Raw genomic sequence first — 55933 nt, 5'->3', positions numbered from 1 at the left:
CCGCTGTGCCGGCCGGGCTTGAACTGGGCCAGGTGCTGCGCAGCCGGATTTTCTGGCTGCTCTATCTCGCCTGTGGACTCAACTGCATCGGCACCTTCGTACCCTTCGTCCATCTTGCACCCTATGCCACCGATCAGGGGCTGAGCCGCACCGAAGGCGTCTGGCTGGTCGGCCTGATCGGCGTCGGCAGCACGCTGGGCCGCTTCGTGCTCGGCGGTCTGGCCGACCGCATCGGCCGCGACCGCAGCCTGGCGCTGATCATGCTGCTGAACGGTGTGGCGCTGGCCTACTGGAGCATCGCGCAGGGCTTTGCGGCACTCGCCATTTTCGCGCTGGTTTTCGGCCTCTTCTATGGCGGCTTCGTTGCCCTGGTGCCGGCCTTCACGGCGGATCTGTTCGGCCTGCGCGCCATGTCGGCCGTGCTGGGCGTACTCTACACATCGGTCGCCTTCGGTACGCTGCTGGGGCCGACACTGGCCGGCTGGGTTTTCGACTCCACCGGCAGCTATACCTGGCCGATCCTGATCTGCACTGTCGGCTGCGTGGTGTCGGCGCTGATGGTCTGGAAATTACCCCGCAGCTAAGTCTTTGAAAAACCAAAACCTCGACCATTGGTTGCGGCAAGTTTAGTTGTGCCTTAACCGCATCTGCGCTATGCGGAGCAACGATGAAAAACGGGGTGGGGAAGAAAAGGCATCTGAGGGGGATCGTCCTCTTTGCCGGGATCTGGATTGGTGCTGCAGCGTCCGCTGCGGCGCAGACGGATTTGCCCTCGGTGCTGCGCGCCGACGATGTCGCCCGCTACGAACGCATCTTCGAATATCAGGCCGACCATGACTGGGCCAAGGCCGACCGCGAGATCGCTAAGCTTTCCGACAAGCTGCTGCTCGGCCATGTGCTGCAGCAGCGCTATCTGCATCCCACCGCTTACACCAGTTCCTACCCCGAGCTGCTCGCCTGGCTGAAGCAGTATCGCGACCATCCCGGCGCCGAGCAGGTCTATGGCCTGGCGATGCGCAAGAAGCCGCGCAGGGACAAGGCGCCGCCAGCGCCGCTGGGCGTTGAGATGGGCGACTATGACGGCGATCCGGGTCTGGTGGCGACCACACGCCGCCGGTCGCAGCCGAGAGACCGCGATCCGGCCTTCGCGCGCGAGATCAGCCAGGCCGCCGGGCAGTTCGCCGCGCTGCTGAAGCGCGAACGACTGGGCGAAGCCGAGGCCTTCCTTGCCAAACCGGATGTCCGCAGCAAGGTCAGCGCCTCGGAATACGACGAGTGGCGCAAGCGGCTGGCCTGGCTGTATGTGCTGGACGGCAACGATGAGAAGGCGCTGGCGCTGGCGGCACCGGCGGCGCAGCGCTCGCGTGCCCGTGTGACCGATGCCGACTGGGTTGCCGGTCTCGCGGCCTGGCGGCTTGGCCGCTACGACAATGCCGGCCATCATTTCGAGAATCTGGCTTTCTCGAACACCGCGACCGCCTGGGACCGTTCGGCCGGTGCCTGGTGGGGCGCGCGCGTGATGCTGCGCCTGCGCCAGCCGTCGGAAGCGATTCGCCTGCTTGAAGTCGGCGCCAAGGAAGAACGCACTTTCTACGGCCAGCTCAGCCTGGCGCAGCTTGGCACCGACGAGCCATTTGCCTGGACGCCGCCGCCGCTCTCGGCCGACGAACTGCGCCGGCTGAAGGACATTCCCGCCATCCGACGCGCACTGGCGCTGTCGGAAGTGGGCGAGGCGGTGCTGGCCGACCGTGAGGTGACGCGGCTGTTCAGCCAGGCGAGCGACGATCTGGCCTCGGCATTGCTCGGCCTCGTCAGCCGCATGCAGGCGCCGGCTTCCACCATGCGTATCGCCATTGCCTGGTATAATGTGAAGGGCGAAAGCCACGATCACGCGCTCTATCCGTTGCCGCCCTGGGAGCCGGATGGCGGTTTCAGCGTCGATCGCGCGCTGGTCTTTGCCTTCATGCGGCAGGAAAGCGCCTTCAATGCGCGTGCGATGAGTTCGGCCGGCGCGACCGGCCTGATGCAGCTGATGCCGCGCACGGCCGGTGCGGTGGCAGGCGACAGCAGCCTGCGCCACAAGAAGAGCCGGCATAAGCTGTTCGCGCCGGAATACAATATCGAACTCGGCCAGCGCTATCTGCAGCACCTGCTGGAGATGCCGATGATCCGCGGCAATCTTTTCCATCTTGCCGCCGCCTATAACGGCGGGCCGGGCAACCTGCAGAAATGGATCCGCGCCAATCCCGATGTGGCGGCGAACGATCCCTTCCTGTTCATCGAGACGATCCCGCTCAGCGAGACGCGGGTTTTCGTGCAGCGCGTGCTGACCAACTACTGGATCTATCGTTCGCGCATCGGCCAGGCCGACCCGTCGCTGTCGGCTGCCATGACCGGCGAATGGCCGCTCTACCGCGACCTCGACAGCGGCGACCAGCGGGCGGAAAAGAAGAACTGAACGCCTAGCCGTCACGCGGCGCGCATCCTAGTTTATTGGCTTCCCTAGACCGGAGCCCGCCATGTCCCAGCTTCAGCCACAATCTTTTGTCGATGCCGATGGCAAGCGGCTGTTCGTGCCGGTGCGGATCGCCGTGCTGACCGTGTCGGATACCCGCAGCTTCGAAGACGATAAATCCGGCAACACGCTGGCCGAGCGGCTGACCGAAGCCGGGCATCAGCTGGCGGCCCGTGCCATCGTGAAGGACGACGTCGAGGAGATTCAGGGTCAGCTCAACGACTGGATCGACGACGACACGGTCGATGTGATCCTTGCCACCGGCGGCACCGGTGTGACCGGCCGCGACGTGACACCCGAAGCCTTCGAAGGCATCTACGAGAAAAGCATCCCGGGCTTCGGCGAGTTGTTCCGCATGCTCAGCTACCAGAAGATCGGCACCTCCACGATCCAGTCGCGCGCCACCGCCGGCGTCACGCGCGGCACNNAAGCCGTGCAATTTCGTCGAACTGTTTCCGCGCTTGCGAGAACACGAGCGGCGTGGCGGCGGCAAATAATACTGGCTCCATCGGATTTGCCGGAACTGGTGCTTAACCCGGTGCCGCTATCAGGGTAATCGGATCGCAGTCGATCTGAAGGAAACCCGTCTCCATGTCCGATATCGTTATCCGCCCGGTGGCCGCCACTGAACGCGCACAATGGGAGCCGCTCTGGCTCGGTTATCTCGCCTTTTATGAAAAGAGTGTCCCGGCCGTCGTCACCGATTTCACCTGGGCCCGCGTCGTCGAGGGCCGCGAGATCGAGGCGCTGATCGCCTGGGAAGGCCAGCGCGCACTGGGCCTGGTGCAGTATCTGCTGCATCCGTCCACCTGGAATATGGGCGGCAATGTCTATCTGCAGGATCTGTTCGTCGTACCGGAAGCGCGCGGCAAACGCATCGGCCGCCGCCTGATCGCGGCCGTTGCCGAGGCCTCAAAGGCCAAGGGCGCCGGGGTACTGTACTGGCAGACCGAGGAATTCAACGGCACCGCCCGCCGGCTGTATGAGCGCGTCGCCAAGCGCGCGCCCTTCGTGCGCTACAACATCGAGCTTTAGACGCCTGAATCAGCCTGTTTCGTCCCGTTTGGAGGCCAGTTCCGTCCAGTTTGAGCCAGTTGGAGCCAATTAGAGCCAGTTTCGTCCCGTTGAATCCCGCCTAAGTCCTTGGTTTGTGTGCCAAGACTTTGATTTTCCTATCCACGATGTCCAACAGCGGCAGGGTTTCGTCGAAAACTGTGTAGGTTCGCCTATCGAGGCATACGAACGAATGTTCCCTTATATAGGAATAATAGCACAATAAACCTCAAGACACAATGTCCGATCTGTCCCGCCGCTGGCCGCGGCGGCCTGACAGGTGTCGTCCTCGGGACGAGGGGCCCGGCAAGAGTAGTTCTTGAAATGTTCCTATGGCGCGCTATGATAAATGGCCATGGGAAAACCAGTAGAGCGCGCCGTATCCATCGCTGCCGACCACGCCCATCCCGATGCGCGGCGCGGACGCGGCGCCGTGTCGGCCGTGCGCAGCCGCTACGACACCGAAACCCGCCAGCGCGAGGATGACGGCTGGGACAATCTGGAAACCGGCGATCCGCTGCGCACCCATCTGCATGAGGATGCGACGCGCAGTATCATTGCCTGGAACACCTCGCCGGATATTTCCTTCGACCGCTCGATCAATCCCTATCGCGGTTGCGAGCATGGCTGCATCTACTGCTTTGCGCGGCCGAGCCATGCCTATCTCGGTTTCTCGCCCGGCCTCGATTTCGAGACCGAGATCATGGTCAAGCGCAACGCTGCGACGCTGCTGCGCAAGGAACTTGCTGCGAAAAACTACCAAGTCCGCGCCATGGCGATGGGCACCAATACCGATCCCTATCAGCCGGTCGAACGCGACCAGCGCATCACCCGCGGCGTGCTGGAAGTGCTGTGCGAGACGCGGCATCCGCTCACCATCGTCACCAAAAATCACCTGATCACCCGCGATATCGACATCCTCGCCGATATGGCGAAAGACGGCCTGGTGAAATGCTATCTCTCGATCACCACGCTGGACCGTCATCTTGCGCGCAACATGGAACCGCGGGCCTCGACGCCGGGCAAGCGGCTGGAGGCGGTCCGCCTGCTCAACGACGCCGGCATTCCCTGCGGCGTGATGACGGCACCGCTGATCCCGGCCATCAACGATATGGAAGTCGAGCGCATTCTGGAGGCCGCCTTCGCGGCCGGCGCGCGCGAAGCCGGCTGGGTACTGCTGCGCCTGCCGCTCGAACTAAAGGAGTTGTGGCGCGAGTGGCTGCAGGAGCATTACCCGGATCGGGCTTCCAAGGTGATGAAGCTGATCCAGGAAACCCGCGGCGGCCGCGATTACACGGCGAATTTCGGCGAGCGCCAGCGCGGCGACGGGCCTTATGCCGACCTGATCGCGCAGAGGTTCCGCATGGCGGTGAAGCGGCTGGGGTATAACGAGAAGCGCAATCCGGTGCGCTGCGACCTGTTCCGCCCGCCGCCGAGGGATGAGCGGCAGGGGAGCCTGTTCTGATGGCAAAGAAATACCAGGTGCCGAAGCAGAATGACGTCCGCAAGCTGAAGCCGCGCGGGCCGACCGAGCGGCTGCGCGCCATCTGCATGGCGCTGCCTGAGGCCGAGGAGCGCGAGACCTGGGAAATTCCCACCTATCGCATCCGCGGCAAGATCTTCGCGCTGCAGAGCGCCATCGGCGAGCGCGACGCGGTCTGGTGCAAGGCGCAGGAGGGCAGCCAGGAGCTGCTGGTGCAGGCCGATCCCGGCCGTTTTTTCGTGCCGCCGTATCTGGGCCACAAGGGCTGGGTCGGCATGTGGCTCGACAAAAAGGCCGACTGGACGGAAGTGGCGGAGCTGGTGCGGCGCAGCTATTGCCTGATCGCACCGAAGAAGCTGGTGGCGAAACTCGCAGGCTGATTATTCCGCGGCGCCACGGAACGCAGGTGCGGCCGCAGCGTTTGTCCGGCAGTCAGTCCCGTCTGCCGGAGCCGATCATGGCCAAAGACGAATTCACCCCCTTCAGCCGCAGCCTCAATCCCTTCCGCGGGATCGAGCGCAATATCGACGCCATGTTCGACGACAGTTTCGCTACGGGCGCGGCCGGCGCGATGGCGCAGACCCATCCGGTGGGTGCGACAGCGCTTGATCAGCCGCGCAGCCTGTTCCTGCGCGTGGTCCAGGTGGAGTCCGGGAGGCGCAAAGGCTGATTGCCGAACGGCCATTCATGGCCGCATGAACTTCCAACGGCCATTCATGGCCGCATGAACTCATAGTCGCGGTCTTCGAGATTCTCGATCGCGAATTGCAGCTCGGCGCGGATATCCTGCAGCGGCCGGCTGGCTTTCAGGATGCGCACCGCTTCGGTGATCAAATTGCTGGCGACGGTTTCTGCCGGAATCCCCGTCGTTGCAGCTTCCGCCAATGCGGCCTCGACGTGACGATTCACCATTTCCCAAGCGCTCATCCCCAGCTCCAGTCATTTCGGACGCAGGCATGATGCCATGTGGGCATCACCAGGCGTTGATATGGCGCAAGGCGGTCAGGTATCTCCGGCCGGCTGGGATGCGGCCGGTTGGGCCGCGGTCAGCACGTCCTGCACCATCTCGGGCAGCAGGGCGACATGCTTCAGCGCAGCTTTCAACTGACTGCGCCGCATGCTGCTGAGACCGGCGGGATCGACGCGGCTGCCCGGATCCCGGCCCGAGGCGAGATCGGCAATCTGCTGTTGCAGGATGGTTTCCAGCAAAAGCGCATGGGCGGCCGTCAAGCCGGTAATATCGCTTTCGCCGATCAGTCCGGCGGCGCCCACGGCGCGCAGGCGATCTGCCGTGCCGGTCGCGGCCGTTCCGAGTTTCAGTGCCATCAGGCGGGCTGCGCTCACCAGCGGCAGCAGCCCGCCGAGCTTGAGGTCGATCCGGCCATCGCTCTCTGTCTTCAGTTGTCCGAAAAATCCGAGTGCGGGATGCAACTGGGCCGACTGCTCGGCCAGCTGGCGCAGGAATAACGGCGAGTTGCGCGCCGCAGCCAGTGCCTCGAAGCGCAGCGCCTCGCCCAGCCGCAACGCACCGTAGACCGGCTGCAGGTCGTAGAAGATATCGACATTCAGCAGGGCATCGGGCGTGTGGCGCGCAATCCAGTCGGTGACGCGGGCGCGCCATTGCCCCTGCGAGCCCCGCCAGGCGGTGTTCTTCGCCATCACGCCACCCCGGCAGAAGGGTACGCCGGCTTCATCCAGCAGGGCGTTGATGCGTTCGGCGATGCGGTTATACCAGCCATCGTCTTCGCTGCTGCCGGCATGGATGATGGCGTTGTCCTGATCGGGTTTGAGCAGGCTTTCGCCACGGCCGCCGGATCCGAGGATCAGCATGCACCAAGGCGCCGGCGGCAGTTCGCCCGCTTTGGTGAATTCGGCTTCCGCGATGGCGCTGGCGCGCGCCGTGATATCGGCATAGATCCCTGAAATCACCGCCGCCACAGCCGGGGCATCGGAACCTTCCGTCAGCAGCGTGGCGGCGAGTCCGGGTAGAGCGGTGCGGGCGTGACTGAGGTCTTCCGCGGTCTGCGCGACATCCAGTTCGTCGGCGATCAGCTGCGAATCCTGTGCGCGCAGGCGGAGCAGGCTGCGCGCGGTCAGCATGCCGACGAAGCGACCGCTGTTGTCCGTCACCGGCAGGTAGCGCAGGTTCAGCCGGCGCATGCGGCCGATGGCGCGGAACAGGAAGGCGCTTTCGTGAATCGCCACGATATCGCGGGTCATCAGATCTGCTGCGGTGAATTGCAGCGCCACCGCACCGTCGCGACCGATGGCGCGCGTAAGGTCGCGTTCGGTGAGGATGCCGACATGCCTGCCGAAACGGTCGCGCACCAGCAGCCCGCCATGAGTGCTTTGCGCCATATGCCGGGCGATTTCCGCGAGCGTGGCGCTGCCCTCGATGTCGTCGACGGGCTGGCGCATCACTGCACCGACGCGGCGCCGGTAGGGTTCCAGATCGGGCAATGGCAGTGCGGAGGTCATCGCGGCACCAGCAGCTCGAGCGCCCAGCCAGCGCGTTCCTGCCGCTGCAGCAGATCGCGCTGCCGCTGCATCAGGCGACGCGCATCCCCGAATGTAGCGATACCGATCCGTCCCAGCGCGGGCAGCATGCGCTGCCAGATGCCGGCCGCGGTTTGGGCATCTCCTGCAGCGGAATGCCGGCCCTCCAGCGGTACTGCGAAATCTTCGGCGATGCGCTCCAGCGTGATATGCGTCACGCGTGGTTTCAGGCCGGCATACAGCAGGCCGAGATCCAGCGCCCCGGGCGGTGCATGAAAGGGCAGGCGATGGCGTGCGGCTTCGTGCTGCAGCACGGCGATGTCGTAGCCGATATTGTGGCCCACCAGGACGCGGCCCTGCCAGGCATGCTGGATGCTGCCCCACAGCAAGCCTATCGTGGGCGCGGTGGCCACCATGTGGTCGTCGATGCCATGGATGGCGGTCGAGGATTTCGGAATGCGGATGCCCGGATGCAGCAGCAGGTCGAGCGGCGGCATGTCGTCAGGCGTACCGCCATGATGCGGCAGGCCGGCCAGCGATACGATGCGGGCGCCGGCGACATCCAGCCCGGTCGTCTCGGTATCGAACAGCAGGGCCGGCAGCGTGGCGAGCGGTTCGTCATCGGCCAAAGTAACCGCGGCCGGCATCGGTACGGGGCTGCGCAGCCGCGCGAGAATCCGGCCGACGCCGCCAATCAGCGACCGCCGCATGCCATCCTCAATGCATCAATGCTGTCACCAACGCGTCGCGATCGAAGCGTTTCAGCATCGAAGCATGCGCGGCAAGAATATGCAGCCGCAGATCGCCGAGGATGACCTCGCGGTCGTTGCGTTTCAGCCGGTCGGCGATCGGCACCAGTTCATGGATGAGGGCGGCGGAACCGGTGACGATCAGTTCCGGCGGCAGTGCGGCCTCCAGGTGGGTCTGGGCATAACGGGCATTGAATGCTGCGATGGCGTCGGCCCAGTTCTGGCGATGCACCGGCACGCTTTCATTCAGGATGAGGGGATACAAGCCGGCCAGCGAATCGGCCAGCCTGCGCCGGGCATCGGGCGTTTCGGGCCGCAGCCAGCTCTCGGTCATGATGATGATATCGCCCAGCGTGCTGGCGTAGGCCTCCCACCGGCAGATCTCGTGCCCATCGTGGAACGGGGCCTCGGTCAGCAACTTCTCGTAGTCCAGCATCGTCTTGACGCGGCAATAGCCGATGACCGTCTTCTGGGCCAGATAGGCGGCTTCCCCCGTCATGAAGGCCTGCAGTTCCGCGCGGGTCGAAACCGCCGGTGGAAAGAAAAACTCTTTGATGCGATGCAGCAAAACATCCCCCTGTGCATATAATCTGTAACTGACTGACTCGATTAAATTAAACTTTGGTCTAATGGGCCAGCCAAAATGCCCGCTCCTATACTGCCCTGAGCCAGACTAGGCGTAAATTTCGCCGCTCTGGACGTAACGATAACATAAACAACATAGGGGCAGGAGCGCTTCATGTCAGACCTATCTCCGGAAAAGGCCAAGGCCTATTGGGCCAGAACGTCCGGCCTCATGTGGACGATGCTGGGTATCTGGTTCTTCTTCGGCTTCGCCGTGCATTTCTTCGCGCCGCAGCTGAACACCATCAAGATCATCGGTTTTCCGCTCGGCTTCTACATGGCCGCACAGGGCTCGCTGATTGCCTTTGTCGTATCGCTGTTCTGGTTCGCCTCGAAGCAGAACGCGATCGACGAAGAATTCGGCGTCGCCGAAGACGAATAAGAGGGGGAACACCACCATGGCAAACAATGCGAAAGGCGGAGACGGCGGTTTTATCGCCAATCTCGGCAAAATATACGGGATATACACGGGCGGCTTTGCCGGCTTTGTGATTGTCTTGGCGATTCTCGAGCAGATGGGTGTCTCGAACCAGGTGATCGGATACCTGTTCGTGTTCCTGACCATCGGCGTTTACGCGCTGATCGGTTATCTCTCGCGCACGGCGGAAATGGGCGAATACTACGTCGCCGGCCGCAAGGTGCCCGCCTTCTACAACGGCATGGCGACCGGCTCCGACTGGATGTCGGCCGCCTCGTTCATCGGCATGGCGGGTACGCTTTACCTGCTCGGCTATGACGGCCTTGCCTTCGTGCTGGGCTGGACCGGCGGCTACCTGCTGGTGTCGATCCTGCTGGCGCCGTATCTGCGCAAGTTCGGCCAGTACACGGTGCCTGACTTCCTCGGCGCCCGTTACGGCGGCAATCTTGCCCGCTTCTGCGGCGTGATCGTCCTGATTTCTGCCTCGTTCACCTATGTGACGTCGCAGATCTTCGGCGTCGGCATCATCGCCTCGCGCTTCCTCGGCATCTCGTTCGAGATCGCGGTGTTCGTCGGTCTGGCCGGTATTCTGGTCTGCTCGATGCTCGGCGGCATGCGCGCGGTCACCTGGACCCAGGTGGCGCAGTATATCATCCTGATCATCGCCTACCTGATCCCGGTTGTGATTATGTCGGCGAAGGTGACCGGCGTGCCGATCCCGCAGCTGATGTATGGCCAGGCGCTCGAGAAGATCGCCGTGCTGGAACAGAGCATGGGGGTGGTGAAGGGGCATACAGCGGTGTTCTCCAATGCAAAGGGAGAAATAAACCTGCTGGATGCGGTCAACTTCTTCGCGCTGATCCTGTGTCTGATGGTGGGTACGGCTGCCCTGCCGCACATCCTGATGCGTTACTTCACCACGCCCAGCGTGCGTGAAGCCCGTCAGTCGGTGGCATGGAGCCTGTTCTTCATCTTCCTGCTCTACTTCACCGCTCCGGCCTATGCCGCGTTCGGCAAGCTGGAGGTCTACCAGAACGTGATCGGCACCCCGATTGCCAATTTGCCGGCATGGGTGCAGTCGTGGGGTGAAATCGGTCTTGTCGGAACCTGCGACGCCGCCGATGCCGCAACACGCTACGTGATGTGCAAGGGGGTCGTCGGAAACGGCGATGGTATCCTGCAGCTAAACGAGTTCCGGATTGCGTCCGATGCCATCGTGCTCGCGACGCCGGAAATCGCTGGTCTGCCGTATGTCGTCGCTGGCCTGGTTGCCGCCGGCGGTCTGGCAGCAGCGCTCAGCACGGCCGATGGCCTGCTGCTCGCAATCGCCAATGCGCTCAGCCATGACGTCTACTACCGCATGATCGATCCGCATGCCCCGACCAAGCGTCGCCTGATCATCAGCCGTGCGCTGCTGATCGTGGTGGCGATTGCCGCGGCATGGGTGGCGTCGACCAAGCCCTCGACCATCCTTGCGATGGTGGCCTGGGCCTTCTCGATCGCCGCTTCGGGTCTGTTCCCGGCACTGGTGATGGGCATCTGGTGGAAGCGCACGAGCAATACCGGCGCCATTGCCGGTATGGTCGCCGGCTACGGCGTGTGCGTGTACTACCTGGTGATGACCCAGTTCTATGGCATGCCGCTGTGGTTCGGGATCAAGAACATCTCCTGCGGCCTGTTCGGCATTCCGGCAGCCTTTATCGTGACCTATGTCGTCAGTCTGATGACCACGGCCCCGACGAAGGAAATGCAGGACTTTATCGACAGTATTCGCGTGCCGAAGGGTGGCGTGAAACTGGCGAGCGCCGACGACGCGATCAGTCACTAATTCGTGGCTTCACGCTAAGAGCGGCGGGGGCCATTGGCCTCCGCCGTTTTCTTTTGTAGGTTGTCGCTCTGCATCGCCGTTTCAGGATTTCAATGACCTCCCAGCCCGATTTCTTCTGGAGCTACCTGCCCTACTGGGCGGTCAGCTATGGCTTCGCTCTGACCGGTTGGACCTGTGTCGGGCGTTTCCTGATGACGGCCTTCCTGCCGCCGGATCATCCCAACTACATCTTCCGCTTCTTCAAACTGCTGACCAACTGGGCTGTCTGGTTGACCGACTGGATCACGCCGCGCTTCATCAACCTGCGCTTCCTGCCTCTGGTAACGGCCTTCTGGGCCTTCGCATTACGCTACGTTGCCCACTTTATCTTTGCGGCCAACGGCATGGCGCCGAGCCTGATGCAGGCCGCCTCATGAGCCCGAATACCATTTTCGTCGCGATTCTGGGGGTGACGCTGGTCAACGGCTTTGTGTCGCCTATGGTGCCGCTTGTCTTCGTCATGGCGCCCATATGGCTGCCGGAATTCGCGCCGCATAACCAGATTGCGATTCTTTATGGGACCTCGCTGATCGTCTCGGTCTCCACGCTGGTGATATCGGGGGTGCCAACGGCGATTTTTGAGCGTATCAGCGGCCGGCAGCAGAGCGATCAGATGTCCATGCTGGTCTGGCTCGGCGCTGCCATCCTGCTGACCCTGCCGGGTCTGCTCTGACAGGGACTGCCATGGCCGAACCCATCGAACAGCGGGTGCGGGCATTGGCGGTTCACTCGGTCGGGCGCGGCTGCTTCTTTGCCGCGCTTGGCATCTGGTGCGTGATGATCGGCCTGATCTCCGATCCGCTGCAGTCACTGAAATCCGGGGCGATCCTGACAATGATGGTCGCCTGCGTGCTCTTGCTCAAGGCGGGGCATGTGACGCGCCGGTCCTACAAGAAGACCGAGGTCTGGATCATGCTGGGTCGCAGCATCGAACTTCATCCAGATGTGGCGCAGCGCATCATCACCGTCACGCTGCGTGAGATTTACCTGCGGTATACTCTCTATGCGGTACTGGCTGCCATCGTCTTCTGGGTGACAACTCTGCTGTTCTGGCTGTCTGGTTCGCACGGCTGGTGGGTGAGCACGGGCGGTGTGCCATCGCTGGCGGTGCGGGCAACCGAGAGCCTGATTGGCTGGTGGGCCGGTCCCTAGCGGCAAAGGCGGCCTGCGGGACACTTGATCCGCGCCACGGATGCGATAGGTGACGGTCCGTGATCATTCCATGGGGGAACAATGCGTCTGCTCGTTGTCGGTGCCGGTTCGACCGGTGGGTATTATGGCGGCCGGCTGGCCCAGGCGGGGCGTGACGTCACCTTCCTGGTGCGGCCGGGTCGCGCGGCGCAGCTGCAAAAGGATGGCCTGCAGATCAAAAGTCCGTTCGGCGATTTCGCCTGCGCACCCAAGCTGGTGACGGCCGGGCAGATTACCGGCGTCTACGATGCGGTGATCCTGACGGTAAAGGCGTATTCGCTGGATGCCGCGCTGGAAGACCTGGCGCCGGCCGTCGGTGCGCAGACCATGATCCTGCCGGTATTGAACGGCATGCGGCATGTCGATGCGATCCGTGCGCGTTTCGGGGCGCCGGCGCTGGTCGGCGGCCTGTGCCGCATCCCGGCGCAACTCGATGACGCCGGCCGTGTCGTCCAAATGGGCAAGTTCCACGACCTGGCCTATGGCGAGATGGATGGCAGCCGGTCCGAGCGTATCCTTGCACTGGACGCGGCTTTGCGCGATGCCGGCTTCGACGCCAAGCTGACGCCCGAGATCGAGCGTGAGATGTGGGAAAAGTGGATTCTGCTGGCGGCGCTGGGCGGCATCTGCTGCCTGATGCACGGCACGGTGGGCGAGGTGGCCGCTGCGCCGGGCGGGCGCGACTTCGCCGCTGCACTTGTAGACGAAGTCGTCGCTGCGGTCCGTGTAGTCGGCAAGGCACCGAACGAGGGCTTCGTGGCCAGCACGCGCGAGACGCTGACCAAGCTGGGGTCTGCGCATACCTCGTCGATGTATCGCGACCTGCAGAGGGGCGCTGCCGTGGAAGCCGACCAGATCGTTGGCGACCTGCTGCGGCGGGCGAAGCAGGCTGGCATCGCCATGCCGCTGCTGTCGCTCGCCTATGCCAGTCTCTGCGTCTACCAGAGCCGGCAGGCCGCCTAGTCCAGAAACATCGGATCGATCGCGACGCCGGAGCGGCGGCAGCGCTGCGCGTTGTCGTTCGCAATAGCGTGGGCGACATCGCCTCGGCACGGAATCGGACCGGACAGGGGCGCGGCCGGCAAACCGCCCCCGCCAGCGGCGATCCATTTGGCGCGGGTCGGCTTTTCAATCGGGGTCTGATAGGGCATGGCATCCTCCGGGTTTGACGGTCGCGATGCAGGCGCCGCCGCTTGGGCGAAGACCAAGCATGCCGGAAGCAGCCGGATTGTCGATTGAATGTCTTTTGCGGCAGGCCGCAGATCAGTTTTGGAATCGCGGAATATGGGGAATACAAATAGCGTAATACAGCTGTATATCATAATGATATACAGCTGTGCTGCTGATTTGTTATTCTTCGCCGGTTGCGACGTTCAGATCAGGATATGCGCCAGACACAGGCTATCACATTTGCCCCAGACGGGGTCGCCACCGGGCGACCGTCGAAGCGCCGTCTGCCGCCGCTGGTGGCGCTGCGGACCTTCGAGGTGGTCGCACGCCATCTCAGTCTCGTGCAGGCGGCCGACGAACTCTGCGTCACGCCGGCGGCGGTCAGCCACCAGATCCGTACGCTGGAGGCGCATCTGGGCGTGCAGCTGTTCCGTCGCGCCGGCCGCAGCATTGCGCTGACCGATGCCGGGCAAACCTTCCTGCCGGGCATCCGGGGCGGCTTCGAGATGCTGGGCGAGGCGGTCGGCCAACTCGAAGGCCTGAGTCGGGCCAGCATGCTGACGGTGAGCGTGGCGCCGTCCTTTGCGGTGAAATGGCTGATGCCGCGGCTCGACCGTTTCCAGAAGCTGCATCCCAATATCGATGTGCGTGTGGCGGCCACCACGCAGCTCAGCAACTTCAACAGCGACAATGTCGACATCGCCATCCGCTATGGCAAAGGCGGCTATCCCGATCTCGCCGTAGAGCATCTGCTGTCGGAGGCCGTGATCCCGGTCTGCAGCCCGACGCTGCTGAAAGCAAAGCGCTTGCAGCAGGTGAAAGACCTTTCGGCTGTCACGCTGCTGCATGACGACAGTCCGGACAGCGATCCGACCTGCCCGAACTGGCAGGCCTGGCTGCGTGCCCGCGGCGCCACGGCTGTGGATGTGGCGCGCGGTCCGCGTTTCACGCAGTCGAGCCTGGTGCTCGATGCAGCAATCCAGGGCGGCGGTGTGGCACTGGCCAAGGCCACGCTGGTGGAAAACGATCTGCGGGCAGGGCGGCTGGTGCAACTGTTCGAAGATCCGCAGCCGGTCGATTTCGCCTACTATATCGTGGCACCGCAGCGCTTGCTGTCGCTGCCCAAAGTTGCGGCGTTTGCTGCATGGCTGCGCAGCGAGGCGAATAACGACGTGCATCGGGCCGGGAACGAAAACACGGTTCATGTGGCGGCAGTACGTTAAGACGGCTGCATATTTTTGACGCAGATTCAGCGCGGTTTACTGTTGCCGCAAATTCCTTTCAATTGTCGTTTATGGAACCGCTGACAAGATCAGGCATGACCAAATCGACGAAAGAGGGTGCCATGCTGAAATTCCTGTCCAGAGACATCGGTCTACGCGCCATGCTGGCCGCCGTCGCGCTGCTGGCTGTTCCGCTTGCCTCCGGTGCCGCCGTAGCGCAGGGCAAGAATGTCACGCTGCTCAATGTGTCGTACGACCCGACGCGCGAACTCTATAATGACTACAACAAGGCATTCGCCAAACTGCCGGCGGCGCAGGCCGGCGGCAAGCTGACCGTACGGCAGAGTCATGGCGGTTCGGGCAAGCAGGCGCGCTCGGTGATCGACGGCCTGGATGCGGATGTGGTCACGCTGGCGCTGGCCTATGACATCGACGCGATTGCGGAGCGCGGCCTGATCGCGCCGGATTGGCAGAAGCGACTGCCGGATAACGCATCGCCATATACCTCAACCATCGTTTTCCTGGTGCGCAAGGGCAACCCCAGGGGCATCAAGGACTGGGACGATATCGTGAAGCCGGGCGTCTCGGTGATCACGCCGAACCCGAAGACCTCGGGCGGTGCGCGCTGGAATTATCTGGCGGGTTGGGGTTATGCTGCGCGCAAGTCCGGCAACGCGGATGATGGCCGCAAGTTCGTTGAGCAGCTGTACAAGAACGTGCCGGTACTCGATACCGGCGCACGCGGTTCGCTGATCACCTTTACCCAGCGCAATCTGGGCGATGTGTTCCTCAGCTGGGAGAACGAAGCCTTCCTGGCGATCAATCAACTCGGCAAGGACAAGTTCGAGATCGTGGTGCCGAGCATTTCGATCCTGGCCGAACCGCCGGTCGCCGTGGTCGACAAGGTGGTGGACCGCAAGGGCACTCGTCAGGTGGCGGAAGCCTATCTGAAGAACCTGTATGGCAAGGAAGGGCAGGAGATCGCTGCCAAGCATTATTACCGCCCGCGCGATCCTGAAGTGGCGAAGGCGCATGCCGAGACTTTCCCGAACGTGAAGCTGTTCACGATCGACGAGCAGTTCGGTGGCTGGGCCAAGGCGCAGAAGGAGCATTTCAGTGATGGCGGCGTATTCGACCAGATCTACAAGCCAAGCAACTGAACTGACCAATCGGGCCGACCCATCGATCGATACGGACGGCATGCCACGAATGACGGATTGAAGTGACACAAACCATATCGCGTATACCGTTCCGCGCTCAGCCCAGCGTGATCCCCGGTTTCGGGCTCACGCTGGGCTTGACGGTTTTCTGGCTCAGCCTGATCGTGCTGGTGCCGCTGTCCAGCCTGTTCCTGAAATCGGCGACACTGGGCTGGGATGCCTTCTGGGCGGCGATCTCGACGCCGCGGGTCGTGCATGCCCTGCGGGTCAGCTTCAGCACCGCCGCGATTGCCGCCGGCATCAATACGGTGTTCGGCCTGATCGTTGCCTGGGTGCTGGTGCGCTACCGCTTCCCCGGCCGCCGCATCGTGGATGCGCTGGTCGATATTCCCTTCGCCCTGCCGACCGCGATTGCCGGCATCGCGCTGACCACGCTGTGGGCGGAGAATGGCTGGCTTGGTGCCTTGCTGGCGCCGTTCGGCATCAAGGTCGCGTTCACGCCGGCCGGCATTGTGATTGCACTGATCTTCATCGGCCTGCCTTTTGTGGTCCGCACGGTGCAGCCGGTGCTGGAGGACTTCGAGCGCGAGGCGGAAGACGCGGCTGAAAGCCTGGGTGCCAATCCATGGCAGGTTTTTACGAAAGTGATCTGGCCCAGCATCATGCCGGCCACACTCACCGGCATGGCACTGGCCTTTGCCCGTGCGCTGGGTGAATACGGTTCGGTGATTTTCATTGCCGGCAACCTGCCGATGAAATCCGAGATTGCGCCGCTGCTGATCGTGATCAAGCTGGAGGAATTCGCCTATGCGGAGGCTACGGCGATTGCCGTGACCATGCTGATCGCGTCCTTCATTCTGCTCCTCTGCATCAATATCCTGCAGCGCTGGGCGGAACGGCGCGAGCGGCGGAGGTAGGCGATGAACGCGCTGTTTTCCATTGCCGCCGACCAGCGCCGCGAAATCGTCAGTGCGCGCCGCAAGACCGGCCGCGCCGCGCTGATCGCGATTGCACTGGCCTTCCTGGGATTATTCGTCGTGTTGCCGTTGCTGCTGGTCTTCCTGCAGGCCTTCGCCCATGGCTGGGAGGCTTATGTCGAAGCGCTGACCGAACCCGACGCGGTGTCGGCCATCCAGCTCACCCTGATCACCGCAGTGATCTCCGTGCCGCTCAACATGGTCTTCGGCCTGGTTGCTTCCTGGGCGATCACCAAGTTCGAATTCCGCGGCAAGAGTTTCCTGATCACCCTGATCGACCTGCCGTTCTCGGTCTCGCCGGTGATTTCCGGCTTAGTCTTCGTGCTGATGTTTGGGTTGCAGGGTTGGCTCGGGCCGTGGCTGCGCGACAACGACCTGCAGATCATCTTCGCCGTGCCGGGCATCGTGCTGGCCACGGTCTTCGTCACTTTCCCCTTTGTCGCACGTGAGCTGATCCCGATCATGCAGGAGCAGGGCACGCTGGAGGAGGAGGCGGCCTTCACGCTCAATGCCTCGGGTCTGCAGACTTTCTGGTATGTCACCCTGCCCAATGTGAAATGGGCGCTGCTGTATGGCGTACTGCTCTGCAATGCCCGCGCCATGGGCGAATTCGGCGCCGTCTCGGTGGTATCGGGCCATGTGCGCGGCCTGACCAACACGATGCCGCTGCATGTCGAGATTCTCTACAACGAGTATAATTTCGTTGCGGCCTTCGCAGTGGCCTCGCTGCTCGCGATGCTGGCCATCATCACCCTTGCACTGAAAACACTGCTGGAATGGAAGCTGAGCCGCGACCGCGCGCCGGACTCCGCTCCGGCCGGCGATTGATCACGGATACGGGCTCATGCGTATTGATGTCAAAAACCTCACCCGCGTCTTCGGCGATTTCTATGCCTTGCGTGATGTCGATCTTAGTGTGAAGTCGGGCGAACTGGTCGCGCTGCTCGGCCCGTCGGGCTCGGGCAAGACCACGCTACTGCGCATCATCGCCGGGTTGGACTGGGCCGACAGCGGCGACATCCAGTTCAATGGCGTCAGCACCAGCGGCCGTCCGGTCGGCGATCGCCAGGTCGGCTTTGTCTTCCAGCATTACGCGCTGTTCCGCCATATGACCGTCTACGAGAATGTCGCTTTCGGCCTGCGCGTGCGGCCGCGCCAGCAGCGTCTGCCCGAACCGGTGATCCGCGAACGCGTCAACCGCCTGCTGCAGCTGGTGCAGATCGACTGGCTGGCCGACCGCATGCCGGCGCAGCTGTCCGGCGGTCAGCGTCAGCGCGTGGCGCTGGCGCGTGCGCTCGCCATCGAGCCGAGCGTGCTGCTGCTGGACGAGCCCTTCGGTGCATTGGATGCCAAGGTGCGCAAGGAATTGCGCCGCTGGCTGCGCCGTCTGCATGAACAGCTCGGCATGACCTCCGTCTTCGTCACGCATGACCAGGAGGAAGCGCTCGAACTGGCCGACCGCGTGGTGGTGATGAACAAGGGACGTATCGAGCAGATCGATACGCCGGCCCAGCTTTACGACACTCCGGCCACACCGTTCGTCAGCGGCTTCCTCGGCGACAACAATGCGCTGGATTGCCACGTGGCGGCCGGCTCGGTGCTGCTGCCGGGGATCGATACCACGGCGCTGGAGCGCGTCGAGGTGCCGAACGGTCCGGCGCGGCTCTATGCCCGGCCGCATGACATTGCCGTGGTGCCAGATGCCGAGGGCGAGGCGACGATCCGCTTTGTCTCCACGGTCGGCGCCTTTGTTCGCCTCGAAGCCGAACTGCCCGACGGGCGCATCGTCGAACTGACGCGCACGCGGGAAGAGCAGAATGAAGACCCGCTGGCCATTGGCGTCAGGGTCGGCCTGCGGCTCTATCGCGCGCAGGTTTTCGCCGCTTAACTCTTCCGGCGTCGCAGCAGGTAGCTGTCCATGATCCATCCGTGGGTCTGCTTCGCCGCGGCCCTGGTCTGGGCGATCTGCCCGGCGACATCCTTCAGCCGGCCCGAGATCAGGATCTCATCGGCCGTGCCGATATAGGCGCCCCAGTAGATATCGATTCTGTCATCGTCGGCGAAACGCCGGTAAGTGTCGTCGCCGTCCAGCATGACGAAGACGCTGTCGGTGCCGGCCGGGAAGCCTTCGGCGAGGCGACGGCCGGTGGTGATCTCGACCGGCTGGCCGACGGTGTTCAGTGTGGTGCGATGCTGCGCGGTCAGCGCATGCAGGCTGCTGATGCCGGGAATCACGTCATAGGAGATGGCATGCCGTCCGCTGGCTGCGATGTCGGTCATGATGCGGATCGTGCTGTCATACAGCGAGGGGTCGCCCCAGACCAGCACGCCGGCAGTCTCGCCGTCCTGCATCTCCCCGGCGATCAGCTGCTCGAAGATGGCCTGCTTGTCGGAGTTGAGGTTGCCGATCACGGCATTGTATTCGCCGCTGTTGCGGTCCCATGGCGGACTTTGCGCTGTGGCGAAGCGGTATGTGCGGCCGGCGGCGATGAAGCGGGCGCAGATCTCCCGGCGCAGGTCGATCATCGAGCCTTTCGCTTCGCCCTTGTCCATGATGAAAAAGACGTCGACGCGGTTCAGCGCATTCACCGCCTGGATGGTGAGATGCTCGGGGTTACCCGCACCGATGCCGATGATCAGGATGGTTTTCATCACACTCAGCCAATGGAAATATCAGCGTCACTTAAAGTGACGCCGACTCCGAAACAAGTACCGGCCCGGCCCGTCAGCTGTTGCCGCCGGGCCTGTAGTTCGGGAAGAATAGCTGCTGTCCCCCGATCTTGTAGGAGGCGATGGCATCCTGGCCTTCCTTCGAGGTGATCCAGTCGATGAAGGCCCTGCCTTCGGCCACCTTCACATGGGCGTGCCTGGCCGGGTTCACCAGCATGACGCCATACTGGTTGAACAGCTTTGCGTCACCTTCGACGCTGACGACCAGATCGCCACGGTTCTTGAAGTTAAGCCAGGTGCCACGGTCGGTGAAGGCATAGGCGTTCATGCCGCTGGCGGTGTTCAGGGTCGGCCCCATCCCTGAGCCGGTCTCGCGATACCAGCCGGTGCCGGTCGCCTTCACGTCGATACCGGCTTCTTTCCAGATGCGCAGTTCGGCGGCGTGTGTCCCCGAACTGTCGCCGCGCGAGGCGAACGGCGCCTTGGCGGCGGCGATCTTCTTGTAGGCGGCGACCACGTCCTTGCTGCCGCCGACCTTGGCGGGATCGCTCTTCGGACCGACGATCACGAAGTCGTTGTACATCACCTCGCGGCGGTCGACGCCCCAGCCGGCATCGACGAATTTCTGTTCGGCGACGCGGTCATGCACGAACACCACGTCGGCATTGCCCTGTTCGCCGGTCTTGAGCGCCTGGCCGGTGCCCTGCGCCACGACGCGCACCTGGATGCCGGTCTTCTTGGTGAAGATCGGCAGGATATGGCCGAACAGACCGGACTGTTCGGTCGAGGTGGTGCTGGCGACGACGATGAATTTCTCTTGAGCTAGAGCCACCGTACTGCTGACAGCCAGGCCGATGCCGGCGATCAGGCCGAGAAGATGCCGACGATCAATCATGGGATTCATGTTGTCCTCCGTTGGGTGGTTACCAGGTCAGATCGCCTTGCAGGAAGGCACGGGCCGCGTCGCTTTGCGGCTGGTTGAAAAACTCGGTTGCCGGCGTGCGTTCAGCCACGCTGCCGCGATGCAGGAAGATGATATCCCCAGCCAGCCGCCGCGCCTGGCCGAGATCATGCGTCGTCATCACGATCTTGGTGCCGCTGGCGGCAATATTCCCGATGATGCCTTCGACCTGGCGCGTGGCGCCGGGATCGAGCGCGGCGGACGGTTCGTCGAGAAACAGGATCTGCGGTTCGAGTGCCCAGGCGCGCGCCAGCGCCAGCCGCTGCTGTTCGCCGCCAGACAACACGCGCGCCGGCCGTTCGGCCAGTGCGGCGAGACCGACGCGCTCCAGCACCGCCAGGGCTTTGGCACGGCGCGATGCCGCATCCAGGCCGCGCAGCTTCAGCGGAAACTCGACATTGGCGAGAACCGAGCGGCGCAGCAGCACCGGTTTCTGGAACACCATCGCCTGCTCGAAGCGCAGGTTCTGCGGAGTCTGTGCTGCCGGACCCTGCCACTGCACGTCGCCCGCAGTCGGCTCGATCAGGCCATGGCACAGGCGCAGCAGCAGGCTTTTGCCGGCGCCATTGGGCCCCAGTATCAGGGTCGGCGGGCCCATCTCGAAACGCAGGTTCACGCCGCCGATCAGACGCTGTCGGTTCACGCTGTAGCCGACATCGTTGAGCTGCAGAGGCAGAAGCGACAGGCGGCCGTGCATCCCGGTCATCTCCACTTACGCGCCCATCATCATGCGCCTTGTCGCCGGCGCGCGGTATTGCCGAGCGTGGTGGCGGCGGCATTGATGCTGATGGCGATCGCCAGCAGCACGATGCCAAGCGCCATGGCCAGCGCCAGATCGCCGCGGCTGGTCTCCAGCGAGATGGCCGTGGTCATCGTGCGGGTGAAGCCGTTGATGTTGCCACCGACGATAATGATGGCACCGACCTCGGCAATGGCGCGGCCGAAGCCGGCGAAGACCGCGGTGCTGAGCGAGAAGCGTCCGTCCCACAGCAGGGTGGCAATGGCCTTGATCGGCGTGAGGCCGAGCGAGCGCAGCTGTTCCTCGTATTCGATCCACAGGTCGGCCACGGTCTGGCGGGAGAGGGCCGCAACGATGGGCGTGATCAGCACCACCTGCGCCATCACCATGCCGGCCGGGGTGAACAGCCAGCCGAAGGTGCCGAGTGGGCCAGAGCGCGACAGGATCAGGTAGACGATCAGGCCGACCACGACAGGCGGCAGGCCCATGCAGGCATTCAGCACGACGATGCAGGCGTTGCGGCCGGGAAAACGGGTCAGGGCGAGGAGGGCCCCGAACGGCAGGCCGATCAGGCTGCCGAGGACCACCGCGGTCAGGCTGACGCGCAGGGAAAGGCCGATGATACGGAGCAGCTCGGGGTCGAGCCGCACCATCATCTGCAGCGAGAGCAGGAAGGCTTCGGAGATCGTATTCACCGGGACCGATTAACGCAAAAGCGCGCGCCGGTGCAAAGGTTTAAATGGCTGAGGCACGACAGTTTCCGGCTAAAAAACGATTTGTGGTCAAAACTCGCGGTTCGTAGCGGTCATACATCGCCACCGACAGGGTTCTGTCTTATATAAGAAGCATGAAGCCCTTGCCGTCGGACTATCTCGTTCAACCCAATCCCCTCGATCCCGCGCTCACCGAAGCCGTCCAGGGGATCGACCAGGAGGGACGTCCGGTCGATACCCGGGTGCCGGTGGAACGGCCGCTCACCCTGTTCCTCAACGGGCAGGAGATCGTCACCATGATGACGATCGGCGACTATCCCGACTATCTGGCGCTCGGCTATCTGATCAACCAGCGCATGCTGCTGCCCGAGGATGAAGTCACTGGCATCGACTATGATGCCGAGATCGAAACCATCGTGGTGCGCACCGCGCGCCGCACCGATTACGAAGAGCGGCTGAAGAAAAAGACCCAGACCTCGGGCTGCGCCCAGGGCACCGTGTTCGGCAACATGATGGACGCCGTGGAAAGCGTGACACTCGATCCGCAGGCCGAGCTGAAGACCTCGTGGATCTACAGCCTGTCGAAGCAGATCAATCTGACGCCATCGCTGTATCTCGAAGCCGGCGCGATCCATGGCTGCGTGCTGTGCGAGGGCGACCGGCCGCTGATCTATATGGAAGATGTCGGCCGGCATAATGCGATCGACAAGATCGCCGGTTATATGCGCGTGCATGGTCTGTCGGCGGCCGGCAAGATCATGTACACCACCGGCCGCCTGACCTCGGAGATGGTGATCAAGACGGCGCAGATGGGAGTGCCGATCCTGATCAGCCGCTCGGGCTTCACCGCCTGGGGCGTGCAGCTCGCACGTCAGATCGGCATGACGCTGATCGGCCGCGCCAAGGGCAAGCGTTTCGTCGCGCTGAGCGGCGCCGAACGGCTGCGCTTCGACGCCGATCCCTCGGCTGTCGCCGATGAAGACAGGCGCAGCCGGCGCAAGGGCAGCAGCGACGACGAGGCAGCCGAGTAATGACTGAAAGAATTCTCGGCGTCGTACTCGCTGGCGGGCTGGCGCGCCGCATGGGCGGTGGCGACAAGGGGCTGCAGCAGCTCGGTGGCAAGCCGATCCTGCAGCATATCCTCGACCGCCTGTCGCCGCAGGTCGATGGCGTGATTCTGAATGCCAATGGCGATCCGGCGCGCTTTGCCGTCTGGAACCTGCCGGTGGCGGGCGATGCCGTCGAAGGTTTTGTCGGGCCGCTCGCCGGCGTGCTGGCCGGGCTGGCCTGGGCGCGCGCCAATCGCGCCGATGTCACCGATATCGTCACCGTGCCGGGCGACGGCCCTTTCCTGCCGCGCGATCTGGTCGCGCGCATGGCTGCCGCACGGGCGCAGGGCCAGGCCGATCTGGCCTGCGCGGTGTCGGCCGGGCAGGCCTATCCGGTGGTCGGCCTGTGGCCGGTGCGGCTGTACGACGATCTGCGTCGTGCCGTGGTGGAGGAAGATATCCGCAAAGTGGATCGCTGGACGGCGCGACACAAGCTGGTGCAGGTCGACTTCGCCGCGCAGCCGGTCGACCCGTTCTTCAACGCCAATGCGCCGGACGATCTGGCCGCGGCCGAAAGCCTGCTGGCCAGGCTTGGAGATATTGCGTGAATGTCGCTGAAGATCGCGGCGGGTAGCCTGTTTGGCTTGAAAATGGCGGCCAAAGATTTTCTATTCGCTGTGCGAGCCGCTGTGGTGTCTGAGTGGGATGCGGCTGGAGTGATCAGGGCTCAATAATGAAATTGCTGCGCACCATCCGATTTGATCAGTCTGACGTCCAGCTCTTCCCTGAGGCTGCCGATCCTGGTGAATGGGCGGTGCCTGGCACTTTTGTTTTTGCCGGTGCCAATCCGGAGACGCTGGGCAGGCAGGAGCGTCAGGCCTTCGCCAACGGCTTCCTGGGACTGGAGAGTTTCGGCTGGTCCACCCTGGTCACCGTTGCCGCCATCGAACGCAAAGACTATGAAGCCGCCATCGATAGCCTGGCGCGGTATCTGCAGCAGGAATACGGCGCTCAGGATTTCGCGACGGCGAAGGCCGCNNATTCTCAATTTGGAGCGCGTGATTGAAGGTGAGGCGATCCGCGAGCAATTCTGCATTGTGTCGTCCGCAGTCGAGAATCCGCACAATATCATGAAGGCCCGGCGATGAAGGTGCTGGGCATTTCCGGCTGGAGCGGGGCAGGCAAGACCACGCTGCTGGCCGAGCTGATTCCGCTGCTGGTAGCACGCGGCGTGAAAGTCTCGACCATCAAGCATGCGCATCATGAATTCGATGTCGACAAGCCCGGCAAGGATTCCTATCGCCACCGCGAGGCCGGTGCATCCGAAGTGCTGATCAGTTCGGAAAAGCGCTATGCCATCATGCATGAGCTGCGCGACGTCGCCGAACCGACGCTGGAAGAGTTGCTGGCCCGTCTCAGCCCGGTCGATCTTGTGCTGGTCGAGGGTTTCAAGAAATCAGGCCATGCCAAGATCGAGGTCTGGCGCGCGTCGGTTGGCAAGCCGATGCTCCAGCCAGACGATCCGAGCATCATCGCCGTTGCCAGCGATGCGCCGCTGCCCGGCCTGCCGGTGCCGCTGCTGGATGCCAACCGGCCGCAGCAGATCGCCGAATTCGTCATGACCTGGCTGGCGGGCGACAAACGCGAGGTGCGTCGTGGCGCAGCTGAGTGACGACTGCTTTGCGCATGGCGGCGCATTGATGCGGCTGGATGCCGCGCTGGCTGAACTGTCGCAACGTCTGGTTCCGATTGCTGCCATTGAAACCCTGCCGCTGGCACACTGCCACGGCCGCATCCTGGCCGAACCGCTGGTAGCGAAAGTAGCTGTACCGCCACGCGACAACTCCGCCGTCGATGGCTATGCGGTTTATCATGATGATCTGTCGCGTGACGGTGAGACGCGGTTGCCGGTGATCGGTCGCGCCGCGGCCGGCCATCCATATCCGGCGCCGCAGCCGCACGGCACGGCCGTGCGCGTGCTGACCGGCGCCGTGATGCCACGCGGGGAAGGCGATCACCCCGATACCGTGATGATGCAGGAAGACTGCGTACTCGACGGCGACAGCGTGATCGTCAAACCGGGCATCAAGCGCGGCGCCAATCGCAGGCTGGCGGGCGAAGACGTTCAGGCCGGCGAGGCTGTGCTGCCGGCCGGCCGTATCCTGACGGGGCCGGAACTGGCACTGGCTGCTGCGAGCGGCTATGCGATGCTGGCGATACGGCGGCCATTGCGCGTGGCGCTGATCTCCACCGGCGACGAAGTACACGAGCCCGGCAGCACGCTGCCTGATGGCGGTATCTACGACGCCAACCGGCCGTTGCTCGCCGCCTTGCTCACCGCAGCCGGCTGCGCCGTCAGCGATCTCGGCATCCAGCCCGACAGGCGCGATCATCTGGCGCAGGTCTTTGCCGATGCGGCGCGTGGGCATGATGCGGTGATCACCTCGGGCGGTGTCTCCACCGGCGACGAGGATCACGTGAAAGCCGCCATCGAGATGCAGGGCCGGCTGGATTTCTGGCGCCTGGCGATCAAGCCGGGCCGTCCGGTGGCGCTCGGTCTGGTGAATGGCGTGCCGTTCTTCGGCCTGCCGGGCAATCCGGTCGCCGCGCTGCTGACCTTCTGCTTCTTCGCCCGGCCGCTGCTGCAGCGTCTGAACGGCGCGCTGCCCGTGCCGCCGCGCAGTTTCCCGGTGACCGCCGGTTTTGCCTACAAAAAGAAATCCGACCGCCGCGAATGGGTGCGGGTTTCGCTGCAGGAGGACGGCAAGGGCGGCTGGCGCGCGGAGAAATACGCTGTGGATGGCGCCGGCGTGATCACGTCGCTGACGCGCACCGACGGCGTGCTGGAATTGCCGGAAGACCTGCTGCGGCTGGAGCCGGGCGAGGGCGTGCAGTTTTACCCTTACGAGTCGCTCGGCCTCTGATCGCCGAAGCGAGGGTCGGCGTTCCGGGTATGTTTCACGTGAAACATACCCATTTAATTCCGATAAGTCATTGTTTTATCAGTGGTTTGGTGGGCCCGGCAGGACTTGAACCTGCAACCAGACCGTTATGAGCGGCCGGCTCTAACCAGTTGAGCTACAGGCCCACTAACCCCCAATAAAAACTCCAGCCCAACAAAAAGCCCCGGCATTCGCAGGCCGGGGCTCTTGATCTTCGTGGTTCCGGATCCGGCTCAGGTATCCAGGAACGAGCGCAATTTACGCGACCGGCTCGGATGCTTCAACTTGCGCAGAGCCTTCGCCTCGATCTGTCGTATGCGTTCGCGCGTCACCGAGAACTGCTGGCCGACTTCTTCCAGCGTATGATCGGTGTTCATGCCGATGCCGAAGCGCATGCGCAGCACGCGCTCCTCGCGTGGGGTGAGGGTGGCCAGCACGCGCGTGGTGGTTTCGCGCAGGTTCGAGTTGATCGCGGCATCTACCGGCAGGACGGCATTCTTGTCCTCGATGAAATCGCCCAGATGGCTGTCTTCCTCGTCGCCGATCGGCGTTTCGAGCGAGATCGGCTCCTTGGCGATCTTCAGAACCTTGCGCACCTTCTCCAGCGGCATGCCGAGCTTGGCGGCCAGTTCTTCCGGGGTCGGCTCGCGGCCGATCTCATGCAGCATCTGGCGGCTGGTACGGACCAGCTTGTTGATCGTCTCGATCATATGCACCGGAATGCGGATGGTGCGGGCCTGGTCGGCGATCGAACGCGTGATCGCCTGGCGGATCCACCAGGTGGCATAGGTCGAGAATTTGTAGCCGCGGCGGTATTCGAACTTATCGACCGCTTTCATCAGGCCGATATTGCCTTCCTGGATCAGATCGAGGAACTGCAGGCCGCGGTTGGTGTATTTCTTGGCGATGGAAATGACGAGGCGCAGGTTGGCCTCCACCATTTCCTTCTTCGCCACGCTGGCTTCGCGCTCGCCTTCACGCACCTGCTTGTAGATGCGCTTGAATTCCGAAATCGGCAGGCCGAATTCGGTGGCGATCGTGGCAACCTGCTCGCGGATCGGAGTGACTTCGCGGGCGCCGAGTTCGCCGAACTTGACCCAGCCCTTATGCGACTTCAGCTTGCCGACCTTGGCGAGCCATTTCGGGTCGAGTTCCTGGCCGTCGTAGTTCTTGAGGAATTCGTCGCGCGGAATCTTGTAGCTCTCGGCGCAGCGCAGCAGACGGCCTTCCAGCATCATCAGGCGCTTGTTGAGGCCGTACATATTCTCCACCAGCATCTCGATGCGGGTGTTGTTCAGGTGCACCGATTCCATCAGGTGCACCATCTCATGCTTCAGCTTGGCGTAGGACTTGTCCTTCTTGGCATCCATATCGGCATGCACAAGTGCGGCCTGCAGCCGCTCTTCCTGCGTCTTCTGCAGCTTCTTGTAATGCTTGGCGATGGCGTCGAAAGCCTCAAGCACCTGCGGCTTGAGCTGGGCTTCCATCGCGGCGAGCGACAGATTGGCTTCGTCTTCCTCGTCCAGCTCTTCCGGCGTGGTGACCATCTCACCTTCGCCAGCCGGGCCCTCANNGCGCCGTCTTCGCCTTCCTCGCCTTCAGTCATGCTGGCTGCGGCGTCTTCGGCGCCGCCGCCCAGCGTGGCTTCCAGATCGACCACGTCGCGCAGCAGGATCTTGCCGTCGACCAGATCGTCGCGCCATTTCACGATGGCCTGGATGGTCAGCGGGCTTTCGCAGATCGCGCCGATCATCTTCTCGCGGCCGGCTTCGATCCGCTTGGCGATGGCGATTTCGCCTTCGCGCGACAGCAGCTCAACCGAACCCATCTCGCGCAGATACATGCGCACCGGATCGTCGGTGCGGTCGACCTCAGCCTTGGCGGGTGCGGTGGCGACGTTGCCTTCACCGTCGGCCTCGGCCTCGGCCTCGCCTTCTTCCTTCTCGCCGGGCGCAGCCGCAGCGTCGTCCTGCTCTTCGGACTCAACTATGGTGATGCCCATCTCGGAGAGCATCGCCATGGTGTCTTCGATCTGCTCCGACGAGACATGCTCGGGCGGCAGGACGGCATTGATCTCGTCATAGGTGACGTAGCCGCGCTCCTTGGCCTTCGCCAGCATGCGCTTGATCGCCGCCATCGAGGCGTCGATCAACGGCGTGTCGACGGTCTCTTCTTTTTCGGGAGCTTCTGCGGTGTCAGGGGCCGCTGCCTGTTTCGCCATGCCGGTTCCTAACTCATCCTGTCTAAAAAACACGAAGCCGTCCTGTCAGGAGGACGGCCTCAATCCATATCCGATGCCGAAACCAGACTGCGTGCCGAGCCGACCTCTGCCTTGAGAGCGACGAAACGCTGCCATGCCTCGGGGTTGGTATTACTGGCAAGGTCCGCTTCGGCCGCTGCCAGTTCCTGTTCCAGTTCTGCCAACCGGTAGCGCTGCACCGCCTGCCACCACCCTCGCTCGACCTTGTCCGGCTCAGTATCCGGGCGCGCAAACGGTTCCAAAATCTTTCCGGCCTCGCCACTTACGAGGTCCAGCGCGGGTCCGAGTCCTCGCTGTCTCAAATGGGCAGCAAAGGCCTCGCCGTCAAGACCCGGATGGCGGGACGCTTCTTCTAGAATCCGGCTCTTGAGGCTGTCAAGCGGCCCAGTCTGGAAGGCCAGGGCGGCAAAGGCCTCGCCATGCTCCTCCAGCAGCCAGGGATGGGCCACCACGGCGGCCAGAAGGGCCTTTTCCGTTCTCTGCTGGCTATGTCCCGGAACCGGGCCTTTATCCCCTTCGGGCGGCCTGGCCCAGGGCGGGCTGCCGGGGCTGCCGTAAGCCGGGCGATTGGGGCGGGCATTCGGAGTCCAGGTGCGCGTCGGCGCAAATAACGTGCGCAAGCGGCTGCGGAAATGGTCGCGGTAATGGCTCTGAACGGCGGGATTCTTGATCTGGCCGGCCACGCCCCCCATCAGGGCTGCCTCCAGGGCGGCCCGGCGTTCGGGGGTATCCAGCGGCCGGTCCTGGGTTTCCTTGCGCCAAAGGATGTCGGCCATCGGCAGGGCGGCGGCCAATACCTCGTCCATACCCTTGCGGCCCTGGGCCTTCACCAGATCGTCCGGATCCTGCCCGCCGGGCAGGATGGCGAAGCGGAAGGATTTTCCCGGCTCGAGCAGGGGCAGGGCACGGTCGGCGGCGCGCATGGCGGCGCGGATACCGGCATTGTCGCCGTCAAAGCACAGGATCGGCTCGGCCGAGAGGCGCCACAGCAGGGCGATCTGGTCTTCGGTCAGTGCGGTGCCCAGCGGGGCCACGGCATGGTCGATGCCGGCCTGCGCCAGCGCGATCACGTCCATATAGCCCTCCACCACGATCACGGTGCCGCTCTCGCGGGCGGCTTCGCGGGCAATCGCGTGGTTGTAGAGATTGTGCCCCTTGTGGAAGAGCGGCGTCTCCGGCGAGTTGAGATACTTCGCCGGTGCGTCCGGATCGAGCGCGCGGCCGCCGAAAGCAATGATGCGGCCACGACGGTCGCCGATGGGAAACATCACGCGATGGCGGAAGCGGTCGTAGCTTGCGCCGCCATCTTCCGGCTTGATGAGAAGCCCACTTTCGATCAGCAGCGGCTCGGGAAGTCCGCGTGCCAGCAGCGCTTCTTTCAGCGCCGTGCGGCTTTGCGGCGCATAGCCCAGGCGAAACCGCTCGATGGTTTCGGGCTTCAGGCCGCGCTTCTGGATATAGGCGCGTCCTTCGCGGCCGGCATCGCCATGGAACTGCGCCTGATACCACTTGGCGGCTTCTTCCATCGCCTTGCCCAGCGTGGCGACCTGGTCGGCTTTCTCGCGATCCTCGGGCCGCACGCGCGGCACGTCGAGGCCGGCTTCACCCGCCAGCTGCTCGACGGCCTCGGGGAAGGCGAGGCCACCGTTGCGCATGGTGAAGCCGATCACGTCGCCATGGGCGCCGCAGCCGAAGCAGTGGAAGAAACCCTTGTCGTCGTTGACCGTGAATGACGGCGACTTCTCGTTATGGAACGGGCACAGCCCGGTGAATTCGCGGCCGCGCTTGATCAGCCGCACGGAGCGGCCGACGACGCCGGACAGCGGCACCCGGTTGCGGATTTCTTCGAGAAAGGAATCGGGAAACGCCATTCGACTTCCTGACCCCGGATTCTTGAGCGACTCGGGCCGACTCGGCCGACCTCAGCTCAGCAGGCCCTTCAGGATAGCCGCAGCCTTGGCGGAGTCCATCTGCCCGGTGTACTTGGCCTTCAGGATCGCCATGGCCTTGCCCATGTCCTTGATGCCCTGGGCACCGACTTCGGCGATGGCGGCCCTGGCGGCGGCCTCGATCTCGGCATCCGACAGCTGCTTGGGCAGATAGCTCTCGATAACCGCGATTTCTTCCTTTTCCTGGGCGGCCAGCTCCGGGCGGTTGCCCTGTTCATAGAGCGTGATCGACTCGCGGCGCTGCTTCACCATGGTCTGCAGCAGGCCCAGGATGGCGTCGTCGGGGATGCCGGTACGGTCGTCGCCGGAGGTGCGGGCGGCAATGTCGCGGTCTTTCAGCGCCGCCAGGATCAGCCGCAGCGTCGCGAGACGGCGGGCATCCTTGGCCTTCATGGCATCCTTGAGCGCCTGATTGAGCGTCTCGCGCAGCATCGCATGTCCCCCAGCGGTAACGGAATCGGAGTCGTTTTTGAAAGGCGCGCAGCATAGCCCAGACGCCTCGCAGGTGCAAAAGGAATAAATTATTGATTTTACTGCGCTTTTAGCGCTCCGGCCGGGGTTGACTGGGGCGGGCGTTTTGATATGGTCCGGCCTCGGTTGAAGCGGCGCCCGCCGCCGCCGCAATCATCGTTGAACAGCTGTGCCGTACCGCCGGATGCCCTCGCCTCCGGTGGTTTTTTGCGGCCTGAAGGCTGCCCAGACCGAGTTGATGGAGTTCCCCATGGCCGAGACCCCCGAATACGCCGCACCGCCCGGACCGGGCTATACGGCCGTCGTGGTGCTGGCCGATGGCCGCGTCTTCTGGGGCCACGGGCTAGGCGCCGAAGGCGACACGGTCGGCGAGGTCTGCTTCAACACCTCGATGACCGGCTACCAGGAAATCCTCACCGACCCGTCCTACGCCGGCCAGATCATCACCTTCACCTTCCCGCATATCGGCAATGTCGGCACCAACCCGGAAGACATCGAGACCCAGGGCATCGCCGCCCGTGGCCTGATCCTGCGCGCGCCGATCACCAGCCCGTCCAACTTCCGCAACAACAGCCATCTGAATGACTGGCTGAAGCTGCGTGGCCTGATCGGCGTGTCGGGCATCGACACCCGCGCGCTGACCCGTCGCATCCGCGACCAGGGCGCGCCGAACGGCGTGATCGCCCATCACAGGGACGGCAAGTTCGATCTCGCAGCCCTGCACGCCAAGGCCAGGACCTGGCCGGGCCTGGAAGGCATGGATCTCGCGGCCGAAGTGACCTGCCGCCAGACCTACACCTGGGACGAGACGCGCTGGCAGCTCGGCAAGGGCTACGGCAAGCTCGAGAATCCGAAATTCCACGTCGTCGCCATCGACTACGGCATCAAGCGCAACATCCTGCGCTGCCTGGCCGATATCGGCGCCAGGGTCACCGTCGTGCCGGGCAATGCCACGGCGGAAGACGTGATGCGCCACAAGCCTGACGGCGTGTTCCTCTCCAATGGCCCCGGCGACCCCGCGGCGACCGGCGAATATGCCGTACCGACGATCAAGGCGCTGGTCGACAGCGGCAAGCCGGTGTTCGGCATCTGCCTCGGCCACCAGATGCTGGCGCTCGCACTCGGCGGCAAAACCGGCAAGATGGAGCGCGGTCACCGCGGCGCCAATCATCCGGTGAAGGATCTCGAGACCGGTGTGGTCGAGATCACCAGCCAGAACCACGGCTTCTGCGTGATCGAGGAAAGCCTGCCGCAGAATGTGGTGCGCACGCATATCTCGCTGTTCGATGGCTCGAACGAAGGCCTCAAGCTGACCGGCAAGCCGGTCTTCTCGGTGCAGCATCACCCTGAAGCCTCGCCCGGCCCGCAGGACAGCCATTATCTGTTCAAACGCTTTGCAGAGTTGATGGAGCAGAAGCGCGGTTGATGCCGCGCTTGCTTCGCTCCCAGGTGAACCATGCCCAAACGTACTGACATCAAAAGCATCCTGATCATCGGCGCCGGTCCCATCGTGATCGGCCAGGCCTGCGAATTCGACTATTCCGGCACTCAGGCCTGCAAGGCGCTGAGGGAAGAGGGCTATCGCGTCATCCTGATCAACTCCAACCCGGCCACGATCATGACCGATCCGGGCCTGGCGGATGCGACCTATATCGAGCCAATCACGCCCGAGATCGTCGCCAAGGTGATCGAGAAGGAACGCCCCGACGCGCTGCTGCCCACCATGGGCGGCCAGACCGCGCTGAACACCGCGATGAAGCTGGACGAAATGGGCGTCCTGAAGAAATTCGGCGTCAAGATGATCGGCGCCACCCGCGAAGCCATCGAGATGGCGGAAGACCGCGAGCAGTTCCGCCAGGCGATGAACCGCCTGAAGCTGGACATGCCGCGCTCGGGCACCGCGCATACGCTGGACGAAGCGCGCGCGCTGCTGCCCACCGTGGGCCTGCCGGCCGTCATCCGGCCTTCCTTCACGCTGGCCGGCACCGGCGGCGGCATCGCCTATACGCGCGAGGAATTCGACGAGATCGTTACGCGTGGCCTCGATGCCTCGCCCACCACTGAAGTGCTGATCGACGAGTCGGTGCTCGGCTGGAAAGAATACGAGATGGAGGTTGTCCGCGACCGCAAGGACAACTGCATCATCATCTGCTCGATCGAGAATATCGATCCGATGGGCGTGCATACCGGCGACAGCGTCACCGTCGCGCCGGCGCTGACGCTCACCGACAAGGAATACCAGATCATGCGCGACGCCTCGATGGCGGTGCTGCGCGAGATCGGCGTCGAGACCGGCGGCTCGAATGTGCAGTTCGCCGTCAATCCGGCCGATGGCCGCATGGTCGTGATCGAGATGAATCCGCGCGTCTCTCGCTCTTCGGCCCTGGCCTCGAAGGCCACCGGCTTCCCGATTGCCAAGGTCGCCGCCAAGCTGGCGATCGGTTACACGCTGGATGAGCTGATGAACGACATCACCGGCGTGACGCCGGCCTCGTTCGAGCCGACCATCGACTACATCGTTACCAAGATGCCGCGCTTCACCTTCGAGAAGTTCCCCGGCACGGATCGCCTGCTGAACACCTCGATGAAGTCGGTCGGCGAAGCGATGTCGATGGGTCGCAGCTTCCAGGAAAGCATCCAGAAGGTGCTGCGTTCGATGGAGACCGGCCTGAACGGTTTCAACGAAGTGCAGATCGCCAATGCCGAAGATTCGGATGGCAAGGAAGCCATCGTGGCCGCGCTGGCGCGGCCGACGCCGGATCGCCTGCTGGTGATCGCGCAGGCCTTCCGTCATGGCCTGTCGAGCGCCGAAATCCACGCGGCCTGCAAATACGATCCTTGGTTCCTGGAGCAGATCGAAGAGATCGTCCGCACGGAAGAAGGCATCCGCAAGAACGGCCTGCCGAAGGATGCCGACGGGCTGCAGGCGCTGAAGCGCATGGGTTTCTCGGATGCGCGCCTGGCCGAGCTCACTCAGGCGAAGGAAGCCGAAGTTTCGGCCGCGCGCCGCAAGCTGGGCGTCGTGCCGGTATTTAAGCGCGTCGATACCTGCGCCGCCGAGTTCGACAGCACCACGCCATATTTTTATTCGACCTATGAATTCGGTCCCGAGGCCGAATGCGAGGCCCAGCCGCAGGACCGCACCAAGGTGATGATCCTCGGCGGCGGTCCGAACCGCATCGGCCAGGGCATCGAATTCGACTATTGCTGCGTCCATGCCGCCTATGCGCTGAAGGAAGCCGGCTTCGAGACCATCATGGTCAACTGCAATCCGGAAACCGTGTCGACCGATTACGACACCTCGGATCGCCTGTATTTCGAGCCGCTGACCGTGGAAGACGTGCTGGAAATCGTGCGCGTCGAACAGTCGAAGGGTACGCTGCTCGGTGTGATCGTGCAGTTTGGCGGCCAGACGCCGCTGAAGCTCGCCGCCGGGCTGGAAGCCGCGCAGGTGCCGATCCTCGGCACCTCGCCGGACGCCATCGACTTGGCCGAAGACCGCGAGCGTTTCCAGCAGCTGCTGCAGCAGCTCAAGCTGAAGCAGCCGGAAAACGGCATCGCGCGTTCGGAAGACGAGGCGCGTCAGGTGGTGGCCCGCATCGGTTATCCGGTCGTGATCCGGCCGTCCTATGTGCTGGGCGGCCGCGCCATGGAAATCGTGCGCAGCAATGCGCAGCTCGAACGCTATATGACCGAAGCCGTGAAGGTTTCGGGGTCGTCGCCGGTGCTGATCGACAGTTACCTGTCGGACGCCATCGAAGTCGATGTCGACTGCCTGGCCGATGCCGAGACGCAGTTCGTCGCCGGCGTGATGGAGCATATCGAAGAAGCCGGGATTCACTCAGGCGACAGCGCTTGTACCCTGCCGCCCTATAGTCTGGCGCCGGACATTATCGCCGATATCCGGCAGCAGACCGAGGCGCTGGCGCGGGCGCTGAAGGTCGTCGGCCTGATGAATGTGCAGTATGCGGTCAAGGACGGCGTGGTCTATATCCTTGAGGTCAATCCGCGTGCCTCGCGCACGGTGCCCTTCGTGGCCAAGGCCATCGGCCAGCCGCTCGCCAAGATCGCCTCGCGCGTGATGGCCGGCGAAAAACTTGCCAGCTTCAACCTGCATGAAAACGAAGTCGACCATATCGCCGTCAAGGAAGCGGTCTTCCCGTTTGCCCGCTTCCCCGGCGTCGACATCATCCTCGGCCCCGAAATGAAGTCGACCGGCGAGGTGATGGGCATCGACCACGATTTCGGCACCGCCTTTGCCAAGGCGCAGCTCGCCGCCGGCACCATCCTGCCGGCTGCCGGCGGTGTGTTCATCTCGGTCCGTGACGGCGACAAGCCGGGGCTGGTCGATTCGGCCCGCCGCCTGGTCGCCATGGGCTTCGAGATCGTCGCCACGTCGGGCACCGCGCGCTTCTTCGAGGAGCACGGTATCGCCGTCAAACGCGTGAACAAGGTGATGGAGGGTCGCCCGCATATCGTCGATGCGATGAAGAACGGCGACATCCAGCTGGTCTTCAATACCTCGGAAGGCGCTGCCTCGATCCGCGACAGTTTCGACCTTCGTCGCACCGCACTGATGAATAAAATCCCGTACTTCACCACCACGGCCGGCGCCAAGGCGGCCGTACGGGCGATCGAGGCGCTGCGGGCAGGAAGCCTTGCGGTCACCCCTCTGCAGGCTTACTTTTAACGGTCTGACAGGAAGGCAATGATGCAGAAGATTCCGATGACCGCGACCGGCTACCAGCGTCTGGAGGCCGAGCTGAAGAATTTAAAGTCGGTCGAACGACCGTCGGTGATCCGTGCGATCTCGGAAGCGCGTGAGCATGGCGACCTGTCCGAGAATGCCGAATATCATGCCGCCAAGGAGCGCCAGGGCTGGATCGAGACGCGCATCCTCGAGGTTGAGGACAAGCTCAGCCGCGCCGAGGTGATCGATGTTTCCAAGCTGTCGGGCGACAAGGTGAAATTCGGCGCCACCGTCGTGCTGGCGGATGAAGACACCGACGAGGAAAGCACCTACCAGATCGTCGGCGCCGACGAGGCCGACATCAAGGCGGGGCTGCTCTCGATCACCGCACCGCTGGCGCGGGCGCTGGTCGGCAAGTCGGCCGGAGAGAATGTCGAAGTCTCCACGCCAGGCGGCTCGAAGGGCTACGAGATCGTCTCGGTCGCCTTCAAGTAAGGCAACTGCCGCGGGGAGTCCGATGGATCGCGCGACCCTCGACAAGCTCTACAACAATCGCGCCGCCGTTCCGACGCATCCGCAGGATATCGCGCGCTGGGCCACCGAGAGTGCGCGGGCCCGCGCCGAACTGCCGCATCACGCCGATCTGGCCTATGGCCCGCATCCGCGCGAAATCCTCGATCTCTTCGGACTGGCGGCACCGGGCCGGCCGCTGCTGGTCTTCATCCATGGCGGCTACTGGCAGGCGATGAGCAAGGGCGACGCGTCGCAGATCGCCAACGGTTTCGTCTGCGACGGCCTGGCCAATGTGGCGCTGCTGAACTATCCGATCGGTCCCGAGGCCCGCATGGACCAGATCGTGGCTTCGATCCGTCGCGGCATCCTGTGGCTGTGGCAGCATGCCGCCGAGTATGGCTTCGACCGCGACCGCATCTATGTCAGCGGGCATTCGGCCGGCGGCCATCTGGCCGTCATGGCGCTGCTGACCGACTGGCCGGCGCTCGACAAGGCGGCACCTGCCGATCTGATCAAGGGCGTACTGTCGATCTCGGGTCTGTATGACCTGCAGCCGATCCGGCAATGCTATCTCAACGACAAGCTGGGCATGGACGAGGCTGAGGCGGCGCGCAATTCGCCGCAGGCCATTCTGCCGACCAATACGGCCAGCATGCCGCGATTGGTCTGCGCGGTGGGCGGTGCCGAGACGCCGGCCTTCCTGCAGCAGCAACACGACTTCGTGACCGGCTGGTCCTCGCATGGCGGACACGTGACCGCCATCACGGTACCCGATCGGCATCACTTCGATATTGTCGACCAGATGGCGCGGCCCGGTGCAATCCTGCAGACCGTGATGGCCGATATGCTGCGTCAGGGGGAAACATCATGAGCGGACCGAAGCGCGTTCTTCTGGTCGATGACGACAAGACCCTGCAGGGCCTGCTGGCCGAGCAGCTGGAAACCACGCGCGAATTCTCCACGCTGTGCGTCAACGATGCCGCTGCCGCATTGCAGGCGGCACCCGGCGAGCATTTCGATCTGGTGCTGCTGGATGTCGGCCTGCCGGATATGGACGGCCGCGATCTGTGCCGCGAATTGCGCAGCCAGGGCCTGCGCGCGCCGGTGATCATGCTGACGGCGGCCGATGGCGAGGCCGACACCATCATGGGGCTGGAGGCGGGCGCCAACGACTATATCACCAAGCCGTTCAAGCTCGGCGTGCTGATCGCGCGCATCCGCGCCCAGCTGCGCCAGTTCGAGCAGAGCGAGGATGCCGTCTTCACCATCGGGCCATACAGTTTCCGGCCCGCCAACAAGGTGCTACTCGACAACGAGAAGGCGGGCAAGAAGGTGCGGCTGACCGAGAAGGAAACCGCGATCCTGAAATACCTGCTGCGCGCCGGCACCAGGCCGGTGCCGCGCGAAACCCTGCTGGCCGAGGTCTGGGGCTACAATGCCGGCGTTTCCACCCATACGCTGGAGACGCATATCTATCGCCTGCGCCAGAAGATCGAGCGCGATCCCGGCGCCGCCCGCTTGCTGATCACCGATCCGGGCGGCTACCGCCTGCAGCCCTGATTACGGCAAGACACCTGATTTCCGGGAAGTGACTAGCGGCCGCCAAATCTGGGCGGCCGTTTTTCTGCCATCGCCACGCGGCCTTCGAGGAAATCTTCGGTGCGGAAGCTGGCGGCGGCGCGGTCGCGGGCGGCACGCTCGTCGAACAGGTTTGCTGCGATCTCGTTCAGGCTCTGCTTCATGCCGCGCACCGCCTGCGGCGCCAGGCCGCTTAGGGCCGTCGCCAGCGCTTGCGCGCGTTCGCTCAGCGCATCGGGTTCCACCAGCCAGTCGAGGAAGCCTGTGCGCAGCATTTCAGCGTCATCGAATGTTTCTGTGGCGAGGAACAGGCGCTTGGCCGGGCCCAGTCCCAGCCTTGTCACCGCGCGTTTCAGGCCATGCGGGTGATACTGGATGCCGAGCTTCGCTGGCGGAATGAAGCTGCGGATGCCGCGCGCGCCGAGACGGAAGTCGCAGGCCAGCGCCAGATCGGTGCCGCCGCCATAGACGCCGCCCTGCAGCACGCAGAGCGTGGGGAAGGGCAGGTTCTCCAATCGGTCGCCGACGCGTTCCAGCGGATTGTCGCGCCAGTCATGGCCGGCCACGGCTCCTAAATCCACGCCGGCGCAAAAGCTTTTGCCCTGCGCGCATAAGAGGAGTGTGCGGATATCGGACCGCCCGGCGAGGTCGATCAGGGCGGAATCCAGGGCCTCCAGATCGCGAATTTCCAAGGCATTATGCTTTTCCGGCCGGCAAAATGTGACGGTCGCCAAAGAACCTTGGATTTCGGCAATAAACGCTTGAGACATCCGTCTGTCCGCCCTTAATCTATTTCATGAATGATTTCCGCACAGACCTAGCCAGCCGGCAAGGTTCAGTCGGCACAGAAGGCGCTCCATCCCTCGACGCTGACGGGAAAAAGGAGGCCACGGTGGGGGTTGAAGATTTTTACGTGCGCTTCTGGGGCGTTCGCGGCAGCATCGCTGTCGGCTCGCCGGAAGTGATGCGCTATGGCGGCAACACCTCGGTCATCGAGGTGCGGTGCGGCTCGCATCTGCTTATCTTCGACACCGGCACCGGCGTGCGCGCGCTCGGTATTGCATTGAGCGATGCGAAAGAGCCGGTCGATGCCGATGTCTTCTTCACCCATACCCATTACGATCATGTCTGCGGCTTGCCGCATTTCTGCCCGGCTTTCGATCCGCGCAACACATTCCGCATCCATGCCGGCCATGTTACCGATAACGGCGGCATCAAGGGCGTGCTGAAGCAGATGATGTGCTCGCCGCTGTTCCCGGTGCCGCTGGAAATCTTCCAGGCCAATCTCAGTTTCCATGACTTCGAGCAGGGCGCCGTGCTGGAGCCGCATCCCGGCGTCAAGGTGCGCACCGGACCGCTGAGTCATCCAGATCTCGCCACCGGCTATCGCATCGAATTCCAGGGCAAGTCGATCTGCTACCTGACCGACACCGAACATCCGGCCGAAGGGCATGACGAGAATATCCTCAAGCTCATCAAGGGCGCCGACATCGTCATCTATGATTCGATGTATACCGAGGAGGAATATGCCTGCCGCAAGGGCTGGGGCCATTCCACCTGGCAGGCCGGCGCAAAACTCTGCGATGCGGCCGGGGTGAAGACCTTCGTCGTCTTCCACCACGATCCGGAACACGACGACGCCTTTATGGACAAGGTGGCTGCCGAGGTGGAGAAGGCACGCCCGGGCTCCATCGTGGCCCGCGAAGGCCTCGTGCTGCGGCCCTGATGACACGCTGCTGATGTCCGGCGTAAAACACTGGCGGCGGCTCCGCATGGGGCTGCAGACGTTGTTCGGCCTCCGCCGGCAAGGCTTTTTCATTCCTTATCGCTATGCCGACGGCGTGGCGCCGGTGCAGCCGGTCTATGCCGCGCTGGCCGAACGCTTTGCTGCCGCCGAGCCGGGTTTCCTCGACCTGCTGCGCGGTGCCGAAGGCTATGCCGAGGCGCTGCTGGCGATTGCTGCCGAAGCTGGCGGCGGACCGAAGTTCGACCAAGACTGGTTCCCGACGCTGGATGCCGTGGCGGCCTATACGCTGGTGCGGCAATCCGGGCCGAAGCGGATCGTCGAGGTCGGCTCGGGCCATTCCACGCGCTTCCTGGCGCGCGCCGTGCAGGATGCCGGACTTGCCACCGGGATCACCGCCATCGATCCACAGCCGCGTGCCGCGCTCACCGGCCTGCCGGTGCGGTTCCACAATGCAATCCTGCAGACGGCGGATCCGGCGATCTTCGCCGCGCTGGAGCCCGGTGATATCCTGTTCATCGATTCCAGCCATATCCTGATGCCCGGCACCGACGTCGACTGGCTGTTCAATCGCGTGCTGCCGGCGCTGCCGCCGGGTGTGCTGGTGCATATCCACGACATTTTCCTGCCCGACGACTATCCCGCCGGCTGGGCCTGGCGCGGCTATAACGAGCAGCAGGCGATCGGCCCGCTGCTGGCCGGCGGATTCCAGCCGGTCTTTTCCAGTCACTATGCGTGGACGCGGCTAAGTTCCGCCGTGCAGGGCGGCATCGTCGGCCGCCTGCCGCAGACGGCCGGTGCTTATCCCGCCAGCCTGTGGCTGATCCGGCCGAATTTGGTGCCGCCTGCTCCGCCTTGATGTGGCGCAGGATTTCCGCTAATATTCCTATAGTAAGAACAATTGTTCCGAATTCTGGTGCATGCGTCAGGTCTTGTGCTGTACCGCTGTTGGACATTGTGAATAGGGAAATCAGTGCCTTGGCACGGAATGCCAATAGTTTAACTGGCACCTAATTGGCTCTAACTGGCCTTAACGGGCTCAAACTGGTTTTAACTGGACGAAACTGGCTCCGAACGGGACAGAACTGGCCTTGAACGGGACGCAACAGGCTCGGCCGGGCCGCTCAGCGATAGGGATCGGCGGCGTCGCGCAGGCCGTCTCCGAAGAAGTTGAAGGCCAGCACCACCACGATCACCGGGATCGCCGGTGCCATCAGCCAGGGGTACAGCGCCACCACGTTGATGTTCTGGGCCTCGTTCAGCAGCACGCCCCAGGAGGTGATCGGCGGCCGCAGGCCGAGGCCGAGGAAGGACAGCGCGGTTTCGCCCAGGATCATCGACGGGATCGACAGCGTGGCCGAGGCGATCAGGTGGCTCATGAAACTGGGCAGCAGATGCCGGCCGATGATGCGGCTGGGCGAGGCGCCCATCAGCTGCGCCGCGGTGGCGAAATCTTCCTCGCGCAGGGCCAGTAGTTTCGAGCGCACGGCGCGGGCGAGGCCGGGCCAGTCGAGCAGGCCGAGGATGATGGTGATGCCGAAATAGACCAGGATCGGCGACCACGTCACCGGCAGGGCGGCGGACAGCGCCATCCAGAGCGGCAGTTCGGGCAGACTTCGGATCAGTTCGATCAGGCGCTGGATCACATTGTCGATCCAGCCGCCGTAATAGCCGGAAATACCGCCCAGCACGATGCCGATGATGAAACTGATGGCGATGCCGAACAGGCCGACGGTGAGCGAGATGCGCGTGCCGTAGACGACGCGGGAGAAGATATCGCGCCCCAGCCGGTCGGTGCCGACCAGATAGAAATCTCCGCCTTCGGCCGGGCAGACGACGTGAAAGCGCATCGTCACCAGGCCCATATACTCGTACTGGTCACCCTGGCAGAAGAAGCGCAGCTTGTGCACCTTGCTGAGGTCCGGTGCATATTCGCGCTTCAGCGTCTCGGTATTCATGCGGAACCGCATGCCGTAGACGAAGGGCCCGACGAACTCGCCTTCGTGGAACAGGTGGATCTCATGCGGCGGCGCATAGATGCCGCGCGGGTTGCGGGTCTGCAGGTTGTAGGGCGCGATGAATTCCGAGAACAGCGTCGAGGCGTAGATCAGCAGCAGGATGATGCCGCTCCACAGGCCGAGCCGGTGGCGCTTGAACTTCCACCACATCATCTGCCACTGCGAGGCGCGGTAATACTTCTCCTGGCCCGCCGTCATCTGCTCGATCGAATAGGGATCGAACGGCGTGGGATTGACCCAGTGTTCCGGACGGGCCGGCTTGGGAACGGGCGTCTCGCTCATGCTACTTGGCCTGCCCGCCGGTCAGCCGGATACGCGGATCGAGCAGCGCCAGCAGGACGTCGGATACCAGCATGCCGACCACGGTCAGCAGCGCCAGGAACATCAGGAACGAGCCGGCGAGATACTGGTCGAGCGACTGCAATGCGCCCAGCAGCATCGGACCGGCGGTCGGCAGGCTCATCACCACCGAGACGATCACCGAACCGGAAACCACCGACGGCAGCAGATTGCCGATATCCGAGATGAAAGGATTGAGCGCCATGCGGATCGGATATTTCACCAGCAGGCGCAGCGGCGGCAGGCCCTTGGCGCGCGCCGTGGTGACATACTGCTTCTGCAATTCGTCCAGCAGGTTGGCGCGCAGGCGGCGGATCATCGCCGCCGTGCCCGAGGTGCCGATCACGATCACAGGTACGATCATATGCACCATCATCGACCTGATCTTGTCCCAGTGCCAAGGCGCATCGATCAGTTCGGGATCGACCAGTCCGCCGATACTGACGCCGAACCAGATGTTGGAATAGTAGAGCATCACCAAAGCCAACAGGAAATTCGGCGTCGCCAAGCCGATATAGCCGAACAGGGTGAAGCCGTAGTCGCCCCAGGAATACTGCCGGGTCGCGGAGTATACGCCGATGGGGAAGGCGACGGCGTAAATGAACAGGATGGTGAAGACGTTGATGATTGCCGTCATCAGCAGGCGGTCGCCGATCAGTTCGCCGACCGGGCGGTTGTATTCGAACGACCAGCCCCAGTCGCCCTGCAGGATGCCGGAGAAACCGTTCGGACCGGGAATGAAGCCCATCCAGATCGCATACTGCTCCATGATCGAGCGATCCAGCGCATATTGCGTGCGCAGGAACTCGGCGCGCTCCATGGCGCTGGTTTCGCCCTGCGCGCGCAGCTCGGCGATCTGGTTCGACAGATAGTCGCCGGGCGGCAGCTTGATGATCAGGAAGATCAACAGGCTGATGATCAGCAGGGTAGGGATCATCAGCAGCGTTCGGCGCGCAAGATACATGAGCATGCTGGATATGCCTGCTTACTGGCCGAACCAGAAGGTTTCCGGCCGATACAGGCCGATGAAGGCGCCGGGGTCCCAGTTGAAGATGCCTTCCTTCGGAATGTTCTGCAGCTTCTTGCTGGCCACGATCGGCTGGAAGACGCCGGTCACGATGCCGATGGTAAAGGTCTGTTCGGCATGAATGCTGAGCATGCGATGCCAGATCCGGGCGCGCTCGGCCTTGTCGCCGGTTTCGAGCCAGGTGTGATACAGGTCGAACAGTTCCTGCGCCGCCGGCATGTCGACCGGTTCGCCGGACTGGTGGCCGGTCTCATACCACTGGCCCCATTTCGGCCATTGCAGACCGTATTGCGACGTGGGCGCCAGCTCGTTCGGTTTCATGTCGGCGGTCGGCAGGCCGTTCTCCAGACCCGACCAGACCGACATCATGGCCTCGCCGGAGAAGATGCGGTTGCGGACCACGTCGCGCTGGCTCGGTTTGGAAAACAGCTTGATGCCGATCTTGGCCCAGTTCTCGCCGATCAGTTCCAGCACGTCGGTCTGCTCGGTATCCTCGCCTGCGGTTTCCACGATGATCTCGGCCGGCCGGCCGTCGGGCAGCAGGCGCACGCCGCTGCCGTCCCGCCTGGTCAGGCCGATCTGATCGAGCAGCTTGTTGGCGGCGGCAGCATCGAATTGCGCATGGGCCGTCTGGTATTCCGGTTTGAACAGCGGGCTGTCCGGCATCACCGTGTTGTTCGACTCGATCGCNNGCATCGCGCATCAGGCCACGCCAGACCGGATCATTGGCATTGAGATTGGGGAAGAGCGCGATATGCGAGCCTTTTGCTGTGCGCCACAGCAGCGTCTTGTAGCCGGCACGCTTCTCGTTTTCCTTCAGGAAGGTGAAGTTGCTGAAATTCACGCTGCGGAACTGCAGGTCCGCTTCGCCCGCGCCCGCCTTGGCGGGAATCAGCTTGCCGTCGGCCTGGGTGAAGATGATCCGGTCGAGATAAGGCAGCTGGCGGCCATTGGTATCGATGCGGTGGTAATAGGGATTGCGCACCGCGACGAAGCGCACGGCGGGCGGCTTGGTCGTGATCGTCCAGGCATCCAGCAGCGGCAGATCGGGATTGTCGCCTTCCACCATGTTGTCGACACGGCTGTGCAGGGCGGCCCAGTTGGCGCGCTTTTCAGCCGTGACCATCGCGGCCAGCTTCTGCGGATCGGCGTAGCGCGCATGGAACTGCTTCAGGTAATGCGCCGGGCGGTAGAGGTTGAAAGCGGAGGAACCGGCGATGCGCGGCAGGAAGGACGGATTGCGCTTCGACCAGCTGTAACGCACGGTGGTGTCGTTGATGATCTCCACCTTCGGCTTCTCGCCGTCCACCAGCAGATCCTGCATCGGCCCCGCCGGGCTCAGTTCCTTGTTGTTGGCAACGTCTTCCCAGTAGTAACGGAAATCTTCCGTCGTGAAGGGATGGCCGTCCGACCAGCGGTGACCCTTGCGGAGATGGAAGGTGAAGACGCGGTCGTCCTCGACCTCGAATTTCTCCAGGATGTCGGGAACGAATTCGTATTTCTCGTCGTAGACGATCAGCCGGTTATAGGCGATCACATTGAGCAGGCGGGTTTCGCGCGCACGGCTGATCATGCTGCGCAGATCGCCGCCATGGCGGCCGAGTTCGCGCGGCGTGACCACCAGCGGCTGCTGCGGCAGGCGCTGCGCCACCGGCGGCAGCTTTCCGGCATTCACCTCCGCCTCCAGCATCGGCGTTTCCTGCAGATCGGGCAGCTGAGACTGTGCCCTGCCGTCGACAGATGCGAAGGCGGCGAGGATCGCCAAAAGCATGAAGGCGGAGCGAAGCGGCTGCATCATGCGACAAGATCCCGGAAATCGGCATTGGCGTCGGCGCGGACGAAATGGCCATGGCCAAGATCGATCATGCGCGGCCGCACGGTGCCGTCAATGGTGAAGGGGCGCGGCCATGCCGCCGGTTTGGACGCCTTGCCTTCCATCAGCAGATGCAGGTCGAGGCGACTGTTCGGATCCGGCTTTGGCACTGCGGCCAGCAGCGCCTTGGTGTAGGGATGAACCGGATTGTTGAAGAGGTGTTCGCGCGGCGCCAGTTCGACCAGGCGGCCGGCGCACATGACGGCGATGCGGTCGGCGACGTAGTCGACCACCGCCAGATTGTGCGAGACGAAGATGTAGGTCAGGCCCAGTTCGGATTTCAGATCCTTCAGCAGGTTGAGGATCTGCGCCTGGATCGACACATCGAGCGCGGAAACCGGTTCGTCGCAGATCAGCAGTTCGGGCTGCAGGGCAAGCGCGCGGGCGATGCCGATGCGCTGGCGCTGGCCGCCCGAGAAAGAGTGCGGATAGCGGCGCAGGAAGCGGGGATCGAGCCCGACCAGCGTCATCAGCTCTTTCACGCGTTCGAAACGCTCGTCGGCATCGCCGATCTTATGGATCACCAGCGGCTCGGACAGGATATCGAATACCGTCATGCGCGGATTGAGCGACGAGAACGGATCCTGGAAGATGAACTGCACCTGCCGGCGGTAGCGGAACAGGTCCTCATCCTCCAGTTTCAGCACATCGGCGCCCTTGAAGCGGATATTGCCGCTGTCGGGCGTGATGGCGCGCAGGATCAGCTTGCTGGTCGTGGTCTTGCCGCAGCCGGACTCGCCGACCAGCCCCAGGCATTCGCCGCGCTGTACCGAGAAGCTGACATCGTCGACGGCTATCACCGACGAGGCCGCGTTGGCCGGGCGGAACATGCCGCTCTTGCGCAAGGAGAAGCTCTTGCTGACATGCTCGACTTCCAGCAGCGTCTCGCCCGCGCGATCCTTGCCGGGTGCCTTGCTGCGCAGCAGGCCGCCGACCTCGCCCTTGATTTCGCGCAAGGGCACCAGCCGTTCGCCCGGCTTCATGTTGAAGCGCGGCACGGCATGCAGCAGCGCCTTCAGATAGGGATGCTTCGGACTGCCGAAGATGTCGTGCAGACCGCCACGTTCCATCGCCTGGCCGTGATACATCACGACGATCTCGTCGGCCATATTGGCCACCACACCGAGATCATGCGTGATCATCAGGATCGCCATGCCGAGTTCGGACTGCAGATCCTTCAGCAGTTTGAGGATCTGCGCCTGGATGGTGACGTCGAGCGCGGTGGTCGGTTCGTCGGCAATCAGCAATGCCGGGCGGCAGACCAGCGCCATGGCGATCATGGCGCGCTGGCGCAGGCCGCCGGACAGTTCGAAGGCATAGGTGCGCAGGGCGCGCTCCGGGTCCGGGAAGCCGACCAGGCGCAGCATCTCGGCGGTCAGTTCGCGCGCCTGATTGTCGTCGGCCTTGCGATGCAGCTTCAGCGCCTCGGAGATCTGGTCGCCGATGGTGTGCAGCGGGCTGAGCGAGGTCATCGGCTCCTGGAAGATGATCGAAATGCGGCCGCCCTGAAGCTGTCGCATGGCACTGCCACCGCGCGGCAGGGTCGCGATATCGATCTCGGCGCCGGGCTGCTGCGGATCGTGGAACAGGATCTGGCCGCCGGCGATCCGCGCCGGGCGCGGCAGGATGCCCATGATCGCCTGGCTGACCACCGACTTGCCCGAGCCGGACTCGCCCACCAGCGCAACCGTGCCGCCCTGCGGGATGCTGAAGCTGATGCCGTTCACGGCGCGGATCAGGCCTTCCGGCAGATCGAAATGCACCTGCAGGTCACGGACCTCAAGCACGTTGCGATTCAGCTCCGAAACGCTCACGGCTGGTTTCCTTCAACGCTGTGCAGGCGGCCGGCGTTCAGGCGAGAGGTTTCACTGATGGCGACGCCGTTCTGCCCGGCCGCGGCAAAAGCCCGTTCGACGAGGGACGGAAAACCAATCAAATTGCTGTCGACCCGCAAAGTTCCCCCTTCCGCCTCGATCACCAGCTGCAGCCAGCCTTCGCTGCGATCGCGACGTGTCGAATAGTAGCGCAGGGTCACGGCCTTAAGCGTCGGCCATGGCAGAGCCACCGTTCTTCCCCATCCCCGTCGGACCACCCCGGTCGTGTCGAGTTCGATCTCGATCTGCTGGCGCCAGGCTGTCACCGCGCCAAGCCACGCAAAGAGCAGGCTCAACCCGACCAGCACGGTAAAAATGACAGATTGAGGGGCTGCGAACAACACCAGTCCCATGCAGATAGCGAGCCCGCCTCCCGCCCGCAGGTAGTCGGGCCAGAGCCGGGAGAGGGGGTAATACAGGCGGGTCATGACGCCGGCGTGGCAGGCGAGGCAGCAGAAGCGCCCGGTGCGCCGATTTTCATGGCCGCGCCAGCATCAAGCCAGCGAACGGCGGGATGGCTGGCCGTGCAGGACAGGAATTCGGCGACGAAGGACCAGATCGTCTCGTCGTGGCGGAGGTGATGGGTCAGCAATCCGAGAGGCTGCATATCCTGCTCGCCTGCCCGCATGGCGCGCAAATGCGCGCAGGCCATGGCCAGACAGCGTTCTACGGCCGCGGCATTGTCGCCGCCGTGCCAGTCGATGGGGTCGATATGGGTGTTCAGGATGGCAAGGCCGGGCGCGGCCCAATGGCTGCTGCGGGCCTGGAAAGCCGATACGGCACGATATCCCAAAGCTGGCATGGCCGGCAGGCAATCGGGTGCCAGCCGGTTCCAGGGCGGGACAAAGATCCGCAATAGCCGGGCGTCGAACAGTCTCTCCAGAAGGGCATGACCGGCCTGCATATCGGCGAGCCGGGCGGCCAATATCCGATCTGCCGAAAATTCAGATTTCTTTTTTCCAGGGCCGGCGTGATTGTGGTGACTGTAGCCATGTTGCAGTGCGGCAATCTGCGGTTCAGGCTCCAGCCGCTCGGCCAGCGTCGGCTGGGCCTGTGCCGGGATGACAGCCAGTGCGAGCGGAATGCCTGCCGCCCGGTGCTGGCCGATCAAACGGTCCAGCGCCGGGGTCACGGTCACGGCATCATCATCGCGCCACCAGAAAAAGGCAGTCCGTCCGTCTGACGCCCAGTGGTCGAGTTCGTCGGTCAGCGCCCGCCAGCCGGCCGTCATCGCCGATGCTTTTCGATCTCGGCCCGGATGCAGCGGGCGGTTTCTTCGGCACCGTCGAGCCGGATCGCAGTGGGATCGGGTTTCGGCGAGGCCAATGCATGGTCGACAATCGCGGCAAGCGTCTGCGGCGTCATTTCCGGCTCGGGCAGCATATGCATCAGGCCGCGTTTGGCCAGCAGGGCGGCGCGCAACGCCTGCTCGGTTTCATTACCGCCGACAAAGGGCACCACGACGGCGCGGGTGCCGCCGCCCAGCGTTTCCATCATGGTGTTGTAGCCGGCCTTGCTGATCGACAGCAGGCAATGGTGCAGCATGCCGGGAAAGTCGGGGCGCACCGGCTCGATGATCACGCCGCGCGGCGCCTTCTCGCGCAGTGTGGTGATGTTATGCGGATTCTCCAGCGGGCTGACCAGAATGCGCCATGTCTTATCGCGCGCCATCGTCAGCGGCCGGGCTGCGATGGCGGCCTGAAACAGCGCCATGCCGACAGCGCCGCCGCCGGCCGAGACCAGTACTTCGTCGATGCCGGCTTCGGTATAGGGAATGACATGCTGTTCGGCGATATAGCCGGTGTAGATCAGCATATGACGGATTTTTTCCGCCATCGGGAAGGTGTTCTCGAAGGCAATCACCGAAGGATCGCCATGCACCAGGGCTGCATCGAAATATTCCTGCAGCCAGGTGATCGAGTCGACGTCATGCTGCGGCTTGCCGCGGTCGACGAGGATGTCGCGTACCGAACAGAAAATCAGCGGGCGGTTCGGCATGCCGCGCAGCATCTGCAGCAGCGGCATCATCTCGAACCGCATCTGCCGGCGCCCGAAAGGAAACAGTTCGGTGATCACCATGTCGGGTGCGAAGTTATTCACCACATCCTGCAGCATGGTGCTGCGGGTCGATTTCCATTCTTCGGTGACGACCTCGCCATTGATATCGAGCAGGATCTTGAAAGTGGCGTCGCGCGCCCGTGCCGGCGCAAGCTGGACAAAGCCGATACCGTCAATGCCATGCAATGTAGGATCGGGCAGGCCACCGGAGACCAGCAGCGGCGTGGCGCCCTGGCGCAACAGCGCACGGCAGATAGACGCGGCGCGATGCAGATGGCCGACGCCAAGCAGGTGCTGTACCCAGATCAGGACGCGCGGGCCGGCCATCATCGCTCCAGTGGAATATTCGCCGCCACCAGACTGGGGCGACCATCTTCTGTTATGCTAAATTCCTGCAGGCAATGCCAGTCGAGCTTGACCGGGGCACGGCCCAGCATCGGCCAGTCGAAAGCCAGTGCCAGTACGGCACGGATAACGCCTTTATGGGTGACCGCTCCGGCGTCGGCCGGCAGGCCGCGCAACCATGGCAACAGCCGCTGCTGCACCTGACGCGGACTTTCTCCACCGGGCGGCTGCAGATCCAGGCCGCGGTCTTCGTTGGCCGTGAAGGCACGGCCATACGCCTCGCGCAGTTCGGGCAATGTGCGGCCTTCGTACTGACCCCAATCCATTTCGATCAGTGCCGGCTCGATCTGGGGCTGCAGGCCCAGCAGTGCGGCAGTTTCCTGTGTCCGGCGCAGCGGACTGGCATACCACTGCCTGCCACGATAGGCCGCCGGCACGGTGCGGCCGGTGAGTGCGGCGCGGCCAGTTTCCGACAGCCCAATATCGGCACGCCCTTGCAGGCGGCCAGCGGCATTCCAGTCGGTGGCGCCGTGGCGCAGCAGGACAAGGCGGCGGGTCATGCCGGCAATTCCAGTTCGGCGAAGAGGACTTTCAGCCTCGCCTGCGCGGCAGCCACCGAAAGTTCCTGCCGCACGCGCACCGGTGCTGCTGCCGCCATGCGCCGTCTCTGATCTTGCTCGGCCAGCAGGTCGCTGATGGCATTCGCCATCGTGGCCGGCGCGTCATCTGGCGTCAGCCAGCCGGTGATGCCATGTTCGACAATATCGGGCACGCCGCGCGTGCGAACCGACAGGACCGGCAATCCGGCCGCCTGCGCTTCCAGCAGCGCCATGCCATAGGCTTCATTGACCGCCGGCCAGACATAGAGATCACTGGCCGCATACAGCGCAGCGAGTTGATCAGGCTCCATCTGGCCGGTAAGCGTGACCAGGCCTTGCTGCGGTTTGAAGGCGGCGGCAACCATTTCGCGTGCCGGGCCGTCGCCCACGACAATGCAGTGCCAGTTCGTGCCGTGCAGCAAGGGCAGGGTCTCGGCCAGACGGCGGAAAGACGCCAGCTTGTCGCCGTCCCGCATCATGCCCACAGCCAGCAGCCATGCCTTGTCTGCCGGCAGCCCGAACCGTGCCGCCAGAGCAATCCGATGCTGTTCACGCAGCGCCAGGGCAGCGGTAAAAGGATCGGGATCGATGAAAGGTGCAAAATACCGCACGCGTGCTTCGCCTGCGCGGCCGACCAGTCCCGGAATATCGTGGCGCGTGACCGCCAGCAGCAGGTCGGCCGCGGTGATGGCCCGTGCAGCCTGCGCATAGCCGGTGGCCCAGGTGCCTTCACGCCGGCGCGGCGCGTCCGAGGCCTCGGCAATCACATAGGGCAGGCCGAACCGCTGTTTCAGCGCCGGGCCGATGTAATCCACGGCCTTGTGATAGACGTGGTAGGTGAACAGCAGGTCGGGCTTCTCTGCCGGATTTTTCTGCCAGGCAGCCGCCAGTATCTCGATCTCGGCAGCAGCCGCATCCGCCGTGGCTGCTTCGCGCGCCGCATCGCCATCGCGATTGTAGCTGCGCAGATCGGACAGCAGGACCACCTCATGGCCGAGGCCGCGCAGTGCGGCGATGAACAGGCGGGCGACACGGCGGTCGCCGGACGGGGCCGGATGATCGGACGGCTTGAGCGGTGCATAGAAGCCGATCCGCATGCCCGGTCTCCGTTCAGGCCGCCAGGCCGAAGCGCCGCGCGAGTTCCGCGATGCCGCCTGTCATGCCGAATGTTTGACGCACTCTGGCCGACGCAGCCTTGCCCAGCCGTTCGCGCAAAACAGGATCGACGATCACGTGGTTGAGCGCCACCGCCAGTTCCCCGACATCTTCGCTGGGCACCAGCAGGCCGGTTTCGCCATCCACGATCAGTTCGGGAATCGCGGAAATTGTAGTGGCGACGCAGGGCAGGCCCTGGCTCTGCGCTTCCATCAGCACATTCGGCAGTCCGTCCATGTCGCCATCCTGATCGCGACGGCTGGCCAAGGCAAAGACATCTGCCGTGCGATAGGCCTCAATCACGGTTTCCTGCGTGGCCGAACCCTGCCAGGCGACGTGGTCGGCAATGCCGAGGGTCATGGCCTGCGCCCTCAGCCTGTCGAGCAGCGGTCCGCCGCCGATATGCGTGAAATGCCAGTGCAGGTCGGTGGGCAAACGCGCCAGCGCCTGCAGCAGGATGTCGTATCCCTTCTTTTCGACGGCGCGGCCGACCGACAGCAGGCGCACCGGATCCTGCGCGTCGCGGCCGTCACGACGCGGACGCCAGACCGGCGGCTCGGGGAAGCGCGAGAAATCGATGCCGTGATAGACCAGCGACACTCGTTCGGAATCGCTCAGGGCGGAAAGATGCGTGCAGTTATGCGCCGTGCAGGTTATGGCCCACTGGCAATCGGCGAGCTTTTCGCGCTTTTCCCAATCCGGTGTGATCCAGATGTCGCGGGCATGTGCCGAGGCCGTCCATGGGCATTGCAGGATCTGTGCGGCGTAACGCGCGACAGAGCCCGGCGTATGGATGAAATGGGCGTGCAGGTGGCGATAGCGCCCCGGCAGTTCGGCGGCCAGCACCATGGCCTGGCCGAAACGGCGGATCCGGTTGCTGGTACGATCGCGTTTGAAATCTTTCCACCAGAGCTGCAGGGCATGCCGGTAACCGGGCAGGCGTCGCGCACGCCACCAGCCACGCAGCACACGCAGCGGTTCCTGATACAGGTATTCCGGCAGATACAGAATCTGTGCGCGAATCTGGTCGTGCAGGCTGTGGCGCTTGCGGTCGGTGGGATGACGCAGCGACACGATCAGGATGTCCAGCCCGCGGGCTTCCAGTGCGGCGATTTCCTGCGCGATGAAGGTTTCCGACAGGCGTGGATAGCCTTTCAGAACGAACGCAACAGGCGCCGGGACGGAGGGCTGGGAGGACTCTGACATACGCGGGAAGCGGGAGCGGCCAATCAGCCGCGCAATTCGACCACGTTACCCGGCCGTTCGGCAAGCGGGCGAAGCCAGGGCTGAACCAGGCGGTCGACGTTGTCGAGGCCTTCGAGCAGGCCGGGGATCACGATCTGGGACGGCAGCGCCTGACGCGGCAGGTTGCGCAGGGCATTCGCTATCACTGCGGGGTCATACTGGCCATCATCTTCCAGCATGCGGATCAGGCCGAGTTCCTGTGCACGGCTGGCGCGGATGAACTGCTCCATGCGCGGGCGTTTGCGCGGCACGATAATGGCTCGCTTATCGAGCGACAGGATTTCGCAGAAGGTGTTGTAGCCGCCCATGGCCAGCACGCCGACGGCGTTCTGCACCAGATGTTCCATATGGGCATCGAAGGTGATGGCCTCGACACGCGACAGGCGCGAGACGCGGGTCAGGAATTCGCCGCGGCGGTCCTTCTGCATGAAGGGGCCAAGCACGATCAGTGCCGGGTAGGGCAGGATTTCGTTGCTCTCATAGGCACGCAGCACCCAGTCGATCAGGCCTTCGCCGTCGCCGCCGCCGCCGGGCGTGACCAGCAGGAAGGGCCGCTGGGTGATCTCAGGAAGCTGATGCTCAGGCTGCGCTTCGCCGGATGTGCGCGGCAGGTAGCCGGTATAGACCACCTTGCGGCGCACCTTCTCCGGCAGGGCGATGCCGGCCAGCGGATCGCAGAATTGCGGCAGGCCGTAGACCCAGATCTGGTCGAACAGATGCTTCAGGGCCGGCATGACGTTCTTGCGTTCCCATTCCGGCTTCAGCGCGCTGGGTTCGTCCATCACGTCGCGCAGGCCGAGGACAATACGGGTACCGCGTTCCTTCAGCATCTTCATGGTCGGCAGCACTTCGCCGCGCAGGCCGAGCGGTTCCTTGTCGACAATAAAGATGTCCGGGTCGAAGACGCGGGCGGTATGCTGGATGATCTCGGCCCTGATCTTCAGGGTCTCCTCGATATCCATCGGCAGGTTCAGCGAGGTATATTGGCCGTCGCGCAGCTTGATCACGCCGGGCACACGCACGAAGTCGACCCGGCTGCGGAAGTCGAAGCTGCCGATGATCGGCGAACCCGACATGATCAGCACCGACATATCGGGGTGGCGTTCCACCATGGCATGCGCAATGGTGCGGCACCGGCGCAAATGGCCGAGTCCGAATGTGTCGTGGCTGTAGATCAGCACACGGGTGCCGTCGCTACGCGATACCATGCTGGCTTCCCCCCTGACGGGAGCATCGGGGCAAACTGGAACTCAAACTCGGGCGGACTATGGCATACGGGGCCCGCTCAGGCCAAGCCCTGGTTCCAGCAAGCCCCTGACTTAAATGGTGATCCCGGGCACAGTCGGATCTAGCAAAAGATTGGCGGGTCGTGCTGGCGATTGGCTGGCCGGCTTCCTTCGGCTAAGGTCGAACCGGGGACCAGGGGCGCGGCGTGGAAAAAAATCTCTACGGCTTCATCGTAAAATACAGTCTGAAGCAGCAGGTTATCATTACCCTGCTTTCGATCGCGTCCTTCGTTCCATACTATTATTATCTCAGTATCCCGAAGGCGATTGTCAACGAGGGTATCCAGGGCAAGGATATTTCCTTCCCGGTGGATCTCTACGGCCTCGGCCTGTGGCAGATGGATCACACCACCTATCTGTTCTGGCTCTGCGGCGTATTCCTGCTTCTCGTCCTGGTGCAGCAGGGTTTCAAATACGCCATCAACTATTTCCAGGGTGTTGCCGGCGAGCGGATGTTGCGCCGCCTGCGCTACGAACTTTACGCCCATATCCTGCGCTTCCCGCTGCCCACCTTCCGGCGGACCAGCCAGGGCGAAATCATCCCGATGGTGATCGCCGAAGTCGAGCCGGTGGGTGGCTTTATCGGCGAAAGCTTTGCCCTCCCGGTCTTCCAGGGCGGCATGCTGCTGGTGATCTTCGGCTTTCTGCTGCTGCAGAATCCGCTGATGGCACTGGCCGCCGTCGCGCTCTATCCGATCCAGTTCTATTTCGTGCCGAAAATGCAGGCCAAGGTACGCGCGCTGGGCCGCGACCGGGTCAAGAACCAGCGGCGGCTGTCGGATCGCATCGGCGAAAGCATCAGTGGCATTACCGAATTGCATACGCATGACGTCTCGAACCGCATGCTGGCTGAATTCACCGGCCGTCTGAGCATCAGCTACTGGATCCGCGTCGAGATTTATCAGCGCAAGTTCATGATCAAGTTCCTGAACAACTTCATTCAGCAGCTTGGCCCGTTCTTCTTCTATGCCATTGGCGGCTATCTCGCGATCCGTGGGCAGATGGATGTCGGTACGGTGGTGGCGGCGGTGAATGCGCATAAGGAAATGGCCTCGCCGTGGAAAGAACTGTTGAATCACTACCAGCAGCGCGAGGACGTGAAGCTGAAATACGAGCAGGTGATCACGCAGTTTGCGCTGGATGACATGCGCGATCCGGCGGATCAGCTGGTTGAGCCGGAGCAGCCGGTGTCGCTGGCCGGGCCGGTTTCCATTACCAGTCTGGTGATGAATGACGACCAGGGGCAGCCGATCCTGGAGAATCTCAACCTTACATTGCCATGGCCGTCCCGCGTCGCCATCGTCGGCGACAATGGCCGCGACGAACTGCTCCAGCTGTTGGCGCGGCTGCACGACCCGACGCGCGGTCGCATCGCAATCAACGAGAAGAATTTGGCGGAGCTGCCCGAAACCGTCACCGGTCGCCGGCTCGCCTATGTCAGCGCCTCCAGCTATATCTTCAATACCTCACTGGGCGACAACCTGTTCATGGGCCTGCGGCATCGGCCGCTGATCGAACGTGAGCGACAGGCCGAACTGCTGGCGCGGTATGAAAGGGAACTCGCAGAGGCGCATACCTCGGGCAATTCCCCCTACGACATCGACGCTGACTGGACCGATTATGAAGCCGCCGGCGCCACCGGGCCGGACGGCCTCATTGCCGTTGCCATGCCGGTGCTCAAAGCGGCCAGCTTCGATGACGACGTTTACCAGCTTGGCATGCGTGGCACGGTCGACCCGAAACAGAAGCCGGACGTGGCCGAGCGCGTGCTGGCTGCTCGTCGGGCTTTCCGCGAGAAGCTGACGAATGGCGATCTGGCAGATCTTGTTGAGAGCTGGGACCCGGCCCGTTACAACAATAACGCCACGGTTGCCGAAAACCTGATGTTCGGGACCGCTCGCAACGGCGTCTATGAAGAAGACAATCTGGCGCGCGACCCGCATGTACTGCGAGTACTCGAAGAAGCTGGCCTCCGTCGGCGCTTTCTTGAGATCGGCTACGACGTTGCCGGCACGATGGTTGAACTGTTCGCCGATCTGCCGCCAGAGCACGAATTCTTCCAGCAGTTCAGCTTCATCTCGTCGGAAGACCTGCCGGACTATAAAGACCTGCTGCAGCGCGCTAAGCCCGAAACGCTGGAGCAGCTTCCCGAGGCCGATCGGGTTCGTCTGATGTCGCTGCCATTCAAGCTGGTGCTGGCACGGCATCGCCTTGGCCATTTCACCGATGCTGAACGCGATGCAGTACTGAAGGCGCGCAAGATCTTTGCCGATACCCTGCCGGAAGATCGCAGGGGCGCGATCGCCTTCTTCGATCCTGAGCAGTTCACGGTGTCGTCCAGTGTCGTCGACAATATCCTGTTCGGCCGCGTCGCCTATGGTCAGGCGCAGGCACAGGAGAAGATCGGCCGCGTAATCGCCGATGTCGTTGAGCAGCTCAAGCTGCGCGAACCGATCATCGCCGTCGGCCTGCTGTTCGAGGTCGGCATCGCCGGTGCGCGGCTGAATGCGGCGCAGCGTCAGAAACTCGCCATTGCACGCGCACTGGTAAAACGGCCCGACTGGATCATGCTGTCGGAGGCAACCGCGGCGCTCGACCCGCGCAGCCATGCTGCGGTGGTCAAGTCGGTGACCGAATTGCGCAAGGATGCCGGCCTGATCTGGTCGCTGCAGCGCGCAACGGACTGCGAGAATTTCGATATCGTGGTGGTGGTCGAGAACGGGCGTGTCACGCATACCGGCTCCTATGCCGAACTGTGCGAACGCAGCGATCGCTTCAAACAAATGCTGGCCCCGTCCTGATCATGCGGGTGATGGAGAGCGGATCATGAGCCTGATTGAAGAAGTCGAACTGCTGCGGCGGATTCCGCTATTCGCCAAGATCGAACCGTCGAAGCTGAAACTGCTGGC

54 protein-coding genes, 1 tRNA gene and 4 pseudogenes (1 of these 59 only partly in view) are annotated in these 55933 nt (G+C 63.5%); 32 read left to right on the top strand and 27 right to left on the bottom strand.

Annotated features, from left to right (window positions below):
* The 7 genes and pseudogenes from CTR53_RS04885 to CTR53_RS04855 form a co-directional block, all read left to right on the top strand.
* Positions 1-584, top strand: partial view of an MFS transporter gene (locus CTR53_RS04885; protein ID WP_290809670.1) — the end only. The gene continues 628 nt to the left of window position 1, outside the view; only the last 584 of its 1212 coding nucleotides appear in the window; its start codon lies off the left edge, out of view; the stop codon is at positions 582-584.
* Positions 585-775: 191 nt separating this feature from the next.
* A complete protein-coding gene (locus CTR53_RS04880) occupies positions 776-2458 on the top strand; it encodes a lytic transglycosylase domain-containing protein (RefSeq protein ID WP_290809669.1) in 1683 nt (560 codons plus the stop codon).
* A 61-nt stretch (positions 2459-2519) separates the two neighbouring features.
* Positions 2520-3012 (top strand): annotated as a pseudogene (locus CTR53_RS04875) (molybdenum cofactor biosynthesis protein B).
* A gap of 94 nt (positions 3013-3106) precedes the next feature.
* Positions 3107-3550: a GNAT family N-acetyltransferase gene (locus CTR53_RS04870; protein ID WP_290809668.1), complete on the top strand. Its 444-nt coding sequence runs from the start codon at positions 3107-3109 to the stop codon at positions 3548-3550.
* A gap of 373 nt (positions 3551-3923) precedes the next feature.
* Entirely contained in the window at positions 3924-5033 is a 1110-nt protein-coding gene (locus tag CTR53_RS04865) for a PA0069 family radical SAM protein (protein WP_290809667.1), read from the top strand.
* Positions 5033-5431 (top strand): MmcQ/YjbR family DNA-binding protein, encoded by a 399-nt coding sequence (locus CTR53_RS04860; protein WP_290809666.1) that lies wholly within the window; start codon positions 5033-5035, stop codon positions 5429-5431. Before CTR53_RS04865 ends, CTR53_RS04860 begins: the two co-directional genes overlap by 1 nt.
* A 77-nt stretch (positions 5432-5508) precedes the next feature.
* A complete protein-coding gene (locus tag CTR53_RS04855; RefSeq protein ID WP_290809665.1) occupies positions 5509-5721 on the top strand; it encodes a hypothetical protein in 213 nt (70 codons plus the stop codon).
* A gap of 44 nt (positions 5722-5765) precedes the next feature.
* On the opposite strand, the gene CTR53_RS04850 is transcribed toward CTR53_RS04855, so the two are convergent.
* The 4 genes from CTR53_RS04850 to CTR53_RS04835 form a co-directional block, all read right to left on the bottom strand.
* Positions 5766-5978, bottom strand: coding sequence for a hypothetical protein (locus tag CTR53_RS04850; RefSeq protein ID WP_290809664.1), 213 nt, complete (start codon positions 5976-5978; stop codon positions 5766-5768).
* A 75-nt stretch (positions 5979-6053) separates the two neighbouring features.
* Positions 6054-7529 carry a DUF294 nucleotidyltransferase-like domain-containing protein gene (locus tag CTR53_RS04845; RefSeq protein WP_290809663.1) on the bottom strand — a complete coding sequence of 492 codons (1476 nt, stop codon included), beginning with the start codon at positions 7527-7529 and terminating at the stop codon, positions 6054-6056.
* Positions 7526-8257: a PolC-type DNA polymerase III gene (locus CTR53_RS04840; protein ID WP_290809662.1), complete on the bottom strand. Its 732-nt coding sequence runs from the start codon at positions 8255-8257 to the stop codon at positions 7526-7528. The genes CTR53_RS04845 and CTR53_RS04840 overlap by 4 nt, the downstream gene beginning before the upstream one ends.
* A 7-nt stretch (positions 8258-8264) precedes the next feature.
* Complete coding sequence (locus tag CTR53_RS04835) at positions 8265-8864, bottom strand: hypothetical protein (protein WP_290809661.1); 600 nt, start codon at positions 8862-8864, stop codon at positions 8265-8267.
* 171 nt (positions 8865-9035) lie between these two features.
* Between CTR53_RS04835 and CTR53_RS04830 the strand changes: the two genes are divergently transcribed.
* The 6 genes from CTR53_RS04830 (at position 9036) to panE (ending at position 13359) form a co-directional block, all read left to right on the top strand.
* Positions 9036-9302 carry a DUF4212 domain-containing protein gene (locus CTR53_RS04830; protein WP_290809660.1) on the top strand — a complete coding sequence of 89 codons (267 nt, stop codon included), beginning with the start codon at positions 9036-9038 and terminating at the stop codon, positions 9300-9302.
* A gap of 16 nt (positions 9303-9318) precedes the next feature.
* Entirely contained in the window at positions 9319-11166 is a 1848-nt protein-coding gene (locus CTR53_RS04825) for a sodium:solute symporter family protein (RefSeq protein WP_290809659.1), read from the top strand.
* A gap of 92 nt (positions 11167-11258) precedes the next feature.
* Positions 11259-11582 carry a hypothetical protein gene (locus tag CTR53_RS04820; RefSeq protein ID WP_290809658.1) on the top strand — a complete coding sequence of 108 codons (324 nt, stop codon included), beginning with the start codon at positions 11259-11261 and terminating at the stop codon, positions 11580-11582.
* Positions 11579-11878 carry a hypothetical protein gene (locus CTR53_RS04815; protein ID WP_290809657.1) on the top strand — a complete coding sequence of 100 codons (300 nt, stop codon included), beginning with the start codon at positions 11579-11581 and terminating at the stop codon, positions 11876-11878. The genes CTR53_RS04820 and CTR53_RS04815 overlap by 4 nt, the downstream gene beginning before the upstream one ends.
* An 11-nt stretch (positions 11879-11889) precedes the next feature.
* Entirely contained in the window at positions 11890-12357 is a 468-nt protein-coding gene (locus tag CTR53_RS04810; RefSeq protein WP_290809656.1) for a hypothetical protein, read from the top strand.
* Between the two features lie 81 nt (positions 12358-12438).
* Positions 12439-13359, top strand: coding sequence for a 2-dehydropantoate 2-reductase (gene panE / locus CTR53_RS04805; RefSeq protein WP_290809655.1), 921 nt, complete (start codon positions 12439-12441; stop codon positions 13357-13359).
* On the opposite strand, the gene CTR53_RS04800 is transcribed toward panE, so the two are convergent.
* Positions 13356-13547 (bottom strand): hypothetical protein, encoded by a 192-nt coding sequence (locus tag CTR53_RS04800; RefSeq protein WP_290809654.1) that lies wholly within the window; start codon positions 13545-13547, stop codon positions 13356-13358. The genes panE and CTR53_RS04800 overlap by 4 nt on opposite strands.
* 234 nt (positions 13548-13781) lie before the next feature.
* On the opposite strand from CTR53_RS04800, the gene CTR53_RS04795 reads away from it, so the two are divergent.
* The 5 genes from CTR53_RS04795 (at position 13782) to CTR53_RS04775 (ending at position 18814) form a co-directional block, all read left to right on the top strand.
* The gene (locus CTR53_RS04795) at positions 13782-14789 is read left to right on the top strand and encodes a transcriptional regulator GcvA (protein ID WP_290809653.1); all 1008 of its coding nucleotides are present in this window, start codon (positions 13782-13784) and stop codon (positions 14787-14789) included.
* A gap of 95 nt (positions 14790-14884) precedes the next feature.
* Entirely contained in the window at positions 14885-15949 is a 1065-nt protein-coding gene (locus CTR53_RS04790) for a sulfate ABC transporter substrate-binding protein (protein ID WP_290809652.1), read from the top strand.
* Between the two features lie 62 nt (positions 15950-16011).
* The gene (gene cysT / locus CTR53_RS04785) at positions 16012-16866 is read left to right on the top strand and encodes a sulfate ABC transporter permease subunit CysT (RefSeq protein WP_290809651.1); all 855 of its coding nucleotides are present in this window, start codon (positions 16012-16014) and stop codon (positions 16864-16866) included.
* A 3-nt stretch (positions 16867-16869) separates the two neighbouring features.
* Entirely contained in the window at positions 16870-17754 is an 885-nt protein-coding gene (cysW, locus tag CTR53_RS04780; RefSeq protein WP_290809650.1) for a sulfate ABC transporter permease subunit CysW, read from the top strand.
* Between the two features lie 16 nt (positions 17755-17770).
* A complete protein-coding gene (locus tag CTR53_RS04775) occupies positions 17771-18814 on the top strand; it encodes a sulfate ABC transporter ATP-binding protein (protein WP_290809649.1) in 1044 nt (347 codons plus the stop codon).
* Here CTR53_RS04775 and cobF read toward each other — a convergent pair.
* From cobF to CTR53_RS04755, 4 genes are all read right to left on the bottom strand, one after another.
* The gene (gene cobF, locus CTR53_RS04770; RefSeq protein ID WP_290809648.1) at positions 18811-19578 is read right to left on the bottom strand and encodes a precorrin-6A synthase (deacetylating); all 768 of its coding nucleotides are present in this window, start codon (positions 19576-19578) and stop codon (positions 18811-18813) included. The genes CTR53_RS04775 and cobF overlap by 4 nt on opposite strands.
* A gap of 73 nt (positions 19579-19651) precedes the next feature.
* Positions 19652-20491, bottom strand: coding sequence for an extracellular solute-binding protein (locus CTR53_RS04765; protein ID WP_290809700.1), 840 nt, complete (start codon positions 20489-20491; stop codon positions 19652-19654).
* A gap of 28 nt (positions 20492-20519) precedes the next feature.
* Positions 20520-21263, bottom strand: coding sequence for an ATP-binding cassette domain-containing protein (locus tag CTR53_RS04760; protein ID WP_290809647.1), 744 nt, complete (start codon positions 21261-21263; stop codon positions 20520-20522).
* Positions 21264-21283: 20 nt separating this feature from the next.
* The gene (locus CTR53_RS04755; RefSeq protein ID WP_290809646.1) at positions 21284-21991 is read right to left on the bottom strand and encodes an ABC transporter permease; all 708 of its coding nucleotides are present in this window, start codon (positions 21989-21991) and stop codon (positions 21284-21286) included.
* A 152-nt stretch (positions 21992-22143) separates the two neighbouring features.
* On the opposite strand from CTR53_RS04755, the gene CTR53_RS04750 reads away from it, so the two are divergent.
* The 6 genes from CTR53_RS04750 to glp all read left to right on the top strand — a co-directional run bounded on the left by CTR53_RS04750 (position 22144) and on the right by glp (position 25982).
* Positions 22144-23040: a formate dehydrogenase accessory sulfurtransferase FdhD gene (locus tag CTR53_RS04750; RefSeq protein WP_290809645.1), complete on the top strand. Its 897-nt coding sequence runs from the start codon at positions 22144-22146 to the stop codon at positions 23038-23040.
* A complete protein-coding gene (gene mobA, locus CTR53_RS04745) occupies positions 23040-23666 on the top strand; it encodes a molybdenum cofactor guanylyltransferase MobA (protein ID WP_290809644.1) in 627 nt (208 codons plus the stop codon). The genes CTR53_RS04750 and mobA overlap by 1 nt, the downstream gene beginning before the upstream one ends.
* Entirely contained in the window at positions 23667-23792 is a 126-nt protein-coding gene (locus CTR53_RS04740) for a hypothetical protein (RefSeq protein WP_290809643.1), read from the top strand.
* A complete protein-coding gene (locus tag CTR53_RS04735; protein ID WP_290809642.1) occupies positions 23792-24124 on the top strand; it encodes a DUF6505 family protein in 333 nt (110 codons plus the stop codon). The genes CTR53_RS04740 and CTR53_RS04735 overlap by 1 nt, the downstream gene beginning before the upstream one ends.
* 78 nt (positions 24125-24202) lie before the next feature.
* Positions 24203-24730 (top strand): molybdopterin-guanine dinucleotide biosynthesis protein B, encoded by a 528-nt coding sequence (mobB, locus tag CTR53_RS04730; RefSeq protein ID WP_290809641.1) that lies wholly within the window; start codon positions 24203-24205, stop codon positions 24728-24730.
* Entirely contained in the window at positions 24714-25982 is a 1269-nt protein-coding gene (gene glp, locus CTR53_RS04725) for a gephyrin-like molybdotransferase Glp (protein WP_290809640.1), read from the top strand. The genes mobB and glp overlap by 17 nt, the downstream gene beginning before the upstream one ends.
* A gap of 87 nt (positions 25983-26069) precedes the next feature.
* On the opposite strand, the gene CTR53_RS04720 is transcribed toward glp, so the two are convergent.
* From CTR53_RS04720 to CTR53_RS04705, 4 genes and pseudogenes are all read right to left on the bottom strand, one after another.
* Positions 26070-26146 (bottom strand) — tRNA-Ile (locus CTR53_RS04720).
* Positions 26147-26233: 87 nt separating this feature from the next.
* Positions 26234-28221, bottom strand: a pseudogene (rpoD, locus tag CTR53_RS04715) (RNA polymerase sigma factor RpoD).
* A gap of 59 nt (positions 28222-28280) precedes the next feature.
* Positions 28281-30131 (bottom strand): DNA primase, encoded by a 1851-nt coding sequence (gene dnaG / locus CTR53_RS04710; protein WP_290809639.1) that lies wholly within the window; start codon positions 30129-30131, stop codon positions 28281-28283.
* A gap of 51 nt (positions 30132-30182) precedes the next feature.
* The gene (locus CTR53_RS04705) at positions 30183-30641 is read right to left on the bottom strand and encodes a GatB/YqeY domain-containing protein (RefSeq protein WP_290809638.1); all 459 of its coding nucleotides are present in this window, start codon (positions 30639-30641) and stop codon (positions 30183-30185) included.
* Between the two features lie 289 nt (positions 30642-30930).
* On the opposite strand from CTR53_RS04705, the gene carA reads away from it, so the two are divergent.
* The 5 genes from carA to CTR53_RS04680 are packed head-to-tail and all read left to right on the top strand — an operon-like array spanning position 30931 to position 37443.
* A complete protein-coding gene (carA, locus tag CTR53_RS04700) occupies positions 30931-32106 on the top strand; it encodes a glutamine-hydrolyzing carbamoyl-phosphate synthase small subunit (RefSeq protein WP_290809637.1) in 1176 nt (391 codons plus the stop codon).
* Between the two features lie 30 nt (positions 32107-32136).
* The gene (gene carB / locus CTR53_RS04695; RefSeq protein WP_290809636.1) at positions 32137-35370 is read left to right on the top strand and encodes a carbamoyl-phosphate synthase large subunit; all 3234 of its coding nucleotides are present in this window, start codon (positions 32137-32139) and stop codon (positions 35368-35370) included.
* A 21-nt stretch (positions 35371-35391) separates the two neighbouring features.
* Positions 35392-35865: a transcription elongation factor GreA gene (gene greA, locus CTR53_RS04690; protein ID WP_144258852.1), complete on the top strand. Its 474-nt coding sequence runs from the start codon at positions 35392-35394 to the stop codon at positions 35863-35865.
* A 22-nt stretch (positions 35866-35887) separates the two neighbouring features.
* A complete protein-coding gene (locus CTR53_RS04685; protein ID WP_290809635.1) occupies positions 35888-36754 on the top strand; it encodes an alpha/beta hydrolase in 867 nt (288 codons plus the stop codon).
* Entirely contained in the window at positions 36751-37443 is a 693-nt protein-coding gene (locus CTR53_RS04680; protein ID WP_290809634.1) for a response regulator transcription factor, read from the top strand. The genes CTR53_RS04685 and CTR53_RS04680 overlap by 4 nt, the downstream gene beginning before the upstream one ends.
* 32 nt (positions 37444-37475) lie before the next feature.
* On the opposite strand, the gene CTR53_RS04675 is transcribed toward CTR53_RS04680, so the two are convergent.
* On the bottom strand, positions 37476-38231 hold the full coding sequence (locus CTR53_RS04675) for an enoyl-CoA hydratase-related protein (protein WP_290809633.1): 756 nt from the start codon (positions 38229-38231) through the stop codon (positions 37476-37478).
* Positions 38232-38353: 122 nt separating this feature from the next.
* Here CTR53_RS04675 and CTR53_RS04670 point away from each other — a divergent pair, with 122 nt between their 5' ends.
* Positions 38354-39187, top strand: a complete 834-nt coding sequence (locus CTR53_RS04670; protein WP_290809632.1) for an MBL fold metallo-hydrolase — start codon at positions 38354-38356, stop codon at positions 39185-39187.
* Between the two features lie 13 nt (positions 39188-39200).
* Complete coding sequence (locus CTR53_RS04665) at positions 39201-40064, top strand: class I SAM-dependent methyltransferase (protein WP_290809631.1); 864 nt, start codon at positions 39201-39203, stop codon at positions 40062-40064.
* A gap of 265 nt (positions 40065-40329) precedes the next feature.
* Here CTR53_RS04665 and CTR53_RS04660 read toward each other — a convergent pair whose 3' ends face one another.
* The 13 genes and pseudogenes from CTR53_RS04660 to CTR53_RS04600 form a co-directional block, all read right to left on the bottom strand.
* A complete protein-coding gene (locus CTR53_RS04660) occupies positions 40330-41505 on the bottom strand; it encodes an ABC transporter permease (protein WP_290809630.1) in 1176 nt (391 codons plus the stop codon).
* Position 41506: 1 nt separating this feature from the next.
* Entirely contained in the window at positions 41507-42532 is a 1026-nt protein-coding gene (locus CTR53_RS04655; protein ID WP_290809629.1) for an ABC transporter permease, read from the bottom strand.
* Between the two features lie 15 nt (positions 42533-42547).
* Positions 42548-42910, bottom strand: coding sequence for a hypothetical protein (locus CTR53_RS04650; protein ID WP_290809703.1), 363 nt, complete (start codon positions 42908-42910; stop codon positions 42548-42550).
* Positions 42911-42988: 78 nt separating this feature from the next.
* A pseudogene (locus tag CTR53_RS04645) lies at positions 42989-43255 on the bottom strand (ABC transporter substrate-binding protein); the annotation flags it as partial.
* A 124-nt stretch (positions 43256-43379) separates the two neighbouring features.
* Positions 43380-44162: pseudogene (locus tag CTR53_RS04640) on the bottom strand (ABC transporter substrate-binding protein); the annotation flags it as partial.
* Between the two features lie 221 nt (positions 44163-44383).
* On the bottom strand, positions 44384-46276 hold the full coding sequence (locus CTR53_RS04635) for an ABC transporter ATP-binding protein (RefSeq protein ID WP_290809628.1): 1893 nt from the start codon (positions 46274-46276) through the stop codon (positions 44384-44386).
* Positions 46273-46764 (bottom strand): hypothetical protein, encoded by a 492-nt coding sequence (locus tag CTR53_RS04630; protein WP_290809627.1) that lies wholly within the window; start codon positions 46762-46764, stop codon positions 46273-46275. The genes CTR53_RS04635 and CTR53_RS04630 overlap by 4 nt, the downstream gene beginning before the upstream one ends.
* The gene (locus tag CTR53_RS04625) at positions 46761-47567 is read right to left on the bottom strand and encodes a polysaccharide deacetylase family protein (RefSeq protein WP_290809626.1); all 807 of its coding nucleotides are present in this window, start codon (positions 47565-47567) and stop codon (positions 46761-46763) included. The genes CTR53_RS04630 and CTR53_RS04625 overlap by 4 nt, the downstream gene beginning before the upstream one ends.
* Positions 47564-48721 (bottom strand): glycosyltransferase, encoded by a 1158-nt coding sequence (locus CTR53_RS04620; protein ID WP_290809625.1) that lies wholly within the window; start codon positions 48719-48721, stop codon positions 47564-47566. Before CTR53_RS04620 ends, CTR53_RS04625 begins: the two co-directional genes overlap by 4 nt.
* Positions 48721-49299: a histidine phosphatase family protein gene (locus CTR53_RS04615; RefSeq protein WP_290809624.1), complete on the bottom strand. Its 579-nt coding sequence runs from the start codon at positions 49297-49299 to the stop codon at positions 48721-48723. Before CTR53_RS04615 ends, CTR53_RS04620 begins: the two co-directional genes overlap by 1 nt.
* Entirely contained in the window at positions 49296-50435 is a 1140-nt protein-coding gene (locus CTR53_RS04610; protein WP_290809623.1) for a glycosyltransferase family 4 protein, read from the bottom strand. Before CTR53_RS04610 ends, CTR53_RS04615 begins: the two co-directional genes overlap by 4 nt.
* Before the next feature lie 13 nt (positions 50436-50448).
* On the bottom strand, positions 50449-51699 hold the full coding sequence (locus CTR53_RS04605) for a glycosyltransferase family 4 protein (RefSeq protein ID WP_290809622.1): 1251 nt from the start codon (positions 51697-51699) through the stop codon (positions 50449-50451).
* A 23-nt stretch (positions 51700-51722) separates the two neighbouring features.
* Positions 51723-52946 (bottom strand): glycosyltransferase, encoded by a 1224-nt coding sequence (locus CTR53_RS04600; RefSeq protein WP_290809621.1) that lies wholly within the window; start codon positions 52944-52946, stop codon positions 51723-51725.
* A 224-nt stretch (positions 52947-53170) separates the two neighbouring features.
* Between CTR53_RS04600 and CTR53_RS04595 the strand changes: the two genes are divergently transcribed.
* Positions 53171-55825: an ABC transporter transmembrane domain-containing protein gene (locus CTR53_RS04595; protein WP_290809620.1), complete on the top strand. Its 2655-nt coding sequence runs from the start codon at positions 53171-53173 to the stop codon at positions 55823-55825.
* Positions 55826-55933 lie beyond the last annotated feature (108 nt).

Origin of the sequence: Ferrovibrio sp. (assembly GCF_002796975.1) — a bacterium.
GTDB lineage: Bacteria > Pseudomonadota > Alphaproteobacteria > Ferrovibrionales > Ferrovibrionaceae > Ferrovibrio.
The sequence above is the reverse complement of the archived record's forward strand: the minus strand, read 5'-3'. Positions and strand labels throughout refer to the sequence as shown.

Excerpts from the sequence above, each read along its gene's own strand:
- CTR53_RS04795 (WP_290809653.1), top strand. The coding sequence starts at position 13,782 with ATGCGCCAGACACAGGCTATCACATTTGCCCCAGACGGGGTCGCCACC.
- CTR53_RS04630 (WP_290809627.1), bottom strand. The coding sequence starts at position 46,764 with ATGACCCGCCTGTATTACCCCCTCTCCCGGCTCTGGCCCGACTACCTG.
- CTR53_RS04840 (WP_290809662.1), bottom strand. The coding sequence starts at position 8,257 with ATGCGGCGGTCGCTGATTGGCGGCGTCGGCCGGATTCTCGCGCGGCTG.
- CTR53_RS04825 (WP_290809659.1), top strand. The coding sequence starts at position 9,319 with ATGGCAAACAATGCGAAAGGCGGAGACGGCGGTTTTATCGCCAATCTC.
- carB (WP_290809636.1), top strand. The coding sequence starts at position 32,137 with ATGCCCAAACGTACTGACATCAAAAGCATCCTGATCATCGGCGCCGGT.
- CTR53_RS04610 (WP_290809623.1), bottom strand. The coding sequence starts at position 50,435 with ATGCGGATCGGCTTCTATGCACCGCTCAAGCCGTCCGATCATCCGGCC.
- CTR53_RS04815 (WP_290809657.1), top strand. The coding sequence starts at position 11,579 with ATGAGCCCGAATACCATTTTCGTCGCGATTCTGGGGGTGACGCTGGTC.
- CTR53_RS04845 (WP_290809663.1), bottom strand. The coding sequence starts at position 7,529 with ATGACCTCCGCACTGCCATTGCCCGATCTGGAACCCTACCGGCGCCGC.
- CTR53_RS04685 (WP_290809635.1), top strand. The coding sequence starts at position 35,888 with ATGGATCGCGCGACCCTCGACAAGCTCTACAACAATCGCGCCGCCGTT.
- CTR53_RS04810 (WP_290809656.1), top strand. The coding sequence starts at position 11,890 with ATGGCCGAACCCATCGAACAGCGGGTGCGGGCATTGGCGGTTCACTCG.
- CTR53_RS04605 (WP_290809622.1), bottom strand. The coding sequence starts at position 51,699 with ATGTCAGAGTCCTCCCAGCCCTCCGTCCCGGCGCCTGTTGCGTTCGTT.
- CTR53_RS04775 (WP_290809649.1), top strand. The coding sequence starts at position 17,771 with ATGCGTATTGATGTCAAAAACCTCACCCGCGTCTTCGGCGATTTCTAT.
- mobA (WP_290809644.1), top strand. The coding sequence starts at position 23,040 with ATGACTGAAAGAATTCTCGGCGTCGTACTCGCTGGCGGGCTGGCGCGC.
- CTR53_RS04740 (WP_290809643.1), top strand. The coding sequence starts at position 23,667 with ATGTCGCTGAAGATCGCGGCGGGTAGCCTGTTTGGCTTGAAAATGGCG.
- CTR53_RS04850 (WP_290809664.1), bottom strand. The coding sequence starts at position 5,978 with ATGAGCGCTTGGGAAATGGTGAATCGTCACGTCGAGGCCGCATTGGCG.
- CTR53_RS04750 (WP_290809645.1), top strand. The coding sequence starts at position 22,144 with ATGAAGCCCTTGCCGTCGGACTATCTCGTTCAACCCAATCCCCTCGAT.
- CTR53_RS04705 (WP_290809638.1), bottom strand. The coding sequence starts at position 30,641 with ATGCTGCGCGAGACGCTCAATCAGGCGCTCAAGGATGCCATGAAGGCC.
- CTR53_RS04615 (WP_290809624.1), bottom strand. The coding sequence starts at position 49,299 with ATGACCCGCCGCCTTGTCCTGCTGCGCCACGGCGCCACCGACTGGAAT.
- CTR53_RS04800 (WP_290809654.1), bottom strand. The coding sequence starts at position 13,547 with ATGCCCTATCAGACCCCGATTGAAAAGCCGACCCGCGCCAAATGGATC.
- CTR53_RS04760 (WP_290809647.1), bottom strand. The coding sequence starts at position 21,263 with ATGACCGGGATGCACGGCCGCCTGTCGCTTCTGCCTCTGCAGCTCAAC.
- dnaG (WP_290809639.1), bottom strand. The coding sequence starts at position 30,131 with ATGGCGTTTCCCGATTCCTTTCTCGAAGAAATCCGCAACCGGGTGCCG.
- CTR53_RS04860 (WP_290809666.1), top strand. The coding sequence starts at position 5,033 with ATGGCAAAGAAATACCAGGTGCCGAAGCAGAATGACGTCCGCAAGCTG.
- cysW (WP_290809650.1), top strand. The coding sequence starts at position 16,870 with ATGAACGCGCTGTTTTCCATTGCCGCCGACCAGCGCCGCGAAATCGTC.
- CTR53_RS04675 (WP_290809633.1), bottom strand. The coding sequence starts at position 38,231 with ATGTCTCAAGCGTTTATTGCCGAAATCCAAGGTTCTTTGGCGACCGTC.
- CTR53_RS04620 (WP_290809625.1), bottom strand. The coding sequence starts at position 48,721 with ATGGCCGGCCCGCGCGTCCTGATCTGGGTACAGCACCTGCTTGGCGTC.
- CTR53_RS04855 (WP_290809665.1), top strand. The coding sequence starts at position 5,509 with ATGGCCAAAGACGAATTCACCCCCTTCAGCCGCAGCCTCAATCCCTTC.
- CTR53_RS04655 (WP_290809629.1), bottom strand. The coding sequence starts at position 42,532 with ATGCTCATGTATCTTGCGCGCCGAACGCTGCTGATGATCCCTACCCTG.
- mobB (WP_290809641.1), top strand. The coding sequence starts at position 24,203 with ATGAAGGTGCTGGGCATTTCCGGCTGGAGCGGGGCAGGCAAGACCACG.
- CTR53_RS04650 (WP_290809703.1), bottom strand. The coding sequence starts at position 42,910 with ATGAAACCGAACGAGCTGGCGCCCACGTCGCAATACGGTCTGCAATGG.
- CTR53_RS04600 (WP_290809621.1), bottom strand. The coding sequence starts at position 52,946 with ATGGTATCGCGTAGCGACGGCACCCGTGTGCTGATCTACAGCCACGAC.
- carA (WP_290809637.1), top strand. The coding sequence starts at position 30,931 with ATGGCCGAGACCCCCGAATACGCCGCACCGCCCGGACCGGGCTATACG.
- CTR53_RS04680 (WP_290809634.1), top strand. The coding sequence starts at position 36,751 with ATGAGCGGACCGAAGCGCGTTCTTCTGGTCGATGACGACAAGACCCTG.
- CTR53_RS04765 (WP_290809700.1), bottom strand. The coding sequence starts at position 20,491 with ATGATTGATCGTCGGCATCTTCTCGGCCTGATCGCCGGCATCGGCCTG.
- CTR53_RS04865 (WP_290809667.1), top strand. The coding sequence starts at position 3,924 with ATGGGAAAACCAGTAGAGCGCGCCGTATCCATCGCTGCCGACCACGCC.
- CTR53_RS04625 (WP_290809626.1), bottom strand. The coding sequence starts at position 47,567 with ATGACGGCCGGCTGGCGGGCGCTGACCGACGAACTCGACCACTGGGCG.
- CTR53_RS04660 (WP_290809630.1), bottom strand. The coding sequence starts at position 41,505 with ATGAGCGAGACGCCCGTTCCCAAGCCGGCCCGTCCGGAACACTGGGTC.
- CTR53_RS04665 (WP_290809631.1), top strand. The coding sequence starts at position 39,201 with ATGTCCGGCGTAAAACACTGGCGGCGGCTCCGCATGGGGCTGCAGACG.
- panE (WP_290809655.1), top strand. The coding sequence starts at position 12,439 with ATGCGTCTGCTCGTTGTCGGTGCCGGTTCGACCGGTGGGTATTATGGC.
- CTR53_RS04820 (WP_290809658.1), top strand. The coding sequence starts at position 11,259 with ATGACCTCCCAGCCCGATTTCTTCTGGAGCTACCTGCCCTACTGGGCG.
- greA (WP_144258852.1), top strand. The coding sequence starts at position 35,392 with ATGCAGAAGATTCCGATGACCGCGACCGGCTACCAGCGTCTGGAGGCC.
- CTR53_RS04870 (WP_290809668.1), top strand. The coding sequence starts at position 3,107 with ATGTCCGATATCGTTATCCGCCCGGTGGCCGCCACTGAACGCGCACAA.
- CTR53_RS04790 (WP_290809652.1), top strand. The coding sequence starts at position 14,885 with ATGACCAAATCGACGAAAGAGGGTGCCATGCTGAAATTCCTGTCCAGA.
- CTR53_RS04830 (WP_290809660.1), top strand. The coding sequence starts at position 9,036 with ATGTCAGACCTATCTCCGGAAAAGGCCAAGGCCTATTGGGCCAGAACG.
- cobF (WP_290809648.1), bottom strand. The coding sequence starts at position 19,578 with ATGAAAACCATCCTGATCATCGGCATCGGTGCGGGTAACCCCGAGCAT.